Below are 57671 nucleotides of genomic sequence, written 5' to 3' on the forward strand. Positions count from 1 at the left end.
ACAGCAGAACCGTCTTTCACTATTCCACCATGAGGTGGAAAATATTATCCGGTATTAGCTCCGGTTTCCCGAAGTTATCCCAGTCTTATAGGTAGGTTACCCACGTGTTACTCACCCGTCCGCCGCTGACTTCAAGGAGTGCAAGCACTCCTGTCTGTCCGCTCGACTTGCATGTATTAGGCACGCCGCCAGCGTTCATCCTGAGCCAGGATCAAACTCTCCATAAAAGTGTTTGATAAAGCTCTCTGATTGGTTGAGCCAATCACTCTTGGAAGTGAATCAGATTCACTCAAATTATTGGAATTAACGTTGACATATTGTCATTCAGTTTTCAATGTTCATTTTTCGTCTCACAAGATTTAACTATACTCTCTTTTGAATCGAAAGTCAATAACTTTTTAAAATTATTTTTAATTTTCTTTTTCGTTATTAAGTTATATCTTTGCCGGACAAGATTTAATTATACGCTCCTCTTTCGAAGAAGTCAACACCTTTTTAAATTTCTTTTTCGGTGCCGGTTATTATCTCTGCCGGACAAGATATAACTATACAGGCTTTACAATCTTTACACAAGCATCAAAATTACACTCAGTACAATCTTTTAGTGTCGCTTAATAGTTGCTACTTTCTGCTCTGCATCCCGATACCCCAGCTCATACAAATCATTAAGTTTCTCGCGGTTTTTTTCCATACGATCGACTTTCAAGTCGAGGGAAGGTCTGATGACCATTACACGCCCCGCTTCTTCTTCTCTATCAATATAATACAGCGTCTCATTATAACGCCCCGGTCTCCGGCGCATGGCTTCATTGATAGCCGGGAATCTTTTTACCTTGAAATACTTCGCAATTCGGCTGGATTTCTTAAAGTATCCTTTTGGACGCGTTAAAACAACTACACTCTTCTCTACACCATCTCTTTGAGCTTTTCTTAAAGGAATGGGATCTGTTATTCCACCGTCCAGTAGTTGCTTGCCTTTATATTCAACGACTGGTGCCATTAAAGGCAGCGAACTGGACGCTCTTAGAATTGTCAGCATATCCTCCTGCAAGTCCTGTCTATTGTAATATTCCGTTTCCCCCGTTTCACAGTTCGTACAGGCAACCACATATTCTCCTTCATATAGAAGAAAGTCTTTCATATGATACGGCTCCAGCACATTCGGAATCTCGTTAAACAGAAAGTCCATCCCGAACATTTCACGATTCTTCGCATAGTTGCTTAGTGAGAGATAACGCTTATCATCCAGATAATCAAGTGTCACTCTTTTATTACGCCCTCTTTGCTTTGATAAAAAAGAAGCTGCCATATTCCCACCTGCAGATACACCTATCACATAATCAAAGGTAATATCATGATCCAGGAAACAGTCAAGTACACCAGCCGTATAAATACCGCGCATGCCGCCTCCTTCTAGAACTAAACCTTTCTTCTCCATCACTCTCACCTCTAATTGTATTATTCCATATTATAACAAACCATCCTTCATAAATGAAAAAAAACAGTCTTGTCGACTGTTTTCTTCATTAATGAATACTAATTAATTCATTTTGTTCAATAGTTATAGCTTCAGTATAAAAAGTCGTGGTGTCTTCCTCTAAGCTAATGTTGGCTATACCTGCCTGCCCTTTTGTCGTTTTAGTTCTGATGACAAGTGAAGCATTGCCAGTCGCATCAGTTCTTAAAGAAAACGCCCGACTATATCCAATTGTGCTCCACGTGTCCTTCATATTGAAAGAACCTAACTATGTACCACTTGTATTGTAGATTCCTACCTTAAGGTTAGAATAAGTGGTGTTTGGTATAAGTCCTGTCAGTTTTAAAGTTAAAGGAAATTCTGTTTCGTTAGTGATAGTTGGACAAGTGAAGTCATAACTTGAACTTGTTGGTTGCTGATAACCGTAGCTTCCTAATTTAAAGGTGCTTTCATTAAACCATTTGTAACCTGCCAGCGGTGTCGACCATGGTTCTTCAGGCTCTGTAGAAGTAGCCGGCTTTTCCATAGCAAGCTAAGGTATTGGCGCATCCAGGACAATCCCTTATTCTTTCAGCGAGCTATAGCTTTCATCCACAGCTAACCAGTCGATGATATTATTCAACAGCTGCGCATCATCCGCTTCTTTATAATCATCATAAGTTTTTTAGACTGTCCATTGTCTTTTCTTTTATATTTAGGCGTACTATCTTCAACCATGGGAGAGTCACCGATAAAGGCTGCTTTACCTAATCCAACTTTACTGATGGCTACATATGCACCTTCTTCTTTACTGCCTCCAAAGTAGATGCCTTGATCTACTGCAGATCCCCATTTATCGGTACTTGTCAAACCTTCCGGTAGATATACCAACTCTTTTACAATATCTGGGCTTTCAGCGGTATGCCTAAAATCGAGATCAAGGAGAAATCATGGGAGATTCTATCCAACATTCTGGCTGGCATCATCCATCCTGACTGGAGCTATGTCTACATGCCGGAAGGTGAGGATTTACTGCGAGGGCTGCTGGAAACGTTCGCCATCGCCTTTTTAGGGACCGCCATTTCAGCGGTACTCTGTATTCCTCTCGCTTTTCTTGCAGCAAGAAATATCTCGAACCGCTTTCTATCAGAAGTCAGCAAGTTCTTTCTCAGCTTAATCCGTGTCTTCCCGGAAATCATTATGGCTCTTCTGTTCATCAAAGCAGTCGGACCTGGGGCATTTGCCGGTGTACTGGCAGTCGGTATTCACTCCATCGGGATGCTGGGCAAATTATTCGCTGAGGATATCGAGAATCTGGACCTCGGGCCGTCAGAAGCTTTGACAGCGACAGGTGCCAATAAAATCAAGACGTTGATGTTCGCCGTTGTGCCGCAGATACTGCCTGTCTTCATTTCATTCGTGCTCTACCGCTTTGAAATCAACCTTAGAAGTGCATCAATTCTAGGCTTGATCAGTGCAGGGGGTATCGGGACACCGCTCATCTTCGCTCTGCAAGGTAGAACATGGCCGCGTGTCGGCATTATTCTGATCGGTATCATCATTATGGTTGTCATCGTCGATACTATCTCAGGTGCTATCCGAAAACGACTGGTCTAACCAGAAATAAGCCTCCCTGCGCAGGGAGGCTTATTTCTATATTTCTGTACGACCGGAGATCGCTTTTGATAATGTGACTTCATCTGCGTATTCAAGATCACCGCCGACCGGCAGACCATGCGCGAGGCGCGTCGTCTTGATTCCGATCGGTTTGATGAGTCTTGAGATATACATCGCTGTCGATTCACCTTCAATATTCGGATTAGTCGCAAGAATCAGCTCCTGTACTTCCTCATCTTTCAGGCGGGTCAAGAGACTTGGTATATTGATGTCTTCCGGGCCAATCCCTTCCATCGGTGAAATGGCACCTTGCAGGACATGATAAAGACCTTTATATTCACGCATCTTCTCCATTGCGATGACATCTTTGGATTCTTCAACGACACAGATCATCGAACGGTCGCGCGTTTTGTCCTGACAGATATAACATGGATCGGTATCCGTGATATGGCCGCATACTGAGCAGTACGTGAGTTCTCTTTTCACATCGACAAGCGCTTTTGCGAAGTTCATGACATCATCCTCTTTCATGTCCAGTACATGAAAAGCAAGACGAGCAGCTGTTTTGGGTCCAATGCCCGGCAGCTTCATAAAGCTGTCAATCAGTCTGGATATAGGTGCAGGATAATGCATTACATCATTCCCGGAATATTTAATCCTTTAGTGTGCTGGCCTAAACGTTCTGCAGTTACATCATCCGCTTTAGATAATGCTTCGTTTGTTGCCGCTAACACTAAATCCTGTAACATTTCGATATCTTCAGGATCAACGACTTCCTCTTTGATAATGACATCAATCACTTCTTTATGTCCTGATACTACAACAGTGACCATGCCGCCACCTGCCGTACCTTCAATCCGTTCTTCTTTTAATTTTTCCTGTTCTTCCGCCATCTTCTTCTGCATTTTCTGCATCTGTTTCATCATTTGCTGCATATTGCCGCCACCGCGCATAATCAATTCCTCCTATTTAATCAATAATATTAATCGTGTCTTTACCAAATAACTCTTCTGCAGTCTTAATGATATCATCATTCTTCGGCTGTTCAGCCGGCTGTGTCTTACGGTTCTGAATATAGTTATGTCTGACCTGCAGCCACTGCGAGTCCGGTACACCTACCATTTTAACTTTTTTATTGATAATTGTGTACACAATCGACTCAATCTGCTGACGTTTTTCTTCGTCTTTATTGACAATGTCTGAATGGATATCATCACTGAATTTGATGAGCACATGTGTGCTGCTGGCTGCGACAGGCTCTGAATTCTGCATCAGACTGACTAACGCACGCTGGTCATTCTGCTTGACGTGATCAATCAGTGACTGCCAGTTCTCCTGCAGATAAGTCAGATCTTCCCGGTTCGCATTATCAAGAACCGTCTCTATCTGTGCCATTGAGAAGTGATTTTTTGTCTTTGTTTCTTTTTTTACTGGTTTAGAAGGCGCTGCAGCAACTGGGTTGAGCTGCACGGCCGCCAGTTTCTCCTCGAAGGCTTTCAGACGTTCATCAATGTATGAGTGATCAACGGTATCAGCTGCTGGACCCTTCTCCTTCACTTTGACTAATTCAGACAACTTGACAATCAGCACCTCGAAATGCAGGTTCATATTGACCGCAAAGCGCATCGATACAAGCGTATCATTGATTTTGTCAATCATCTCATAGATTGTTGACAGCTCAACATCGTATATGGCGCCTGCCTGCTTATCCGCTGTCGCGAAATCAACAATAACATCGCGCAGAAAATAGATCAGATCATTGACGAGACGGTTTGCTTCCTTGCCGTCGCCGAGCAGCTGATGATAAAAGTCAAATGCACCGCGTATATCATGGCTGATGATGAGGTCAGTGAGCTGTCTGAGCTCATCCTTGCCGACACTGCCCGTTACATTCAGGACGTGCTGCAGCGTCAGTGATTCCTCACCGAATGCAATCGCCTGATCAAGAATGCTCAGGGCGTCACGCATACCGCCTTCTGCAGATTGCGCGATGAACTCAAGGGCCGCCTGCTCGTAGGAAATGCCTTCCTTATCACAGACATAAGCCAGATGATCCACAATATCAGGTGTGCTGATCGCCTTGAAATCAAAGCGCTGGCATCTGGAGATAATCGTCGGCGGAATCTTATGGGGTTCTGTTGTCGCCAGAATAAAGATGGCATGTGCCGGCGGTTCTTCGAGCGTTTTCAGGAGCGCATTGAACGCGCCTGTCGTCAGCATGTGGACTTCATCGATGATATAGACTTTATACTTTGATTCTCCCGGGGCATATTTGACTTTATCCCGGATGTTGCGAATTTCATCGACTCCATTATTACTTGCCGCATCGATTTCAATGACATCTGAATTCGTTCCATTTGTAATCGATAGACAGCTTGGACACTCATTGCATGGTTCACCGTCGTGGCGTTCAGTGCAGTTGATGGCCTTCGCAAATATTTTAGCGATACTCGTCTTACCTGTGCCTCGAGGACCATTGAACAGATAAGCATGAGAGATCTTGTTTCTTGCAATAGCATTCTTCAGCGTCGTTGTGACATGTTTCTGACCGACCACTTCTTCAAATGACTGTGATCTGAACACGCGATATAAGGCTTGATAACTCAAGACGTCCCCTCCATCAGTTGTAATAGTTCTATTATACCATCTTCATGCACAAAAATAGGAACACCCATAGTGTCCCTATTTAAAATTTATTTACGTTTCATCAGTTTATAAAGCTTATATGCTGGTTTATTAAGCGGCTTGATAAAGTCACCGATCTGTTCATCAATATAGGCATTAAATCCTTTTTTGAACTTGATGACGCCCATATCAGGGGAAGTCTCCTCATTGAAGTCACCGCTGACACCGTAGAAGTTATAACGTTTAAGTCCCAGCTGATTGGCAAACTTGATCATTTCCCATTGCATATGGTAAGCGCCCATGAATTTATTGTATTTCGGATTAGAGCCACTTGATAAATAGTAGAGTTCATGGTTGTTGAAAATGTAGATGGCACTTGCGAGTTCAAGCACCTCACCATCCGCTGCTTTCAGCTCTTCGGTCTCAGCTATCTTTTTCTCAACCTGCTTCATCGCTTTTTCCAGTTCAGCTTTTTTATTTTTCAGCTTTCTGAAGTCCGGATTTTCTTCCAGTTCCGCACTGGCAGCCTCAAATTCAGCACGTTTGTCGTCCAGCTGCACGTTCAGACGTCCAAGATAGTCATTGAGATCGATATAAGTCATGACAACTCGTGCATTGTCACCGTAAATCTTTTTCATGCGTTTGAATGTATCCAGATCGAATAAAGAGAAATCGTGCTTATCTTCAGCCATACGGTAGAGACTGAAGAATTTCTCCATTTCATCATCTGGCAGGTCACGCATCTCAACACCCATCTCAATCGTTTTGTTGATATTCCGTCTTGTCTTATATTCCATCTCTTTTAAGAGGTCGGCATCTGTCTTGTCCGTCAGATCAAGCACTGAGAAATAACGCGCCTGGGAATCTAGTGAATAACCGACTGAATAGCCTTTATGCATATAGCCGAGTGAGGCCAACGTCTCAATCACATCATCGACCGGCAGTGCTTCAGTGACTTGACCATCTCCGTCGAGATAATTCCTTGTCACATAAGGATCAACCAGGACGAACAGGCCTTTACGTGCTTTAAGATACTTCGTCAGATGCGTATAGAAGAACTCGACCAGTTCTTTATTATGGTGATCCATAACCGGACCTTTATGTGTATAGAAGTAATTGAAGAATTTAAAGCTTGGCGCACCGTTCAACAGACAGGCTGCCAGTACGCGTTCTCCTTCTTTCACGCCGACTAAATGGACATCCATATTCAGCGCCTTACGTCCCTCGTAGTGGGCACGGGACTGCGTATAATGACTGAACTCAGCCGTTACAAACGAGTCAAATTCATCAATTGTCAGTTCACAGAATTTCATTCATAATGCTCCTCTCTGATTCACTATAAAATTATGCCATAATTTAAACAAATTAAAAAGGCATACCCTTTGATATGCCTTGAAGTCAGTTATGATATTGTTTTTTAAAAATAAAGGCCGTGCACCTTTGCTTTGTTAAGCCTACACGAGCGGAACCTTGATCGCCAGCTCAAAATCGGCTACCCCGGCCACATACAAGGGACCACTTAATGCTGCTTCCTTCCGGACCTGACATGATTCATGGGCTTATATTGACCAGGACCGACTTCTCAACACCACGTGTCAAAGTCAGACCTCATAAATTGCTTCCCGTAGCAAAGGAATTCAGTCTTGCCTAAGCGGATTGCAAGTACAGGGAACCGCTACCTCCCCACTTAGCACGGTAGTATATATATTACTATAACTCTCTCTATGAATGCAAGTTATTTATCTGCTGCTGTGATTCTGCGTGAGAAATCCACGAATTTAAACTCACTTGCCCGATGCTTGGAGATATTATACTGAAAAGGTACAGCATTCGAAAGGTGAACCACTGAGCGCACAGTAGCAGCGTAGGGCGGTACGACGTCACCGAATATCACCAGTTCATCATCTGTCATCGGTTCAAATGTAATCGCCTTGTTCGAGAAGCTGATCCTTAAATCCAGTTCCTTCTCAATAAAAGCATATATAGAACCTTTAGCTATTTCCTCAGTCAGACCCGGTACAAAATCAGCGATAAAGTAATCCGTATCTATGATATTCACCCGGTCATTCTTACGACGGGAGCGTATCACTTCAAACAGAGTAGTTCCATCCTCCAGATTCAAAGCTGCCTGGACTAAGGGATGTGCAGCAGCCTTCACTTGCCGAAAAGCTTCTACCTGGGTGTCATAATCTATATCCAGTGACGCCGTGATTTCCTCAAAGCTGATAAGCTGAGAGACAGGGAAGTTTGTCCCTTCCTGATATATGACGACGGAGCCTTTACCTTTCAACTTCTGAATATAGCCGTTGACCTGTAATAAACTGAGGGCTTTACGCACCGTTTCACGTGACACGCCGTAATGCTTGACCAGCAGACTTTCTGAAGGAAGCTGATCATGAAAGTGATAGTCCCCCTGCAGAATCTGGCCGCTGATTTCCTGATAGATGGTCTGATATTTATTTCTGTTCATTGTTATCCCTCTCATCTTGACTATTCGTCAGTCAAAGCTTCTATTTCAATATCGCCACTGCCTGATAAGGCTGCAATTTCTGTCCGACAGTCTTATAATTATTGATTAGTATCTTTCCAGCTATATTGAATGATTCAGGCCATTCGACTGTTTCATTACTGAAATTAGCGATAACAGTCACTTGCTGTCCTTCGTATTCGCGCCTATAGGCAAAGAGCTGCGGATGTTCGATCAGTGCAGGCACAATACTCCCGTATGTCAAGATATCCAGTTCATGACGCAGCTGAATGAGTTTCTGATACGTATAGAAGACCGATTCCTGATCTGCAAGCGCGGCTTCGACATTGATGGCTTCATAGTTGCTTGTGACATCAATCCACGGTGTCCCTGTCGTAAATCCGGCGTTTAGAGAACCATCCCACTGAACGGGAGAACGTGAGTTGTCACGGGACTTCTGCTGGAGAATGCGGATAGCCTGCGCTTCACTGATTCCTTTCTTCAGCATTATCGGATAGGCATTCAGTGATTCCACATCCCGGTACTGACTGATATCCTCTAAATACAGGTTGGTCATACCGATTTCCTCGCCCTGATAAATATAAGGTGTCCCCTGCAGGAAATGAAGCGTGATGGCCAGCATCTTCGCACTTCTGATACGATTCTCTTCCGTAGAATCATCACCGAACCTTGATACAACACGCGGCTGATCATGATTGCACCAGAAGATGGCGTTCCAGCCGCCGCCTGCTGCAATGCCGGTCTGCCAGCTGAAAAGTATCTTCTTGAGCTCAATGAAGTCATACGGCATCTCTGACCACTTCTCGCCGTCCTTGTAATCGACCTTCAGGTGATGGAAGTTGAAGACACTGCTCAGTTCCTGGCGCTCAGGCTTCGTGTATTTGATACAGTGCTCAAGCGTCGTTGAACTCATCTCGCCTACTGTCATAAAGCCTTCTTTATTACCAAATGTCGCCCGGTTCATCTCGTGCAGATAATCATGCACTTTCGGACCATCCGTATAGAACTCCTTGCCTTCTTTAGGTGAGTTCTCATAAGCCCCTTTTGAGATGAGATTGATGACGTCAAAACGGAAACCGTCCATACCGAAGTCAATCCAGTAGTTGATCATATCGTAAATCTCACGGCGCACCGCATCATTTTCCCAGTTGAGATCCGCCTGTGTCACATCAAAGAGCCGGAGATAATACTGATCCGTCGCCTCGTCATAGTGCCAGGCATTGCCACCGAACTTGGACTCCCAGTTGGTCGGCGGACCTCCCTTGCCGTCTTTCCAGATATAATAATCCCGGTACGGATTGTCTTTCGACCTGCGTGATTCAACGAACCAGTGATGATGCGTCGAAGTATGATTGATGACGATATCAGACATGATCTTGATCCCTCTAGCGTGCGCCTCGTCCAGCAGATGCTTGAAATCCGCCTTCGTACCGAATTCCGGATTGATTTCATAGTAATCGCTGATGTCATAACCATTATCGTTCATCGGCGAACGATATACCGGCGTCAGCCAGATATAATCGATACCGAGCAGCTTCAAATAGTCGAGTTTATCAATGATTCCGTTGATGTCACCTTGGCCATTCCCTGTAGTATCATTGAATGATTTCGGATAGATCTGATAGACCACTGATTTCTTCCAGTCAGTCACAGCCATAGTTAAAACTCCTTTTCATATCTGAATATTAATCCTTCACACGCTCCACGACAACTTCTTCACCTTTTTTCTTCGCAAAGTTAGAGAAGATTAGGGTCAGGATAACCGGCAGGACAATCGCAATAATCATACCGATAAAGAAAGTGAGACGGAAGCCAGAATTAATGCTCATGATACCTGGAACACCGCCAACCCCTACTTTCCCTAAAACATTCTGTGCACCAAATAATGCCCCAACCAGTCCTGTCGTCAGTACAGCAGCGACAAATGGATATTTAAGCGGGATATTGACCCCAAACATTGCAGGCTCCGTGACACCTAACCAGCCTGAGATACCTGAAGTGAGTGCAAGTCCTTCTTCTTTAACCATTTTGCGGCGTTTGTACAAGAACCATGCCGCGAATGCTGCAGAGCCTTGTGCGATATTTGAAATCGCTAAAATCGGCCAGAGATACGTCCCGCCAAGATTAGAGGTCATCAGTTGGAAGTCGACTGCCAGGAACATATGATGCAGTCCTGTAATAACGAGCGGCGCATATACAAGTCCATAAATGAGCCCGCCTAACCAGCCGGCATTTTCAAAGATCATCTGGACAAATCCAGTAATCTGATTACCGAGCCAGAAAGCAACCGGTCCGATGATTACAAATGACAGGAAGCCCACTAATAACAAGGCGACAGGTCCTACCACCAGCATTTTAATCGAATCATGGACACGCTTATTCAAGAATCGTTCTACTTGGGCAAGACACCAAGTTGCAAGCAGAATCGGTAATACTTGTGCTGCGTAGTTCAGTTGCTGAACTTTTAAACCGAATATATCCCATGTCGGAATCTCAGCTAGTTTACCTGTATCTCTATCTGCTAACCCGTATTGAGAAGCAAGTGCGGGATTGACAAGCACGAGCCCCAGGACGAGTCCGAGGATAGGGCTGCCACCGAAGACACGCATCGCACTCCAGCCAATTAATGCAGGCAAGAAGTGAAACGGGGTTACGGCGATTAATTTAATGATTTCGGCGATACCTTTTATTTGAGGGTAAACATCTACTACTGCTTTCCCTTTATAGATAGCACCCGCTTCTAACAGCAGATTTGAAATGCCTAACAGCAGACCCGCTGTCACGATTGCAGGCAGCAATGGAATGAAGACATCTCCCAGTGTTTTAATAGCCCGTTGTAACGGGTTCATTTTATCTGCTGCAGCTGCTTTGACTTCATCCTTTGTACTTTCGCCCATACCTGTCTCTTCAGTGAAGACTTTATAGGCTTCATCTACAGTGCCCGGACCGATGACGATCTGAAACTGATTGTTTGCAGCAAATGAGCCTTTGACCAAATCTATCTTATCCAGTTCTTCCTTGTTTACCTTCGACTCATCATCAAGCGCTAAACGCAAGCGCGTGACACAGTGTGTTGCGGCATTCACGTTCTCCTTACCACCGATCGCATCGATAATACGTCTGACATCATCTCTGTTTACTGCCATACTCTCATCTCCCTCATTTTGAATTGTCTTCATTGTATACTGTCTATACAAGTTTGTAAATGCTTTCAGAAAGGGGTTTCATAGTTGATTTATTGACTTCAGTTGTTTAATTTAAGACAAATAAAAAAAGATGCCCTGATTGCTCAGGACATCTCATCTATATAGTCGTCTTTAGTTTAAAAATAATGGCGGAGGAAGAGGGATTCGAACCCCCGCGAGCCGTAAAGCCCCTGTCGGTTTTCAAGACCGATCCCTTCAGCCGGACTTGGGTATTCCTCCAAATAAGACAATTTCAATCTTATAATATGGATACCCTTTTGTCAACAATCAGTCATTATTTTTTTTATTTTTTATGATTATGGGTAGATAATACAAATGAAAGTGAGGAACTGAGTAATGAAATATGAAGTAAAAGTTTATGCGGATAGCAATAAGGTCCTGAACAAAAAAGGACATATCAAAAGCAAGTTTCTGAAAACATTCGCTGCAGAAAATAAGGATGAAGATTTCCTTGTCCAGTTTGTCGATCATGATACGAGATCTAACTATGACAATAAAGTGACGATGCGCGTCCGAAAGTCAGAATATGATGAGTTTCTCGAAATACAGTATAAAAAACGTTATAAAGTAGAGGACGGTCATATTGAAAAAGCATTACATCAGGCAGAACAAGACGGGGTTGCAGGTGATTACGAAGTTGAATATGGCATCAACAATCAGACATTGAGTGTCACCCATGTAATAGAAGTACCTGTTGATGAACACATACTCCCTGCCCTTGATGACAGTCATCTCCATATCACAAATGCAGCACCTGATGTGTTCAAACCTTATCTATCAGGTCTTGAAGAGACGACATTGATAGGACCGGTGGAATTTGAGAGACATGCCGGGAAGTTAGACGGCTACAAAATCAAGCTGGAAAAATGGGATATTGGCGAGCATCATATCGTTGAACTCTCCTCGAAAGTGACCACATCTGAAGAAGCTGCTCAAGTGCAGCAGGCACTTATCACCCATCTGACTGATCTCAAGGTGTACGAACCGAAAGACCAGCTGAAGACGGAGATGATATTTGAGAGCCATTAAAATATAAATTAATTATCGGATGCTTTTACTTTTTTAGCTAGTGATGTAATATATTCAAAAAAACCATCATGGTCAACATCATATACAACAGTGACCGGTCGCCCGTTTTCCATTTCATATGTACGTCCTTGAGCAGGTCCATGAGTATAAACACCGGTCTGAATCATTTTAGATTTCACAAGTTCCGGTTTACCAAGTGATGCAGTTGTTAAAACATCCCAGAGGTAATAAGTAGAATTGGTAACAAAATGCTTGAGTGGGGGTACGACTGCATAACTGACACCTAAAAAATCTACGCCTTCAAATTCTCGTTGATCTGCCCAAATTTGACGGATGTCAGTAGTCAACGGGACTTGTATCGTACTTTCAAGAGCAACCATACTGATCTCAATCGAAGAGTCGAATACAATTCCAACCGCTTCTGGGTCCCAGAAAGCATTCCATTCAGCTGTCCCGTCGTGTTCAGGTTCATGCACATTCCCTTCGCTGCGATACGTGCCGCCCATCCATACAAGTCTTTCAATTTTATCGATAATGGAGGGTTCTGTCTGAATCGCCTTTGCCAGGTCTGTCAGTGGTCCAGTAAAAAGTAAAGTTGTTTTCTCTTTTTCGACCATCACTTTTTCAATTAAATGCTCATACGCTTCTTTGTCAGAGAGCGGTGCCAGTTCCTTTTTCTCATTCAGAATAGGAAGAGCGTCCATGAAAAATGCATGCATACGCCAATCTTTAGGAAATGGATTCTTCCCTCTTTCTTTTGACATCGTAGTCTCAAGACGACCATCTCCGAAGCGTGCAATAATTTTACGACTGGCAAAAGTAGCCGGTTCAATATAGCAGTCTGCATCAATTACACTGACGCCTGTTAATTTAATATTCTCCATATTTAGAAGTAAAAATAATGAAATCAGATCATCAACGCCGCCGTCATGATTAAAATAAACGTTTTGCATATTTATCAACCTCGCATTTTATTGTCAATTTGTTCGTCTTAACGGTACAATTATATAATAAGATTCAATGCGAATGCACTGCGCAGAAAATTTTTTATTTTTAGAATTGGAAGTGGATACTCTGAATATTTTTTTAACAGGCGCTACTGGTTTTGTCGGCGCTCAGCTCATTCACCGGCTCGCTCAAGATACCGAGCACCATCTCTACATACTTTATAGAGATGAAGCAAAAAAGAACAAGTTAATCGCTCAATTACCTGATGCTTCTCTTCACTTTGTGAAAGGAGATATTACAGAAGAGCACTGCGGGGTTGACCTTACTGCCTACAACCTTCCCGAGATGGATTACTTCTATCACTTGGCTGCCCTCGTTAAGTTTGATGAGGAACTTCGCCAGCAATTATTTGAGATTAATCTTGAAGGCACAAGACATGCACTGGCTCTTGCAGTATCGCTTCACACTAAGCATTTTCTCTACGTGTCAACCGCCTATACAGTCGGTCAGCATGAATATGCCAAAGAAGAGCTGCACCCCCTTTCTAGACCAGTGAACAATCCGTATGAAGAAAGTAAACTGCAGGCTGAACATGCCGTGATGCATGCACCGATGAAAAAGTCTATCCTACGTCCTGCCATCATCATCGGTGACTCAGAGACAGGTGAAGCGGACTCTAAGTTCACTTTGTATGGCTTTATGAAAGCTCTGAAGATATTCCGCAGAAAGATGTCTCGCCAGCAATCAAGTCAGCAGTACAAGCTGCGCGGCAATGACAAAGGGACTTCTAATCTGGTGCCGGTTGATTATGTGGTCAAAGTCTTAACTGAAGCTATTCATGCTGAGGACAATAAGATTTATCACATCACCAACAATCAGCCACCGACCAATATGGAGATTCTGGAGATCATCAAGAAACATCTTGATTTTGATCAGCTGATAGTTTCACCTGAATCGGAGAAGTCACATATGACAGAGGAAGAACAGCTGCTGAATTCCTATATTTCTGTCTTTGATCCTTATTTCAAGAAATCCGTTGTATTTGAAGACCATAATACCGCACAACTGCTGGCTAAGTCAGGTCAATCACTTCTAAACTTAAGCCCTGCACAGCTGGATATGATCATCCGTACTTACTTGCTTAAATAAAAGGGGGAATTATATGTTTTTAGCCTGGAAAGAACTACTCTACAGCAAATTAAAGTTCAGTCTGATTATTGGTGTCCTGGTTCTTATCGGTTATCTCCTCTTTCTTATTTCTGGTCTCTCCAACGGACTGATGAATATGAACCGTGAAGCAATCGATACATGGGGCGGGGATGCCATCATCATGACTGAGGAATCTAATCAGAACCTTGCCCAGTCTGTAATAGATAAGGACGCTGTTGAAGGAGATTTCAAAGACATCTCTCCTATCAGAAACACAGCAGTCATCACATCAACTGATGACCGCAAGCAGAACGCGCTACTGTTCGGCATTGACAAAGGCACTTTCATTGAACCCGAAGTCATTGAAGGCAAGATGTTCAAAGAGGACTTTGAAGTGGTCGCTGATGATACATTTAAGGAGAAAGGCTTTAAAATCGGTGATGACCTTGATCTCGCCGGTACTGACGAATCCCTCACAATCACCGGCTTTACAGCAGGCGCGAAGTATAATGCAGCCCCCATTCTGTATGCGAATAATGATACTGCAGACGTACTGACAAATGGCCGGCTGAAAGATAAAGTGAATGCCTTCGTTGTGAAGGACCCTGATTTTAAGAACATTAAAGTCAATAACGATCTGCAGGTAGTGGACACAGAATCATTCATCAAAAAGCTGCCGGGTTATACAGAGCAGAAACTGACACTCGACTTTATGAGTTACTTCTTATTTGCTATCTCTGCATTCATCATCGGTATCTTTCTCTATGTCATCACCATTCAGAAGGCACCGATCTATGGCCTTCTGAAAGCACAGGGTATCAGCAACAGCTTTCTCGGTAAGTCTGTCATCTATCAGACCTTGATGCTGTCAGTGCTGGCCGTTATCATTGCTCTGGCGCTGACATTCCTGACTGCTTATTTCCTGCCACCTGTCGTACCGATCATCTTCAAATGGCAGATGATTGCCATATATGCAGCGACACTTATCATTACAGCGTTACTCGGCGGGCTATTCTCTATCCGTTCTGTACAGAAGGTCGATCCACTAAAAACAATAGGGTAGGTGATGACTATGGTCTTGATATTAGAAGGCGTATCCAAAATTTTCGGTAAAGATAATACGTATGTAGAGGCACTCAAGCCTACTGACTTCCACCTTGAACGCGGTGAAATGGTAGCTATCATTGGTCCATCCGGTTCAGGAAAAAGTACGCTCCTGACCATTGCCGGACTTCTGCAGCAACCCTCTTCCGGACAAATTATTATCAACGATATCAATACAACAGATTATAAAGAAAAGAGACGTGCCCAGATCAGACTCAAGGAAATCGGATTTATCTTACAGGCATCGAACCTGGTTCCTTTCCTGAAAGTAAAAGATCAGCTGAAACTACTGGATAAAGTGAACAAGAACCATTTATCTCAAAAGGAACTGACAGATAAAATTGAGACGCTTGGTCTCGAGAAAGTGATGAATCAGTATCCAAGTGAACTGTCAGGTGGACAAAGACAACGTGTTGCTATATTAAAGGCCATCTATACGAAGCCGTCAGTCATCCTCGCCGATGAACCAACGGCGAGTCTCGACAGTGAAAAAGCCTTTGCAGTGATTGAACTGATACGGGATGAAGTACAGGGCATGGAAAAAGCAGCCATTGTTGTCACACATGACACCAGATTGACTCAGTATTTTGATAAAGTCTATGAAATGAAAGATGGTTATTTAAACAGAATCAGTTAGAAGGTGAACAGATGGATTCTCATCGTGAAGCTTTTGTGACAGCGAATGAAGTCTACGATATGGGCGTTCCGCCGCAGGTGCTGTCAATGTGGCTGACGAATGGTTTCATCCAGGTCGTCCATAAAAATAAGATAGATCGTTTCTTCTGGAAGCATGAAGTAGAAACTTTGATGAAGAAATATTTGAAGAACTGACGTAGGTCAGTTCTTTTTTTGCGAGACGGGGTATAGAGTGGAAAAAGGATGTGGATGAAATGACATCGATAGCAGAACGAATCATCAATTATATTGAACTACTGGGCGTACATGATAAAGGACTGAAACGTGCCCATGCAAGAGGTCATTATTACGAGGCTGAGGTTGTACTGACGGATGAAGGCAGTGCGCTGCTCGGCCATAATGATAAAGCAATTATCAGATTATCAGATGCACCGCCGAACAGGCGGACACCTGAAGAGCTCATTTCACTTAAGGGCTTCTCCATACATTTCAGCGATACGGACTCTAATTTCATTTTCGTCAATTTCCCTTATTTCCCGTGGGTCAGAAGAGAATCTATCCTGATGCTGATGACATATGTCAATGCAATTAAGCAGGCGGACGACTGGTTTGTCCGTATCAATCTGATGCGTAAAATCGGACAGCTTGAGAACTTCGGTCAGAAGCTGGGCAAGTTCGCCCGCAATTTTCCTGTGTCAACGCTAAGAAAGTTCCAGACTTATCATAACCTGCATTACTATCAGACAGGACAGGATTACATTCGTTTTCACGTGAAATATGACCAGGATATCAAGCTTTACGTTGAACGCTATAAGCAACCGGCATCTATTGAAGAGATCCGCCATGACGGAGATGTCCATGAGATCGGCCGTCTGAAGATTACCCGGGAAATAGACACCGATATTCCTTACTTCGAGTTATTGAAGGTCGGACCTCACATGAAAGTACTGGCAGATGATGATATCATCCATCTGCGCGATGCGATGTATCAGATATCAGCAGAACGAAGACGAGCTGAACAAAATAAAAAACTCTGAGCCTATGCTCAGAGTTTAGTTTGTATACCGTCCGTTATACGGATTCTTGGAACGCTGATCTATTAAAAACATGATTGCGATAAAGAGAATGCCTAGTGCTACAAAGACAAATGAACCAAATTTAGAAGTTTCATAAATGGCAAATCCTGCCATGATTTCAGCGAGACCGAGAATAAATACAATCAGTTTTTTGATATTAGCAGACATAATCTCACTCCTTTAAATGTCATATCACTATCATACACCATCTGTAAAAAAATATAAGGTTTAAAGATTAGACATTTCTGTGACAGAAATAAGAGACGATTCTCTCTTCCGTCTGCTTCTGTCCCCGGTCCAGGGTCATCAAATGTCCACTATCACGCAGGCCCTCAATTACCTTCTGGCCACCGAGATGTTCATAGATATATTTCGCACTCTCCGCATACACCGCGTCGTCCCGGTGACCATACATCACGAGGACAGGCGCTTCGATTGTACTCAGATTCAGCATAATATCATCAATCATCAGGCAGAACTGATCTGCGCCCTGCTGATAATGATTGATTCTTTCAAGCTGCGCCTTATTCTCTTCTTCAGACAAGCCAATCATCTTATTAAGACGGAGGCCATATTGCTCGAGACGATAGAAGATTCCTGACTCATCCTTGAACTGAGGCACAGACATCACGACGCTTTTCTCAAGATTATATGTTTCAAGTAACTTAAGCGTAAAGAGGCCACCTAGCGACACACCGACAGCACTGATTTTAGCGTAGCCCTCACTCTTAAGAAAGTCATAGCTTTCAACGACATGCTGCCACCAGTCGTTCATATCATATTCAAGGAATTCTTCCAGCAGCAACCCATGCCCCGGATACGAGGGTACATAAGTCGTGAACCCTTCTTCATTAAGACGTTTAGCAAGATCCTTCACATCTCTGACTGTTCCCGTAAAAGAATGCAGCAGCAAGATGGCATGATCGCCCCCCTTCAAATAAACAGGACTCGGATTTTTAAGCTTAATCATCATATCAACTCCAATCTCATATATTATAACAGACGATCAGCGAGATGATGCTCGGGCGACTATAATCTGTGTCCTTCATATTCTGCATAGCAGCCAAATCTTTGAATTTCTCCTTCAGTTCTATAAAATATTTAATTTCACTTAACGTAAATGCTGCGTCTTCAAGCAACTGAATCTGATAAAGACGTTGACTGCCCTTGTCAGAATAAACCCTTTTTCTCTCTAAAAATCCTTCAATACAACTATATGATGATGCGCCTCGTCTTTCGCTGCATACAGCAACACGGCGCCTTTCATCTCTTTCGTTATTTAATCTCTTTCACCATATTGAACCACTGCTCGCCGCCGTGCTGGGATGACGATGGACCGTGGCACTTAAACCCGTACCTCTCATAAAAGGGGACCAAGTCCTCAGTACAGGTCAAGGTGATAGCTTTTACATACAGCTCTCGCGCTCTCTCGGTAAACTGCTCGAGCAATTTACCTGCAAGTCCCTGTCTCTGATGTTCTTCAGACACTACAAGACCGAGCACACTTAAATATTTCCCTACTTTCGGAGAGGGAACCTTTTTGAACAGGTCATCTGTAATATACTGCGTCGTAATCATAGGCCCATTGATGAACCCGGCGATCTCCCCTTCGCTCCCGACCACAATGAACGTCTCAGCGATCTTATCGATCCGCTCTTCAAGCACCTCTCTTGTATCCGCGACGCCAGGAACAAAAGCACGGCTTTCAAGCCTTGCTATCTGTTCCAGATCTTGCGGTTCTACATTTCTGAACGTATACATATTATCCGTCCTCCTTGACTCCATTATAAACATAGCAGCTCCAGATTCGCCTGTCCTGACCTTATCTTCCGTTACTGAAAATGATATAATTGGATAAAAGAACAGGAGGAATACTTATGCAATTCACAGCTGTACTGATCACTTGTCTTATTATGTTCGGTACCTTTTTTCTTGTCTATTATGGGACCGACCGCTTACTCAATTACTTCTCTAAAACCAGGAAACCCTTTAACTACAAACTGGCAGCATTTACCGGCATTTTTATGGTGTTATTCTATCTGATATTCAGCAACGTATTTAAATAAACCTTCTAACATCTGCGTTAGAGGGTTTATTCAATGCTATTCAGCGACTTGAACTGTCACAATGGCTTCAATATTCTCTTCACTATCAAATTTACCTGCATCGTTTGGATCTACTGCCGTCACTACACCTGTTATCCCGTCCTGCAGTTTCATGGAATCACCGATTTTAGATAAGGAATCTACCTCACATGCCTTACCCGGAGCGTCGCTTGTTGCTCGTGGTTCAACTTCAACCTGGACCATTGCTTTAATCATCATTAATGACCTCCTCATAATGTATTCTTCTAAATTCATGCCACAAAAAGGACTTCATTAACTTTCAGGACATGAGTGAAGTCTTATTTTTTGCTTAAATTCAGGAAGTTATTATAAGCTTTTCAAGAGTATCACATTAATTAGGAAAAGGAGCCTTTGTAATGAACCCTCAATATGCAGACTTATTTCAACCTTTAACTTTAAACAACAGCGTCAAACTAAGAAATCGATTTGTACTGGCACCGTTGACACATATTTCCTCAAATGAAGACGGCACCATCGCCGATAGAGAATTACCTTATATGGCAAGCCGCTCTAAAGACGTCGGCATGTCCATCACAGCAGCGACATATGTGACTGAAATAGGACAGGCGTTTCCAGGACAGCCTTCAATCTCACGTGACAGTGACATAGAGGGCCTGACGCGACTCGCAGCAGCAATGAAAAAGAACGGCGCAAAAGCTATTATCCAGATTCATCACGGCGGTGTACAGGCATTACCTGAATACACGCCAGACGGTGATGTTGCAGGACCGAGTGCGATGGAGCTCAAAAGCTTCCGTCAGCAGCACACGCACACTGCCAGAGAAATGACAGAAGAAGAAATTGAAGATACGATCAAAGCATTCGGTGCAGGGACACGTCGTGCCATTGAAGCAGGATTCGACGGCGTAGAGATTCACGGCGCGAACGGCTATATCATCCATCAGTTTGTCTCTCCTCACTTCAACAAGCGGACAGACCAGTGGAAAGATCCATTCCTGTTCGCTCTGAAAGTCGTCGATGAAGTCGTCAACACAGTAAAAGAATACGGCAATGAAGAATTCATTATCGGCTACCGCTTCTCACCGGAAGAAACTTTTAACCCGGGCATCAAAATGGAACTGACAGAACAGCTGATCAAACATTTGATCGAGAAACCGCTCCATTACCTGCACGCTTCACTGATGCATATCCACGGGGATGTACATGAAGGTGAATATGCCGGCCAGAATCGCATCGAACTCCTGCACAAATGGGTCGATGGTCGCATGCCATTGATCGGTATCGGTTCCATATTCACAGCAGACGAGGCTATTGACGCTCTACATACAGGCGTAGAACTGATCGCAATGGGCAGAGGACTTCTGCTCGATCACGCATTTGTCAGCAAGATCAAAGAAGGCAGAGAAGACGAGATCATCTCTTACTTCGACCCCCACCACCCAAATAAACACGACCTGCCTGACCCATTATGGCAGCAGTTCAAAGCCGGCTTCTATCCGCTCCCTTTAAAAGAAGACGCTAAATAGCACGAAAAAACCTCTAACCGTGATGGTTAGAGGTTTTTATATCTATTCCCACTCAATCCAAAATAGAAAATAGAGAAATTTCATAGAGTTTCAAAACTTTATATATCAAGGGGGTTGAAGCGATGGCGATATTAAATTTGTTTCCTGGTGTTGCCCCGAGTCACAAATATCTGCCCTTTTTTTGCTCTTTTATTCAAAATCAAAGTATCCTTCTATACTTTTATATAACTTCGGCCTGCTACCCTCTACTTCTAACAAGCCCATGTCTACAAGATCATTTAATACTTTACGGGCCGTTATTTCAGCTACTTCTAAATAACTTGCCATCGCCTGAACTGTCAAATCATTATCAGTGAATAGCTGGATTTGACCAATAATAAATAAAGCATCGAAATATTTTTGATCTTTGTTCTCTAACTTTTTCTCTGACGATAATTTTAAAAATGCACTATCTATCAGTCTAAGCTTTATGACTAATTCATTTTTGACTTCTTCTTGTCCCTTGATGATGTATTCTAAGAAGGTTTCAATAAACTCATTTAGTTCGCCGGCATTAAGCGTACTGTTAGTATGCTCAAATATTTCATAATATTTTTTGGAGTTATTATTTATAGCTCTTGATAAGGAGATAGATGTTAAGCGGCTGTGACTTTTAGAAAGGTATAAACTATTTATAAATCTTGAAGTCCTACCGTTTCCGTCATAAAAAGGATGTATATATCCAAAAATGTAATGGGCAACAGCTACTTTTATTATTGCTGAAATTTCTTCGTACCCGTTAAGAATATCTAACATCTTATCTATGGCGATTATAATATTTTCATGTCCGTTTATTCCTTGGTGTATTACCTTTCCTGTGCTAGTTTTAACATCCACACCATCTAACCTGAAATACTTTCCGTCTATCTTATCTTCTTCCTCCACTTCTGAAGCTGAAATTTTCTCGTAAATTTTTCTTATATCTTGTGGTGTCGAAGGGAGTTTAATTTCATTAAGATATAAACTTAAATAAGAGTTAGCCATGCTTAAAAAACGTGTAGTTTTTTTAGTTTTTTTATTCTCTTTAGCAAGCTTCACACTTTCAGCAATTTCTCTCTTAGTACTTTTCACACCTTCTAAATCATTAGTTGAAAATAATTCGTTAGTTATTACTTCCCTCTCAAAAGCTTCACGAGCTGAATCAGGAAGAGCATCAAAATATTTATCTAGTAATCTATCACGTTTAGCAATGGCTTCAACCATTTTTATCATCTTTAAAGTAGGAATAAAATATAGTCTATGCTTATCTTCTCTTTTATATTGTTTTACTTTAAAATCAAATTCTATTCTAGAAGGAGCTGAAAGACGTTTTTTTACTTCTTCTTTATAATCTTTTTGTTCATTATTGTAATAATATTTATATAAAGACTCCATCTTCTCTCTACCTTTCTATAAAAAACTTTTATATTTTATACTTTAAATTATTTATTGATATATATAAAGATAATTTTAAGCTTTTTTTATACATACAAATTTTATTATCTCTATATAAACATAAGATATGTAATTATTCTTCTTTTACACCTTATTACTTTTAAAATCTTAATTTGGGCGTTATTCAGCGTTTTTATACAGGCCTATATACTTTTGGAAATTAAGAATCCTTGGTTTTTCAAGGCCTTCCTTATATGCGAGAAGTGAATAAGTCTGAAGATTAGAGACTTCCCTATCTGTTTTCAGCTACACAAAAAAGCCTCCAATTTGTTTGAACAGGGCTTCTTTCTGCTCGATTACCTATATTACTAACTTGTCTTAAAAATAATTATTGAAATTAAATCTTTACATTTTAATATACAATAAATTACAGATTGAGCTATAATGATAAATAAGACAATCTATTGTTTTTTATGATCTAGACTACAGTATGAAAAATGTACTTAATATGGAAGCGTCTTATAGGACTATCTCACTGACTACTAGAAGCTGTGACATCTTGCGTAAAGTCATGTTAGAGAATAAGAAAGCGATACAGTGGGAGAGCAACTATATAGATCGTGGCTTCATCTTCACTAACCACTACGGCAATCCTATGGCTCTTACTTCCGTCAATCGCAACATCAAGACGGCTGTAGATGAGTTAAAGGACGACCAGGATGGGAAGCTGATTAATAAGCATGTGATAATGCACACGCTAAGGCACAGCCATATATCGCTGTTGAGTCAGTTAGGTGTGTCATTACGGGCTATTATGGATAGAGTAGGTCATACAGACCATAAGACCACGTTACAGATATACAGCCATGTAACTGAACAGATGGATAAAGACATGATGAGTAAATTAGAAGCGGTGAGTTATTAGGGAGGAGTAAGGCATGAACAATCCAGATCCAATTACATTTGTTTTAACTAGCTTAATTATGCTTACAGTATTTGTTTTCTTATTTGCTATTACTGACAGAGTATTAAATCATTTCTCCAAAGAAAAACACCCCTTTGATTTAAAGTTTGCGATTATCAATGGTCTAATCGTTTTAATTATGTATTATCTAGCTAGTAGATTTTTATAATACTCAACTACTATAGAGCTGTTTAATCGGCTCTTTTTTCCATGTCTGGGGAACAGTTTTCTCACACTTTGCTGTTTTTCTGCTGTTTTTTCTGATTTCAGAACACAAAAAAGACCCTCTAACCATTATGGTTAAAGGGTTTTACTATTTTATAATTCTATTCCCACTCAATCGTGCTCGGTGGCTTAGAGGTAATGTCATACACCACACGGTTAACGTGATTCACTTCGTTGACGATCCGGCTGGATACTTTCTGCAGCACTTCCCAGTCGATTCGTGCGAAGTCGCTCGTCATGCCGTCAATACTTGTCACGGCACGGACGCCGACTGTGTAATCGTATGTGCGATAGTCACCCATGACACCCACTGAACGGATGTCAGGGAGGACCGTGAAGTATTGCCAGATGTCGCGCTCGAGGCCTTCTTGTGCAATGACTTCTCTTAGAATCGCATCTGATTCACGGACGATTTCCAGTTTCTCTTCTGTGATTTCACCTAACACACGGATGCCAAGGCCTGGGCCTGGGAACGGCTGACGCCATACGAGGTGTTCTGGGATGCCGAGTTCGATACCGAGTGCACGTACTTCATCTTTGAAGAGTGTGTTGATCGGTTCGATTAATTTGAACTGCATGTCTTCCGGTAAGCCGCCGACGTTGTGGTGAGATTTGATGGTCTGAGCGGTCTTTGTACCTGATTCGATGATATCTGTATACAGTGTACCTTGCGCCAGGAATTCAACGCCCTGTAATTTAGACGCTTCGTCGTCAAAGACATAGATGAATTCATTACCGATGATTTTACGTTTCTGTTCAGGGTCAGAGATGCCTTTAAGCTTGTTCATGAAGCGGTCTTTCGCGTCTACTCGGATGATATTGATGTTGAACCCTTCGGCGAAATGCTTCATGACCATGTCGCCTTCGCCTTTACGCAGTAAACCGTGGTCGACGAAGATACATGTCAGCTGGTCGCCGATTGCTTTATGCAGAAGCACAGCAACGACAGATGAATCAACGCCACCGCTCATCGCGCATAATACTTTTTTGTCACCGACCTGCTCACGGATTTTCTCCACTTCGATATCGATGAAGTTCTCCATTGTCCATTCGCCTGTACAGTTACAGATTTTACGGATGAAGTTGCGGAGTAAGTCGTTACCGTATTCAGAGTGACGGACTTCCGGATGGAACTGGACGCCGTATAATTGGCGCTCAGCATTTTCTACTGCTGCGTATTTACAGCTTGGTGAGTTCGCGATCATACGGAAGCCTTCCGGGATGTTGATGACTTTATCACTATGGCTCATCCAGACGGTCTGCTCTTCAGGCAGCATGTGGAAGAGTGAGTGTGTCTCAGCATTGATAATCGCTTTACCGTATTCACGTTCATTCGCACGTTCTACGGAGCCGCCGAGTAATTTCGTCATCAGCTGCATGCCGTAACAGATACCCAGTATCGGTACCCCTAGATTAAAGATTTCAGGATCTACTGTAAATGAGCCTTCTTCGTAGACTGAGTTCGGTCCGCCCGACAGGATGATGCCTTTCGGATTCATCTTCTTGATTTCTTCGATTGAGATTTCGTGATCATGTAACTCACTGTAGACACCCATCTCACGGATACGTCTTGTGATCAGCTGGTTGTACTGGCTACCGAAATCGAGTACCAGGATTAACTCCTGTTCAAATGCCATTTCCATTGGTTTATCTCCTTCGTTAGATAGAATAGTTAGGTGCTTCTTTCGTGATCTGTACATCGTGCGGGTGGCTTTCTTTCAGGCCGGCACCTGTCATCTTGATGAACTGCGCTTCCTCACGTAATGCCTGTAAGTCTTGTGAACCTGTGTAACCCATACCGCTTCTGATACCACCGACTAACTGATAGATTGTATCCTGCAAGGGACCTTTATAGGCGATACGCCCTTCGATACCTTCCGGCACGAATTTCTTCGCTTCTTTGTCGTCCTGGAAGTAGCGGTCTTTAGAACCTTTTTCCATCGCACCGAGTGAACCCATGCCACGGTAGACTTTGTACTGACGGCCCTGATAGATTTCAGTTGCACCCGGGCTTTCTTCTGTACCTCCAAGGAGTGAACCGAGCATGACGGCATGTCCACCGGCCGCAAGTGCTTTGACGATATCTCCTGAGAATTTGATTCCGCCGTCTGCAATAATGGTTTTGCCGAGTTCACGTGCAACACCTGCGGCATCATAAATCGCTGTAATCTGAGGCACACCGACACCTGCTACAACACGTGTCGTACAGATAGAACCAGGACCGATACCCACCTTGACGACGTCAGCTCCCGCTTCGAATAAGGCTCTTGTGCCTTCAGCAGTCGCGACGTTACCTGCAATCAAAGTGACCTCCGGGAAGTTTTCTTTCAGTTCGTGTACCATATCAAGCACCCCTTTAGAGTGGCCATGCGCTGTATCAATCACAAGTGCATCCGTACCTGCTTCTACTAGATGTCTGGCACGTGTGATGGTATCTTTCGCAATACCGACTGCCCCTGCTACAAGCAGGCGTCCTTGCTCATCTTTAGCTGCGTTCGGGAACTCGATGACTTTCTCGATATCCTTGATGGTGATCAGGCCTTTTAACTGACCTGCATCATCCACTAACGGTAACTTCTCAATCTTATACTGCTGCAGTAACTTCTCTGCCTGTTCAAGTGTCGTATCAACCGATGCAGTCACTAAGTTTTCTTTTGTCATGACGTCAGAGATTTTAATTGAATAATCTTCGATGAAACGTAAGTCACGGTTAGTCAGAATCCCTACTAATTTCATCTCGTCAGCATTATTCACAATCGGCACACCTGAAATACGGTATTTACTCATTAAGTGTTCTGCTGCAAAGACCTGTTCATCAGGGGTCAGGAAGAATGGATTAGTGATGACGCCGTTCTCTGAACGTTTCACTTTCAGAATCTCGTCTGCCTGTTCTTCAATCGACATATTTTTATGAATAACACCGAGGCCACCTTGACGCGCCATCGCAATCGCCATCTTCGCTTCAGTTACCGTATCCATACCTGCTGATAAAATCGGGACATTCAATTTAAGTCTTTCCGATAATTCCACCGTCAGATCAACCTGATTCGGCAATACATCTGATTTCCCTGGAATAAGTAGCACATCATCGAATGTTAAGCCTTCTTTTTGGAACTTAGTTTCCCACATGATTGAGACCTCCATTTTATTTATTAATCTATTATTTCATAGTTTCTTCAATTTGTTGATTGTTTAAACCATTAAAAAATAAATTCAGTAATATCGCCGTCAGTGTACCGAGTACAATGCCGTTCTGAGTCAGCCAGGCATAGTCTTCACCGAACTTCGCAAAGGCACCTGGAACTGTCGTAATACCCAGCCCGATACCGACCGACACCGCAATAATGAGTAAGTTATCCTGTTTTGTGAAATCAATCGCGCCCAGCATCTTCACACCGTATGCCATTACCATACCAAACATAGCAATCATCGCGCCACCAAGAACAGGTGTCGGAATGATGGTGGCCAGTGCACCGAACTTCGGCATTGAACCTGCAAGTATAAGCAGTGCCACCATCCCATACATGACATTCTTGGATTTGACACCCGATAATGAGACGAGGCCTACATTCTGTGAATAGGCTGTATAAGGAAAGGCATTGAAGATGGAACCCAGTACAATGGCAATTCCTTCAGCTCTGTATCCTTTTGAAATATCTTTACGGTCAATCGGTGTCTTCGTAATCTCACTGAGTGCATGATAGACGCCCGTTGACTCAATCAGACTGACGATACCTACGATGACAAAGAGTAAGATAGAACCGAACTCAAATTGGAAACCGCCGAAACGGAATGGCTTAGGAAGTTCGAACCAGTTCGATGTCATGACGGCACCTGTATCCACGAGACCGAAGAACGATGCTACGATTGTACCGATGAACAGACCGAGCAGAATGGCGATTGATCGAATAAAACCGGTGGAAAGACGATGGATAGTCAGGATGATGACCAGCGTCATCATCCCTAAAATAATATTTAAAGGATCACCATACGTCTTAGAATCTTGACCGCCAGCCAGGTTATTCATCGCGACCGGCATCAAAGTAATACCGATAATCGTGACGACACTCCCTGTGACAATCGGCGGGAATATCTTCACTAAGTATGAGAAGAACGGTGCAATTAAGGCGATAATAATACCAGAGGCAAAAAGAGAACCGTACAGCACTTCTATCCCATGTTTAGAGCCGACCATGATCATCGGTGTCACTGCTGTGAATGTACAGCCGAGAACAACAGGTAGACCAATACCGACTCCTTTATAGACCTGCAGAAAGGTGGCAACCCCGCACATAAAAATATCGATTGAAACGAGATAAGCTATCTCTTCAGCAGTAAAGCCGAGCGCATGTCCTACAATAATCGGCACAATAATGGCTCCAGCATACATTGCCAGTAAATGCTGAACACTTAATAGGAAGTTTTTCATTCTTCTTCTCCTATCAGCGTCACTTTATCACCTTCAAGTGAAGCGATACGACATAGACTGAGAACATCAAGCCCTTCACTTTTCAGCCGGTCTGCCCCAGGCTGGAAGCTCTTCTCAATCACGATTCCAATACCGATACAGTCAGCGCCCGCCTGTTTCACCAAGTCATAGAGTCCAAGTGCCGCTTCACCGTTCGCCAGGAAATCATCAATGATCAGCACTTTATCCTCAGCAGACAGGAACTTCTGGGAGATGACTACATGACTTGTCTTGTTCTTTGTGTAGGAATGGATATCTGTCGTATAGACTTCTTCCGTCAGAGTCGAAGGTACTGCCTTTTTCGCAAACAGGCAGGGCACGTTAAAGGCTAAAGCCGCCATAATGGATGGTGCAATCCCCGACGCTTCAATCGTCAGAATCTTAGTGACCCCTTTATTCTTAAAATGCTCATAAAAGTGATCAGCTACCTTCTTCATCAGCTGCGCATCAATCTGATGATTGAGAAAAGCATCAACTTTCAGTACAGAGCCTGCAATCACAACGCCTTCATCTTTCACTTTCTGCTGTAACTCTTTCACTGTGGTCCTCCTTAAAATAAAAAAACCCACCATATCGGAATAGGCGAGTAAAAAAAGAAGGTCCATACTCATACTATATTAAGAGGATGGATACATTTTTTACTCATAGTCACGTCATTATTGGTGTCGTGGTAGAAACTTAAAGCCATATCCTTTAATTATATGAGTGTTTTTATTTATTTTTTTATTAATTGATGATAACAAATTTACTGGCTAATATCAAGGTCAAATCCGCACCAAATCACGGGTCAACGCCAATAAAGCGCAACGGTTGTCCAAACTATTTTTTGATTTATTTTAATTATTTTATTTTTTAAGTGTTTAGGGTGGCGGTGGTCGGGTATATTTCTAACATCACAAGAAAATCAAAACGACATCTTAGAGATTTACAACACATTAGTGATTGGGAGGTAGAATTACAATGGGTAACATTGAATCATTTTCTAGTGAACAAGCATTATTAGGTAGAATTGATAACTTGAAGTCTCAAGGAGTAGCTGAGCGCGACTTATATGTCATCTCTAAAAACAAACTTGAAGGTTCTGCACTGAATTATACAGATGTTAACTTCAAGAATGCTGATGGATCATTTGGCGATAAAGTAGCTTCACTCTTCACTGGGGAAAACCCGCAGAACCGTGTATTTGATAAGTTAAACTTATCAGATGCTGAACACAATCAATACGAAAGAGAAGTTGAAAGTGGCAACATCTTACTATACGTAGATAATGATGCAACTTATAACACTTCTACAACTGAAGCAAATCACAGTTACGTTAAAGGACAAGATCGCCACAACGACACTTATACAAATGGTGTAGTCGGCGGATTTGCTAACCCTGATACTATCAACCGTGATGAAAATCAGACATTAAATGAAGGCGCGTACTCTAATCCTGACGACGGCACAACTGGGCTTACATCAAGACAAAGCGTACAATCTGACACTGATGCTGAGTACTCTGAGAAACACCGCACAAACAACTTACAAACAAGAGAGGAACATGTAGACATGAAAAACGAATTTAACAATGAATTAAACCGTAACGAATTTGACCGCGTAGATAACAATGAAGTATTAGAAGGACGTCGTGACGAGTACGTATTTGATGAAGATATCGCTAACCGTACTGACTTAAACGAGGATGAAAAAATCCGTTTACACGAAGAACGTCTTCGTGTAGGTAAAGACCAGGTTCAAACTGGTGAAGTACGTATCGATAAAGACGTAGTTGAAGAACGTCAAGAATTCGATGTACCTGTAAGCCGTGACGAAGTAACTATCGAACGTCGTCGTGTAGACGAAAGAGTAGACGGAGATGTTGACTTCGATCGTTTAGATGGCGATGACACTATCCGTGTACCATTAACTGAAGAACGCATCAACGTTGAAAAAGAAAACGTTGTAGCTGAAGAATTAGTAATCAAGAAAAATCGTGTTCAAGATACTGCTCACGTATCTGAAAGCGTACGTAAAGAACAAGTTGAAATCGACGATACAAACAACCGTCAAGTTGATGGCGAAGTACGCCGCGATGATAACGACTTATTAGACCGTCGTTAATCACTCATATTAATATCTGCCCCGAGGGAATACCCTCGGGGTTTTTTGGAGGAAAATATTATGGGTGCAGCTTTTTTCTGGGGTGCTGTCTCTGGTGGTGCTGTCCTGTTGGGTGCTATCATCAGTATGATTATTCATATCCCCCGCAAAATACTCGGTTTTGTTATGGCATTTGGTGTCGGTGTATTAATAGGCGCTGCAACTTTTGAACTCCTGCAGGAATCACTTAATAAGAGTGAGCTGACGAATACCATCATCGGATTTGTTGCCGGAGCTGTAGTATTCACGGTGCTTGAAGCCCTGATCACTCATCATGGCGGGAAGCATCGTAAGCGTTCTCATGCACATGAGCTGCAGCATGCTGACAACGATTCTTCTTCCGGCAGTAAAAATTCTGGTGATCGTTCTGGTGGTGGTCTGGGTATCTTCATCGGGACGGTCATGGATGCTATCCCGGAATCTATTATGCTCGGTACAACGCTCATTGGTGGTAAAGGTGTTAGTATGCTGCTCCTTCTCGCGGTTTTTATCAGTAATATTCCTGAAGGTCTATCCAGCACGTCAGGTATGCTGAAAAGCGGACAGTCCAAAAAGAAAATTATCTTCTTATTTGTGAGCGTTACGATTGTAGCAGGTCTCAGTGCATTATTCGGTTATGTCTTCCTGGATCATGCGGATCCTGCTGTTATCTCCATCATCTCAAGCTTTGCTGCAGGTGGTATTATCACGATGATCGGTGCCACGATGATGCCGGAAGCATATGAAGATGGCGGCGCGCTCGTCGGGTTATTTACAGCAGCCGGTGTGATGACATCTGTTCTACTTGATTACCTGGGTTAGATGCGGGACCTCATAAAACAAAGACCCCCGGAACCATATAGGTTCTGGGGGTCTTATCTATTTCTATTGCTCTTCTTTCACATATGGTAATAATGCCATATGACGAGCACGTTTGATAGCTACAGTTAACATACGTTGGTATTTAGCTGAAGTACCTGTTACACGACGTGGTAAAATTTTACCGCGTTCAGAGATGAATTTTTTCAGTAATTCTGCGTCTTTGTAGTCGATTTGTGTAATACCATTTGCTGTGAAGTAACACACTTTTTTACGACGACGTCCGCCTCTTCTTGGTCCACCTGCCATGATTGTTGCCTCCCTTACATTAGTATTTCTTATTAGAACGGTAAATCATCATCACTGATATCAATAGGGCCCGTTGCATTCGCGAATGGGTTATTTGATGCAGGAGTAGATGGTTTATTGTTGGATTGATTGTTGTTCGGTTGATAATTCTGACCTTGTGATTGTCCACCGAAACCTGAGTCGTAACTAGAATAGTCATTTGACGAAGTGTCATTCTGACGGTTCTGGTTCGCACCCTTAGGCTCTAAGAACTGTACTGAGTCACAGACGACTTCAGTCACATACACTTTACGGCCTTCCTGATTATCATAGCTGCGAGATTGCAATCTGCCTTCCACACCTGCTAAACTACCTTTGTTAAGATAGTTATTAACGTTCTCAGCTTGCTTACGGAACACAACACAGTTCAGGAAGTCCGCCTGGCGTTCTCCTTGAGCATTTGTGAATGTACGGTTAACCGCTAATGTGAACGTAGCAACCGATACGCCTGAGGGTGTGACTCTGTATTCGGGATCCTTCGTTAAACGACCTACTAATACAACTCGATTAATCATGCAATTCGCCCCCGTTGATTATTTTTCTTCTTCACGTACAATGATATGACGGATAATATCGTCATTGATCTTCGCTAAACGATCGAATTCGTTTGTCGCTTGATCAGTAGAGTTAACGCGTACGATTTGGTAGAAACCTTCTTTGAAGTCTTCGATTTCATAAGCTAAACGACGTTTACCCCAATCTTTTGCTTCGATGATTTCCGCACCGTTTGAAGTAAGGATTTCGCTGAAACGTTCAACTAACGCTTTCTTCGCATCTTCTTCAATGTTCGGGCGTACAACGTACATAATTTCGTATGTTCTCATCTTTTACACCTCCTTATGGTCTATGCGGCTTTACGGACTCGTAAAGCAAGGAATAATTTTCATTACTCACAATTGAATATTATAGCATAGTAAGATACAGATTACAACATTAGTAGACTACTTCGTCTAATTTATAGACGACCATTTCTTTGATATGAAAGAGCTTGATATCTTCTGATAAGTAAAGATACTCGTACAGGTAATAATCGCTATCCGCTGAATCAATTTCCTCACAGCTGATGATATCCAGATAGCGGATAGCGTCCTCAGGATAGCTGATTTTATTATATATATCTTCATTCAGTGCAACGTATTCATCTTTTTTAACAGCCTGCACAAAGTAGTAGTAGACCACATTGTACATCTCCTGTCGTTTAGCGCCCGACTTCGTAATGACCTTAATGCCGTAAATAATCCGCTTTAAAGGCTTCATGTCTACCTCCTGAATTAAACGTTAAATCTGAAATGAACGACATCTCCATCTTTCATGAGATATTCCTTGCCTTCAAGACGCACTTTCCCTGCTTCTTTCGCACCGTTCATGCCGTTGTTGTTCACCAGGTCATCATAGCTGACCGTCTCAGCACGGATAAAGCCACGCTCGAAATCTGTGTGGATGATGCCCGCACATTGAGGTGCTGTCATGCCTTGCTTGAACGTCCAGGCACGGACTTCCTGTTCACCGGCAGTGAAATAAGTAGCAAGACCCAGCAGGTTGTAAGATGCTTTAATCAATTTATCAAGACCCGATTCGTCGATACCGAGGTCAGTGAGATATTCCTGTTTGTCTTCATCATCAAGTGCTGCCAGTTCTTCTTCGATCCGGGCACTGATGACAATGACCTCTGAACCTTCGTTCTCTGCGTATTCGCGGATCGCTTTAACGTAATCGTTATTGTCAGCATCAAGCAGATCATCTTCTGCGACATTCGCCACGTACAGCATCGGCTTCGCCGTCAGGAGATGCATTCCTTTTACAAGACGTTGCTGTTCCGGTGTGAATTTCACACTACGGACCGGCTTTTCGTTTTCAAGCGCCTCTTTTACGATTGACAGCACTGCTTCTTCAGCCATTGCATCCTTATCCTTCTGTTTCGCCATCTTCTGAACACGTGCATAGCGTTTTTCGACAGACTCCATATCAGCCAGGACAAGCTCCATATTGATGACTTCAATATCATCCACCGGATCCACCTTGCCGGATACGTGTGTGATATTCTCATCTTCAAAGGCACGGACGACCTGACAGATCGCATCCACTTCACGGATGTGTGATAAGAACTTGTTACCGAGCCCTTCCCCTTTAGAAGCGCCTTTAACGATACCGGCGATATCCGTGAATTCAAATGCGGTCGGTACCGTTTTTTTCGGTGTAACAAGCTCAGTCAGTTTATCTAAACGGTAGTCAGGCACTTCAACGATCCCCACGTTCGGATCAATTGTTGCGAAAGGATAGTTGGCAGCGAGTGCACCTGCCTTCGTAATTGCGTTGAATAAAGTGGATTTACCGACATTCGGTAAACCGACAATTCCAGCTGTTAATGCCATGATAGTTCTCCTTTTATGATTCGTCAGCTGACGAAATAATTTTTTTTAGTTTTTTATTGAATTCCGGTCGCGGCAGCAGAATACTCCGGCCGCAGTTCTCACATTTGATGCGTATATCTGCACCTAGTCGGATAATCCGGAATGCATTTGTGCCACAGGCATGCTGTTTTTTCATCTCAACGATATCGTTCATCTGATAGTTATTCATATCCTGGACCTCCTTTAGGCTGATTGTACATCACCATTCTCGGTACCGGTGCTTTGACGCCGTGACTGTCCAGAAAATCCTTCAGGTCGCCTCTCAGCAGTCTTGACACCTTGACGTGATTGTTCGGCAAGGTCTCCGCTGCAATCTTGATGACTGCTTCACCCGCCTTCACCATATCGACCCCTAGAATCTCCGGCGTCTTGACGACATCCTCATACTTATCTTTCAGTGTCTCAAGATAAGGCATCAGCATGTCCTCTACTGCCCGGATATTCTCATCACTTGAAACCGAGACCTCAAATACCGCAACAGAATTATTGACCGAGAAGTTGACGATTTCATTCATCGTCCCGTTCGGCAGTATGGTGAGCTCGCCGGTGAAAGAACGGATACGAGTAGAACGGAGACCGATAGACTGCACAGTCCCTTCCGCTACTTTCGTACCTCCCGTATTGATTCTGACGTAGTCACCGACGTCAAACTGACTCTCAAAGATAATAAAGAAGCCCGTGATGATATCTTTGACGAGCGTCTGTGCGCCGAAACCAAGCGCAATCCCTGCGACGCCGGCACCGGCAATCAGACTCTCTACTTTTATACCCATCTTGCTGAGCACTGTCGTCAGCACAATGAACCAGACCACGTAAGTGATGATATTCTGCAGCAGCTTGATGAGTGTCGTATCTCTCTTTTCTGAGGAGGAGAGGTTGGAAAGCCTTCTGACCTGAAAGAACTTCGCTATCATAAAGTGCAACATTTTGATGACGATAAAGGCAACCAGAATGGTCACAATTGACCAGAATGTATTCAGTCCGATACTCTTCCACATCTCCGCATCTGCAACTGGCTCAAAGAGTTGTCTCATCATGTGTGTCATCTAGTTAGACACGCTCCAGTAAATCAATCAGACGATTGAATTCTTCTTCAGAGGTGAACTCAATGGCAATCTTACCTTTTTTGCGAGATTTAGAGATTTCGACGTTCGTACCGAGATGCTGTTTCAGCGTCTGCTCGTGTTTCACGAGAAACTTCGGCTTAACTGATACTTTTTTTGGCTGCTCCCCTGTCTGAGACAGTGATTTGACATGTTGTTCAAGCTGACGGACACTCCACGCTTCTTTGACGACACGCTCTGACAAAGCCAGCATATCGGCAGGATTCTTCAGTCCTAGAAGCGTACGACCATGTGCGCCCGAAATCTTCTTGTCATTGATCAGCGTTTTGATCTCTTCCGGCAGATTAAGAAGACGCAGCATATTCGCGATATAAGGCCTTGATTTGCCGAGACGGTCAGCTGCTTCTGATTGTGTCAGAGAGAGGTGAGCCATCAGCAGCTGATAGCTCTTCGCTTCTTCCAGCGCATTCAGATCCTCGCGCTGCAGGTTCTCAATAATTGCAAACTCCATCATCTGCTTATCTGTCATTGATTTAACGATGGCAGGAATATCTTTCTTGCCGGCCAGTTTGCTGGCGCGGTGACGGCGTTCTCCCGCGACGATATCATAGCCTTTGATCGATCGCTTGACGATGATCGGCTGCAATACGCCGTGCAGCTTGATGGATTCAGCAAGTTCAAGTAGCGCCTGCTCCTCGAATTCATGACGCGGCTGATACGGATTCGGCCGAATATCATCCAGTCTCAGCTGTTCAACGACTTCATCCCCCTTGTTATCCTGAAAGAGCGCATCAAGGCCGCGACCGAGACCTTTTCCTAGTCCTTTAGCCATGACTGATGACCTCCTCCGCCAGCTCGGCATACGTCTTTGCGCCTGTTGAGCGCGCGTCATACACGTTGATCGGCTGACCGTGAGAAGGGGCCTCAGAGAGCCGGACGTTACGTGGTATGATTGTGTTGTACACTTTGTCCCCGAAATGCGAACGCACTTCAGCCATTACGTCGTTACCGAGATTAGTCCGTGCGTCCAGCATCGTGAGCAGCACACCTTCGATTTCGAGTGACTGATTTAAATGACGCTGCACCAGTTTGATTGTATTAAGGAGCTGACTCAAGCCTTCAAGCGCATAGTATTCACACTGGACAGGGATGATGATGCCGGTCGCTGCCGTGAATGAGTTGATTGTCAGGAGTCCCAGTGACGGCGGACAGTCGATGATGATGTAATCGAACGCTTCTTCCAGCTCTTTAAACGCATATTTCAGTCGTACTTCACGGCTCATCGCGGATACCAGTTCAATCTCTGCACCTGCCAAAGCGATATTCGCCGGTATAATGGATAAATTCTCCTGATCAGTCGGCAGTACGACACGATTGATGGAAACATCCTCAACAAGCATATCGTAGACAGAGAACTTCACATTATTTTTATCGATGCCGACCCCACTTGTCGCATTACCCTGCGGATCGGTGTCCACTAAAAGGACTTTCTTTCCTCGTTCAGCAAGTGCGGCGCTTAAATTGACAGAAGTCGTCGTCTTTCCTACGCCACCTTTCTGATTGGCGATAGCTAAAATCTTCATTTTTTCCTCTCCTTGCTGTTTATTCATTATTAAGATTATACCAATATTACAGTCAGACTGCACAAACTAAAAAACCATCCGGCAAAGGATGGTTCTACTGATTATTCTGGTTCTTGAATACTTTGATGGAGATTTCATAGAAGTGGGTATATTCAGTATCCTTACGTTTAACCTTGATACCGCTCTTCTCCACTGCTTTCACGCTTTCGTTGATGGTGTTGAAAGCGAGCTTCATATCACGGGTGAAAGCAATACGGGTCGGTTTGACTTCTTCCCCGCCCAGCATACGCTTCACGCGTTCTTCTGTCTGCTTGACATTCAGACTCTGACTTCTGATGATCTGCAGCATTTCCTTCTGCTGGACTTCATTCAGTGCAAGCAGGCTGCGCGCATGTCTCTCGCTGATCTGTGCTTTCCCCAGTGCTTCTAGGATGGGTGAAGATAATCTTAATAAGCGTAATTTGTTCGCGATAAAGGACTGGCTTTTACCGAGACTTGTCGCTAAGTCCTGCTGTGTGATACCGTCTAAATCAAGCAGTTTCTTATAAGCTTCCGCTTCCTCGACAACCGACAGATTTTCGCGCTGAATGTTCTCGATCAGTGCGATTGCTGCTGTTTCTTTATCATTCATCGGTTTCACGATGACTTCTGTCTCTGCCACACCGTTTAATTTCAGCGCTCTGAAACGTCTTTCACCCGCAATGATCTCATACATATCCTCTTCAATCGGACGGACGACAATCGGCTGCAGCAGACCGTAAGCTTTGATGGAATCAGCCAGCTCCTGAATCTTCTCCTCGTCAAACACCTGTCTCGGCTGGTAGCGATTCGGTACTATGCGTTCTATCGCAAGTTTGATGACATTGCCCTCTGCACGTTCCACTGCCATATCTTCTTTATCGCGTAATCCAAATAGCTTTGAAAAAGGTTTCTTCATCTCATTCGACTCACTTTCATCACTTCATTATTTCATCAACGGTTCTTTCGCAGGCGTGCCCGCTTTTCTTGGATATTTCTTAGCAGTCTGTCTGCGCTTTTCAATTTCTACAATATAGCGTGTACTGTCTTCCATAGGCAAGGTGAATTGATGACTCGCTACGATTTCGCCGCCGAGAAGCTTCACTGCAAATTCACTTTCATCGGTTTCGATTGCGCCCTGAGCACCTTTCAGCGCCAGGAAATGTCCACCCTTTCTGACGAGCGGCAGACAGAACTCACTTAACACAGACAGTCTGGCGACGGCACGTGCTGTGACAATATCGAAGCTTTCACGTTGGTCCGTACGCCCGAATGTCTCTGCGCGGTCATGGACGAATTTCACCTGCTCCAGATTCAGTTCGGCAGCAAGATGATTCAGGAAGTTGATTCGTTTATTGAGTGAATCAACGATGGTCAGCTTGATGTGCGGGAAGAGAATCTTAAGCGGAATACTCGGAAAACCTGCACCGGCACCGACATCACATAGCGTCTCTATTTTATTGAAATCGAAATAGAAACTTGGCGTCACAGAATCGAAGAAGTGCTTCAAGTAGACTTCTTCCTTTTCTGTAACAGCTGTTAAATTAATTTTCTCATTCCACTCTACTAGATTTTCATAATAGATTGCAAACTGTTGCAGCTGTTTTTCTGTTAACTCAAAACCTTTTTCCCGGAGTGCTTTTATAAATTGCTGTTCATTCATCTATTTCACCTTCGCAATCTTTCCCTGTTCGATATAGACCAGCAGAATGGATACGTCCGCTGGATTGACACCCGAAATACGCGATGCCTGACCGACACTCAGCGGTTTCACTTCTTTCAGTTTCTGACGCGCTTCTGTCGCCAGACTATGGATATCATCATAATCGATGTGGTCAGGAATTTTTTTATCTTCCATGCGTTTCATCTTTTCGACCTGCTGCAGCGACTTATCGATGTAACCAGCATACTTTGTCTGAATCTCGACCTGTTCTGCTACTTCTTCCGGTACAACGACACCGTCAGCCAGAATCTCTCTGATTGATGCGTAGTCCATCTCCGGACGTTTCAGAAGGTCGATTGCTAGAATACCGTCTTTCAGTGCAGTACCCCCGTGCTCAGCAATCAGGTTCTGTGTATGGTCATTCGGTTTGATACGGGTTTCAGAGAGACGCTTGATTTCATTTGCAACCGCTTCTTTCTTCTCTTCAAAGCGCGCAAACCGCTCCTCAGAGATCAGACCGATAGCGTGACCGATCTCTGTCAGACGAAGGTCAGCATTATCATGACGAAGTAGTAATCGATATTCAGCTCTACTTGTCAGAAGACGGTAAGGTTCATTTGTTCCTTTTGTCACCAGATCATCGATGAGAACCCCGATATAAGCATCGGCGCGGCCTAGAATGACAGGGTCACGGTCAAGTACTTTAGCGGCTGCATTGATACCCGCCATCAGACCTTGGCCGGCCGCCTCCTCGTAACCTGATGTTCCATTGATCTGACCCGCAGTGAACAGCCCGTCAATCTTCTTCGTTTCAAGGGTCGGCCAGAGCTGAGTCGGTACGATGGCATCATATTCAATGGCATAGCCTGCACGCATCATATCCGCGCGCTCAAGACCTGGAATGGACTGCAGCATCTGTCTCTGTACATGTTCAGGCAGACTTGTCGATAGCCCCTGCACATAGACTTCCTTCGTGTTCCGTCCTTCAGGTTCCAGGAAAATCTGATGACGAGGCTTGTCATTGAAGCGCACAAATTTATCCTCGATGGACGGACAGTAACGAGGGCCCGTCCCTTTGATCATTCCTGAGTACATCGCTGATAGATGCAGATTATCATCAATGATCTGGTGCGTCTTGTCATTCGTATAAGTCAGCCAGCAAGGCAACTGATCCAGAATATAGTCGGTCGTCTCGTAGCTGAAAGCACGTCCGACTTCGTCACCGGGCTGAATCTCAGTTTTATCATAGTCAATCGACTTGCCGTTAACACGGGGCGGCGTGCCCGTCTTAAAACGCACGATATCAAAACCGAGGTCTCTTAAATGATCCGCTAGCTTGATGGACGGCATCTGATGGTTCGGTCCTGATGAATATTTGATCTTACCGAGAATAATCTCGCCGCGCAGGAAAGTACCTGTCGTCAGAACGACTGCATCTGCATAATAAGTCGTGCCGATCACTGTCTCAACACCGGTCACTTTATCGTCTTCAATCACAAGACGCTCCACCATGCCCTGCATGATGTCGAGATTCGGTGTGTTCTCAATGACATCTTTCATCTCCTGCTGATAGAGTACTTTATCGGCCTGTGCACGGAGCGCCCGTACGGCCGGTCCTTTACCTGTGTTCAGCATACGCATCTGTATATGTGTTTTGTCAATCGTCTTCGCCATCTGTCCGCCGAGCGCATCGATCTCACGCACGACAATCCCTTTTGCCGGCCCACCCACTGACGGGTTACAGGGCATGAAGGCGACTGAATCTAAATTAATCGTCAGCATCAGTGTCTTTGCACCCATACGGGCAGATGCGAGTCCCGCTTCGACCCCTGCATGACCTGCACCGACAACGATTACATCATATCTTTCCAAAATGATTTCCTCCTTATTTACCGAGACAGAACTGACTGAATAACTGATCAATCAGGCTGTCTGATACTTCTTCTCCGATTACTTCTCCAAGTAGTTCCCATGTTCTGATCAAATCAATCTGTACAATATCAATCGGCACACCCATCTCTGCTGCATTCATCGCTTCATTGATGGCTTTCTTCGCTTCTTTTAAGAGACTGATATGACGCGCATTAGAGACGTAGGTCATATCCTGCTGCTGCACTGATCCTTCAAAGAACAGTTTCGCAATCTGCTCCTCCAGCTGGTCAATACCTGATTGTGACAGCATGGAGGTCTCAACGATAGGCGCGTCGCTCATCATCTGTTGCACTTCACCGATATCAAGATGCTGTTCCAGGTCCGTTTTATTGATGATGACGATTACGTCTTCTGATTTGATGACTTCAGCGAGCTGATAGTCACTCTCGGTCAATGGTTCGTTATAGTTGAGCACATATAGAATCAGGTCTGCTTTACTCAATGCCTCGCGACTGCGCTCAACACCAATCTTCTCGACGATATCCTCAGTTTCACGAATTCCTGCTGTATCAACCAGCCGTAGCGGCACGCCTCTGACATTGACATATTCTTCGAGTACGTCACGCGTCGTGCCGGCCACTTCAGTGACAATCGCCTTATTATCCTGAGTGAGTGTGTTCAGCATCGAGCTTTTACCGACGTTCGGTTTGCCGACAATCACTGTTGACAATCCTTCGCGTAGTATCTTACCCTGTGCACCTGTCGTCAGCAGCTGATCGATTGACTGCTCAATCTTTGTTGCCTCTTGCAGCAGGAAGTGCGTCGTTGCTTCTTCCACATCGTCATATTCCGGATAATCAATATTCACCTCAACCTGCGCGAGAATCTCAAGAATGGACTGTCTTAAGCCTTGGATCATCGTACTGAGACGGCCCTCAATCTGATTCATGGCGACCTTACTTGCGCGGTCTGTCTTTGAACGGATGAAGTCCATAATGCCTTCAGCCTGTGATAAGTCGATCCGTCCATTCAGGAAAGCACGTTTCGTGAACTCACCCGGCTCAGCAAGACGCGCCCCATTAGAGAGCGTGAGTTCCAGTATATGATTGACGGTCATGATGCCGCCGTGACAGTTGATTTCAACAATGTTTTCACGCGTATAAGTACGCGGTGCACGCATGACAGCGACCATGACTTCCTCAATTATCTCATCTGTTTCCGGATTCTTGATATGACCATAGTTGATCGTATGACTATCGACTTCAGTCAGCGGCTTCTTTCCTATATAGAGACGGTCAGCGATTTCAATGGCATCGTGACCGGATAATCTGACAATCGCAATAGCACCTTCACCCATCGGTGTCGATATGCTTGAAATGGTCTCTAGTTCCATAGTATCTCCTCCATTTATTCATTCGTTGATTGTAAAATGAATCCAAATAAAAACAAATTGATATGCTCTGAATAAATAGATTAACTCTAAAAACCGAAGTTTTTAGAGTTAATCTATTATTGTCTTCTTCATTTATTTTCCTTTGATGACCAGGTAGCGGTGAGGTTCTCGTCCTTCAGAATAAGTCTCAATATCAGACATTCGGGTCAGGACCTGGTGAATGATTTTTCTTTCGTAGTTCGGCATCGGTTCAAATTTAACCGGTTCGTGGGTCTGCTGCGCTTTCTGTGCCATGTTGAGCGCCAGATTTTCAAGTATTTCTTTTCGCTTCTCGCGGTAATTCTCAATATCAAGCAGCACAGTGATATAACCTTTATAGGTCTGCTGAATATGCGTCTGGGCCACTGTCTGCAGCGCATTTAAGGTATAACCTCGTTTACCGATGATACGGGCAGCATCTCGGGATATCAGATTGATTCTGACATCATTGCTCTTGACCATCACTTCACCCGTCGCCTCAATGCCCATTTCTTTCAGGATCTGGACTAAGTAGTCAAGTGTTCTGTCAGCTGACTCAGTCACGAGCTTTTTAGCAGCGCTTCTGTCAGCTGCTTCTTTTTGGTTGTCAACTACTTCTTCAGCTGCTTCATCATCCGGTGGTCCTGGCTTCAACTCGTTCTCAGCTTTTTCAGCAGTCACTGCCGCTGCTGACTGAATGTTTGTCTGTTTCAGTTCTTCGAGTGAATATTTCTTCAGTGCCGGGTCGATAACAGTAAGAGTGACGACAGCTTCACGTCGTCCGATGCCGAACAGACCTTTCTTCCCCTGCTCCTCTATATCGATCTTCACCTGATTCTCACTTAGATTCCATGTCTTTAAGCCGAGCTGCACAGCTTCTTCTACAGTCGTTCCTGTAAATGTCTCCTGCATTCCAGTGCCTCCTTATTTAATACGTTTATTAAATCCTTTGGCAATCTTCATTACATGTTCAAGACTTTTATTGACCTCTTCCACCGACATATCAGCAGCGGGCTTTCTGGCTACAACGATGAAATCAGCTGCGATGATGTCTTCTTTGTGACGGGTGAAGCTCTCACGTATTGTTCTTTTAATACGGTTACGGGCGACTGCATTGCCCAGCTTTTTGGACACAGAGATGCCGAGTCTGAAGTGCTCAGCCTTTTCTCTATCAAAGCGATAGATGACAAACTGACGGTTCGCGACAGACTTCCCTTTTCTGTAGACGGCCTGAAAATCTTCATTTCTTTTGATACGATAACTTTTCTCCAACGTTTTCACTCACTTCTGCCGCGTGTTTTCTCCAATTATACTAGATGACTATGTGCATTTAAACAAAAAAAAGACCACTACTAGAGTGATCTTAAGCTGATAATACTTTTCTGCCTTTACGACGACGACGAGCAAGAACTCGACGGCCGTTTTTAGTGCTCATACGTGCACGGAAACCATGAACTTTACTATGTTTACGTTTATTAGGTTGATAAGTACGTTTTACCACTTAGGACACCTCCTGTTTGCTTATTCATCTATTTTTCACGTTTATGTGATCGACAGTAACTACTGAAGTATAGCAAATTACACCTCTACATGCAAGTTTTAGTTGGAAATTCATGATTCAAAGGTTATCCACTTATCCACATCAGCATTCTGTACTATTGTGGATAATTTTTTCTGTCATTCAATTTTATGCACAGCCGATTTCTTTACTATCCACAAACCCACACCTCTGAATAACTACGGGTGTGCAAAAACCTCAGTTTGTGGATAAGTCTATAAAATGATTGATATTACTTGTTTTATTTGCTATCATTTTGTTTATATTTCGTGTGAATAACATTGTGAATAATCTTTTTATCCACAGAATGTGAATAGTTTGTGGATAATTATTCAGACCCTGTTCTTAACATTATACACAGGACTGCACGTTGTGTATAACTAGAAAAAAAATTAAGAAAGAGGCATACTATGAGCGGCATTGATTCTATATGGACGAAAGTCCTGGAAAACCTTGAAAAAAAGCTTTCTGCTCCCAGCTATCAGACATGGTTTGTAAACACTAAAGTAAAATCCCTTAACAGTCAGCAGATCATCATTGAAGCGCCTAATGCTTTTAATAAGGACTGGCTTGTCAAAAACTATATTTCAGTGATTCAGGAGACGATAAAGGAGACAATCGGAGAAGAGTTGACAATTAAAATCATCTCAAGCGGGGATACAGATGAAATTCCTGAACTGAAACCTGAACCGGAACCTGTCAGACACAGTCACAGTGAAATCCTGCCTAATCAGCTGAACGTTGACAACACATTCGATACATTCGTCATCGGCAGTGGCAACCGTTTCAGCCATGCCGCTTCTCTTGCTGTCGCAGAAGCCCCTGCCAAAGCCTATAACCCGCTTTTCATCTACGGTGGCGTCGGTCTCGGTAAGACCCATCTCATGCATGCGATCGGCCATTACGTTATGGAACATAAGGACAATGCACAGGTCGTCTATACGTCCAGCGAGAAGTTCACCAATGAATTCATCAACTCCATCAAGGACAACAAAACCGAAGAATTCCGCTCGAAATACCGCAATGTTGATGTCCTGCTGATTGATGACATTCAGTTTTTAGCCGGTAAGGAATCGACTCAGGAGGAATTCTTCCATACCTTCAATGAACTGCACCAGAACCATAAGCAGATTGTCATCTCAAGCGACCGGGCACCAAAAGAGATTCCGACACTTGAAGACCGTCTCCGTTCACGTTTCGAATGGGGTCTTATCACAGACGTCACACCTCCTGATCTCGAAACAAGGATTGCGATTCTGCGCAAGAAATCTGAAGAAGAGAACATTGAGATTCCAAATGAAGCGATGCTCTATATCGCCACTCAGATTCATTCCAATATCAGAGAACTGGAAGGCGCCCTTACGCGTGTCAGTGCCTATTCCAAGCTCGTGAAGCGTGAACTGACTCCTGATCTCGTTGCTGAGGCACTGAAAGACATCATTGCCAGCAGCAAGCCGAAGAAAATCAGCATACAGGACATCCAGACGATTGTCGGTGCCTACTACAATATAAGACTTGAAGATTTCACTGCCAAAAAACGGACGAAATCTATCGCTTTTCCACGACAGATCGCCATGTACCTTGCTCGTGAACTGACGGACTACTCGCTCCCAAAAATCGGTGAGGAATTCGGGGGACGCGACCATACGACAGTCATCCATGCTCATGAAAAAATAAAGAATCAAATTGCAAATGATGACAAACTGGCTAAAGAAATTAAGAATCTCGAGAAAGAGATTTCAGGTTAAGTTGTGGATAACATAGAATAACAGGTACTGATTTATCCACACTTTATACACATGTGGATATCCTGACGCTGTAAGTCAGACACGACTTATCCACCTATTCACACCCCCTATTACTATTATTACGATTTTAAAAGAGATAAAATATATATATAACGACGATAAGGAGCATCAATATGAAATTTACAATCCAGAGAGATTATTTCATCAATCAACTGAATGACACGTTAAAAGCTATTTCACCGCGTACAACACTGCCCATTCTGACAGGAATCAAGATTGATGCAACAGACAATGGTTTAATGCTGACCGGTTCAGACTCTGAAGTATCGATTGAAATTACTATCCCGGCTGAAGTCGATCACGAACAGATTGTGACAATTCAGGACAAAGGCTCAATCGTACTGCCTGGACGTTTCTTCGTTGATATCATCAAAAAACTGCCTGCTGCAGAAGTCACAATCGATACAAACGTGAATTTCCAGGCCAAGATCACGTCCGGCCAGTCAGAATTCAACGTCTCCGGACTGGACCCCGACCAGTATCCGCTCCTGCCTCAGGTTTCTGAAGACAGCGTCATCACATTACCGGTAAAAGTGTTAAAGAACATGATTCGACAAACAAACTTCGCAGTGTCCACCTCAGAAACACGTCCTGTACTGACAGGAGTGAACTGGCTGATTAGTGATAATGTGCTGAGCTGTACTGCAACAGATTCACATCGTCTGGCACTTCGCCGTCTGCCACTGGAGAATCATACGATTGAAAACATCAACGTCATCATCCCAGGGAAAGCATTGAATGAACTGAATAAGATCATCAGTGATGACGATGAATCAATCGATGTCTTTTTTGCCGCTAATCAGGTGCTGTTCAAAGTCGGGCATGTGCATTTCATCTCGCGTCTGCTGGAAGGGAACTACCCTGATACAAGCAGATTGTTTCCTGAGAGTTACGAGACGACGCTGACGATTGAAAACAATGATTTCTATCATGCAATCGACCGTGCATCACTGCTTGCTCGTGAAGGGGGTAATAACGTTATCAAATTATCTACTGATGCTCAGCAGGTTGAACTTTCTTCAACTTCTCCGGAAATCGGTACCGTGAAAGAGGAAGTGAAGACGTCTCACTTTGAAGGTCAGGAACTGAAGATCTCTTTCAACTCCAAATATATGATGGATGCATTAAAAGCAATCGATAACAGCGATGTCAATATCGAGTTCTTCGGTACGATGCGCCCCTTCATCCTTAAACCGCAGGATGATGATAATATCGTTCAGCTCATCCTGCCAATCAGAACCTATTGATTTTCAGACCTATGCTAGCCGGCATAGGTTTTTTTTGTTAAAATCAACTGGAAAGGATGGTTTTTTATGTTAAATATCCAGCATGTTACGAAATACTTTGGCCGTTTCACGGCTGTCGATAATTTGACGCTTGAAGTACCAAAAGGGGCTATGCTCGGCTTTCTCGGCGGAAACGGGGCCGGCAAGACGACCACTTTCCGCATGATACTGGGACTGCTGGAACGTGATGCTGGGGAGATCACCTACAACGGTCAGCCCATCACCTATCAGATGACCGACAGTATCGGTTATCTGCCGGAAGAACGAGGTCTTAATCCGAAGCTGAAGGTCTCTGAACAGCTTCATTACCTTGCCAGCCTGAAGGGCATGAGGAAAAATGATATCAAACGTGAGCTTGATTACTGGCTGGAACGATTCGAGGTCACTGAAAATAAGGAGAAGAAGATTGAGGCATTATCCAAAGGGAATCAGCAGAAGATTCAGCTGATTGGCGCCATCATTCATCAGCCGGAGCTTCTTATTCTTGATGAACCGTTCAGCGGGCTTGATCCAGTCAATGTGGAGCTATTGAAGTCGGCAGTCAAGGAGATCAACGAAGGCGGTGCAACTATTGTCTTCAGTTCACACCGTATGGAGCACGTCGAGGAGATGTGTGACAGAGTATGCATTCTGGACAGAGGCGCGACGGTCGTCGAAGGGGATATCCAGCAGGTGAAGCATGATTTCGGTCGCAAGGAAATCATCATCCGAGGCGACCATGATTTCACGAAACTGAAGGAGATGCCGGGTGTGATCGCCTACAAGGAGAACCGCCAGGATGTCAGACTGACCATCGATTATATCGAAGCGGCACCTGCTATATTTGAAGCGGTGAGCCATATGGGATTTGTGTCACGTTTTGAAGTCGCAGAACCCTCTCTGAATGATATTTTCCTCGCAAAGGTGGGACGCCATCATGAATAAATTTATGACGACATTTTCAATGACTTATCTCAAAAAAGTGACAAGCCGCTCATTCATGATCACGACATTGATACTCATGCTTGCTGTAATCGCTTTGAGCAATATGGACAGAATAGTCGATTTCTTTGATCACAGTGAAGATGAAGTGACTGCTGTAGCGGGTGCGCCTGACTTACAGGATGCTTTTATCACAACATATCATCAGACGGACAAGCAGATGAAGCTGAAGAAGGTCGACCTTGCTGCAGGTAAAAAAGGAATAGAAGATGACACCTACAAGCAGCTGGTCGAGATCAAGGCGCATGAAGGACAGCTGAATGCTACTATCTATTCAAAGGACAGCGCCGACATCGAACCGGTTCAGACGACTCTGTCAGCTGTACAGAGCAGCCGGGTTGCGCAGACGCTGGACCTGACCCCCGCCGAACTGAAGTTACTTACAGCCCCCGCACAAGTGGATGAGAAGATCATAGGCGGGCAGAATAATCAGGTTGATGATAATGAGAAATTCGTTAATATCGCTGTTGTCTATATCGGCCTGTTCCTGATCTTTTTGGTATCTGTGAACTATGCCAGTCAGATTGCAACGGAAATTGCGATGGAGAAATCATCGCGCGTCATCGAAATGATTGTGACCAGCGTATCACCTGTCAATCACATGATGGCGAAGATCGCTGCTATTATAGCAGTAGCCTTAACACAGATTCTGGCAGTCGCTCTGACCATCATCGCCAGCATCTATATCTTTGATTTAAACGAAGTGCTGAAATCATTTGATATCACTTTTGGTCCTGGCACTATCCGGATCATTATCTATACGCTGATCTTTCTGTTGCTGGGCTTGCTGATGAACGTGAGTATCTCCGCTATCATCGGCGCACTGACGAACCGTGTGGAAGATATCGCACAGGCTGTGATGCCAATCACCTTCATCAATCTTGCAGCCTTTTATATCGCCATCTTCAATCTATCGACACCGGATAATATGCTGGTCAAGGTGACGAGTTATATCCCGTTCTTCACACCGATCGTCATGCTGCTCAGAACATTATCCAGCCATATCACTGACTTTGAACTCAACATCGGCATCGTCATCTGTATCCTGACCATTATCCTCTCCCTGCTGCTTGCAGCCCGGATTTATAAGGGGAGCGTCTTCAGTTACGGTAAAGGTCTGATCAATAACTTCAGACAGGCCTTGTCGATGAAATAGCATTGTCACATAATTTTAACCATTCCACACTTTCTTAATCATCCTCTTTGGTATAAAATTTATACTATACATTATTTATTGATGAGGAGATCATGATGAAAAATAAAGGAAATATAATATTTGCAATGCTGCTGGCATTAATCGTCATCGCCGCGATCGCCGCTATGATTATTTTCAATCAGAAGAATTCAGCTGACGAATCTAATACGACTGAAGAGACCGCTGAAATTGATGTCTCAGGGCAGCCGATGCTCGGCAAAAAAGATGCGCCGGTGACTTTAGTGGAATTTGGGGATTTTCTGTGTCCTGCATGTAAATATTATGATATGGAAATTCAGCCGGAACTGATTAAAAAATATGTGGATAAAGGTGAACTGAAGATGTACTTCGTCAATACGCCCTTCCACGGTGCCGATTCCCTGCGCGGTGCACATGCGGCAGAATATATCCGGAAGAATAATCCCGACAAATACTGGGACTTTCACAATGCGCTGTTTGAAGCACAGCCGACGACCCATACTGAAGGAGAGAGCTGGCTGACAGCAGATCTCATCAAGAAAACGGCACAGAAAATCGGCATCAAGCATGCAGATAAAGTCGTTGCAGCAAAAGAGGATGAAGCGGTCAATCATGATATCGACCTGTACAAAAAACATAACGTAACGCAGACACCGACGATTATTATCGATGGTAAAACAGTCAGCAATCCGTTGGAAATCAAGGAAATTGAACAAGCGATTGAATCGGCGAAGAAATAATGCAGAAGAATACGCAGCTGTTTTTTGCCGCATGGATTGTTGCGATCACTGCGATGCTCGGCAGTCTGTTCTTTTCAGAAATCAGGCATTTCGTGCCTTGTGAACTTTGCTGGTATCAGCGGATTCTGATGTATCCACTTGTGTTTATACTTGGTTTCGCTGCTTTAAGAGAAGACTACAAAATCAAATATCTGGTACTGATGTTCTCGGTTCTGGGATTCTGCTTCTCGGTCTATCATTATCTCGAACAGAAGCTGCCAGGTTTTGCACCGGTTAAAGCGTGTGTGGGCGGCGTACCATGTAATACCCAGTATATCAACTGGGGTGGTTTCATCACTATTCCCTTTCTGGCAGGCACTGCTTTTCTGCTCATTACAATCTGCATGCTGCTCATCAGACGTCCCAATAACTCGTAATCTGAAGCGATGGATAATCCATCGCTTCTTTCAGTTGATAAGGCATGCAATTCTGGCTGAAAAAAGGTATAATTATATGATGACTTATACGGATAGGAGGAACCGTGACATGTTGAATGAAGTAGAGTTTGATAGTCAGATCACTCTCGGACAGCTGCTTAAATCTGAAGGGATTATAGGCACAGGCGGTCAGGCGAAATGGTTTTTACAGGAGAACACGGTATACCTGAACGGCACGCTGGAAACGAGAAGAGGAAAGAAGCTTGCTCAGAATGATATCGTTGATGTTGAAGGTGTGGGCAAGTTCAAGATTTCTTATTCTGAAGAAGGATGAGATTAAAAGAACTGAATCTGACGCATTTCCGTAATTATGATCAAGTTTCGCTGCATTTTCATGATGAAGTGAATGTGCTGATCGGTTCCAATGCGCAAGGAAAAACGAACTTGCTGGAAGCTATTTATTGTCTTGCGCTGGCCAAGAGTCATCGGGCCACGCAGGATAAGGAACTGATACAGTGGAATAGTGACTTTGCACTCATTGAAGGTGAGCTGGAGTACCGTTATGGCACGATGCCGCTTTCCCTCCAAATATCTGCTAAAGGCAAAAAGGCGAAGGCCAATCATCTTGAGCAGAGTAAACTGACCCAGTATGTCGGGCATATGAATGTCGTGCTCTTCGCACCGGAAGACCTGAATCTGGTCAAAGGCAGTCCGCAGGTCAGACGGCGTTTTATCGATATAGAAATCGGTCAGATTTCTGCTGTCTATCTGAATGACCTGTCTAATTACCAGCGTATACTGAAACAGAAGAATCATTATCTGAAGCAGCTTAAATCAAATCCGAACAGTGACCGTACAATGCTTGAAGTGCTCAATCAGCAGTTTACTGACTATGCGGTCAGACTGACGTTAAGGCGCCAGCAGTTTATTGAACAGCTGGAGAAGAAGGCGATTGAAATTCATAGCGGCATCACAAAGGACAAGGAAGCCTTAAGAGTCCATTATGAGTCAAGCCTTGAAATCAGTGAGGACATCATCGATCGAACATACGACAGACTGACATCAATGATGGACCGTGAGATAGAACGGATGACCAGTCTCTATGGCCCTCATCGTGATGACCTGGCGTTTACAATCAATGACATTGATGTTCAGACCTATGGCTCGCAAGGTCAGCAGCGAACGACTGCCCTATCGATCAAGCTTGCGGAAATTGAATTAATCAACGAAGAAGTCGGAGAATATCCGATTTTATTATTGGATGACGTCTTGAGTGAACTGGATGACAGTCGACAGACCCACCTTCTGACAACCATCCAGCATAAGGTCCAGACATTTGTCACGACCACTTCTGTTGATGGAATAGAACACGAAACAATCAAAGAGGCAAAGTTATTCTTTGTCGATCAAGGCAGTATAACTAATAAAGAGTAGGTGACGTGTGTGGAACAGAATTTAGATCAGTACGGCGCAGACCAGATACAGGTCCTGGAAGGTTTAGAAGCGGTTCGTAAAAGACCCGGTATGTATATCGGTTCGACTGCAGCAAGAGGGCTTCATCATCTCGTCTGGGAAATCGTCGATAACAGTATTGACGAGGCGCTGGCCGGCTACGCAGATCACATCGTAGTCACAATAGAGAAAGACAACTGGATCCGTGTCCAGGATAACGGCCGTGGTATTCCAGTAGATATGCATAAGAAAATGGGACGTCCTGCAGTGGAGGTCATCCTGACAGTGCTGCATGCCGGCGGTAAATTCGGCGGCGGTGGCTACAAAGTATCAGGCGGACTCCACGGGGTCGGTTCTTCTGTCGTCAATGCCCTGTCAAGCACGCTCGAAGTATACGTCCATCAGGATGGCAAAGTACACCATCAGGCTTATCACAGGGGCGTACCTGCCTTCGATCTGAAAGTCATAGGAGACACAGATAAAACGGGTACAGTGATCCGTTTCAAGGCAGATGAAGAAATCTTCACGGAAACAACCACTTATGACTACGAAACGCTGCAGCAGCGTATTCGTGAACTTGCATTCCTGAATAAAGGTATCAAGATTGAGATTGCAGATGAACGCGGAGAAGAAGAGGTCTCAGACGCCTATCTCTATGAGGGCGGTATCAAATCCTACGTCGAGATGCTGAATGAAAATAAAGAAGTGCTGTATTCGGAACCGATTTATATTCAGGCGTCACGAGATGTTGTGGAAGTGGAGATTGCGATTCAGTACAACACAGGCTATGCGACAAACCTGTTGTCATATGCCAATAATATTCATACTTACGAAGGTGGCACACATGAAGAAGGTTTCAGACGTGCCCTGACCCGCGTGATCAATAACTATGGCACTAAGAACAAACTGATCAAAGACAACGATGAGAAGTTGTCTGGAGAAGACGTCCGCGAAGGGATGATTGCAGTCGTCTCCATTAAGCACGAAGATCCTCAGTTTGAAGGTCAGACAAAGACAAAGCTCGGCAACTCAGAAGTCCGTCAGCTGACAGACTCACTTTTCGCAGAGCATTTTGAACGCTTCCTGTATGAGAACCCTCAGGTCGCACGTATTATCGTGGACAAAGGCATCATGGCTTCACGCGCGCGGCTTGCAGCGAAGAAAGCCCGCGAAGTGACGCGTCGCAAAACAGCACTTGATGTCGCGAGTCTGCCGGGTAAACTGGCTGACTGTTCAAGCAAGGTACCTGAAGACTGTGAGTTATTCATCGTCGAAGGTGACTCGGCCGGTGGTTCAGCGAAATCAGGCCGTAATTCCAAGATCCAGGCCATTCTGCCGCTCCGGGGTAAGATTCTGAACGTCGAGAAAGCCCGACTTGACCGTATTCTGGGTAATAACGAGGTCCGGTCAATGATTACAGCGATGGGTACAGGTATCGGTGGCGAGTTTGATATCGAGAAAGCCCGTTATCATAAGATTGTTATCATGACTGATGCAGATGTTGACGGAGCGCATATCCGCACGCTGCTCTTAACGTTCTTCTACCGCTTTATGCGACCCTTGATTGATGCGGGTTATATCTATATTGCTCAGCCGCCGCTCTACAAAGTGGAACAGGGCAAGAAGACTTATTATGTCTATAACGACCGTGAGCTTGATCAGTTAAGAAAAGAGCTCCCGGCCACACCTAAACCGCAGTTGGCCCGCTACAAAGGTCTCGGTGAGATGAACGCGGATCAGCTATGGGAAACAACGATGAATCCGGATAACAGAAGTATGTTACAGGTGACTTTGACAGATGCTATTGAAGCGGATCAGACATTTGAAATGCTGATGGGTGATGTAGTGGAATATCGCCGTCAATTTATTGAGGAAAATGCTCAATACGCGACATTAGACGTATAGGAGGCGCCGAAATGGCTGAAAACAATGAAAGATTACAGGAAAGAAATATCAGTAAGGAGATGCGTGAGTCGTTCCTTGACTACGCGATGAGTGTGATTGTCGCACGTGCTCTGCCTGATGTCAGAGATGGTATGAAACCTGTTCATCGCCGTATTCTCTACGGCATGAATGACCAGGGCATGACTGCTGACAAACCCTACAAGAAATCAGCTCGTATCGTCGGTGACGTCATGGGTAAATATCACCCGCACGGTGATTCATCAATCTACGAGGCGATGGTCCGTATGGCACAGGACTTCAGCTTCCGCTACCCGCTTGTCGACGGTCAGGGTAACTTCGGTTCCATGGACGGCGACGGGGCTGCGGCAATGCGTTACACAGAAGCCCGCATGACAAAGCTCGCGATGGAGATGATGCGTGACATCAACAAAGATACCATCGACTTCACCGATAACTATGACGGTAATGAACGTGAACCTGTCGTCTTACCTGCCCGTTTCCCGAATTTACTCGTGAACGGCGCCTCGGGTATCGCAGTCGGTATGGCGACCAATATTCCGCCGCACAACATGAACGAAGTGATCGACGGGGTTCTCGCTCTCAGTCATAACCCTGACCTGACCATATCTGAATTAATGGATTATATCAGCGGTCCTGATTTTCCGACTGCCGGGCTGATTTTAGGTCGCAGTGGTATCCGCCGTGCTTATGAGACAGGGCGCGGCTCTGTTATCATGCGCGCGAAGACACTGATTGAAACACGCAAGAACGGCAAGGAAACAATCATCGTCACTGAAATCCCTTATCAGGTCAATAAAGCGAAGCTCGTTGAGAAAATCGCAGAACTGGCTCGAGATAAGAAGATTGACGGCATCACTGATTTACGTGATGAAACAAGCTTAAAAGAAGGCGTCAGAATTGTCATTGATATCCGCCGCGATGCCAATGCCAACGTGATTCTGAACAATCTATATAAATTAACACCGCTGCAGACGACATTCGGCATGAACATGCTCGCTATCGTCAATAAAAAGCCTGAACTGCTGAATTTAAAACAGATGCTATTCCATTACCTGGAGCATCAGAAAATCGTTATCCGCCGCCGCACCGCCTATAACCTGAAAAAAGCAGAAGACCGTGCGCATTTACTGGAAGGTCTGCGTATAGCACTCGATGATATCGATAGAATCATCGAGTTGATCCGGGCGTCAGAGAATGATCATGTGGCCATCAGTGAACTGCAGAACCAGTTCAGTTTATCAGAGCGTCAGGCTCAGGCCATTCTTGATATGCGACTTCGTCGTCTGACAGGACTGGAACGCGATAAAATTGAATCAGAGTATCAGGAACTGATGAATTATATTGCAGAATTAAAAGAAATCTTAGCGAATGAAGAACGTATTCTGGAGATCATTCGTGAGGAACTGACTGAAATCAAGGAGAAGTTCGGTGATGGTCGTCGTACAGAGATCACGGTCGGCGGCTACGATCAGCTGGAAGATGAAGATCTGATTCCAGAAGACCATGTCGTCATCACACTCAGTCATAATAACTACATCAAACGACTGTCTGCCTCAACATACCGTGCACAGCACCGCGGTGGACGTGGGGTGCAGGGCATGAATACGATTGAAGATGACTTCGTCAGCCAGATTGTGACCACTTCAACGCATGATCACGTCCTGTTCTTCACCAATAAGGGTCGTGTCTACAAGCTGAAGGGCTACGAGATTCCGGAACTGTCACGTCAGTCTAAAGGAATCCCGGTCGTGAATGCGCTTGAGCTTGAGAAGGATGAGACCATCAGCCAGATGATTGCGGTTAAGAATCTGGAGCGTGAAGATGCTTTCATTATCTTCGCAACAAAGAAAGGTCTCGTTAAACGATCCAGCCTCTCCAACTTTGCCCGCATCAATAAGAACGGTAAGATTGCCATCAACTTCCGTGAAGATGATGAACTGGTCGGTGTCCGTCTGTCTGAAGGGGGCAATCAGCTGATCATCGGTACAAGAAAGGCCTCACTGATCCGTTTCGAAGAAGAAACACTGCGACCACTCGGCCGTACAGCAGCCGGTGTCAAAGGTATCTCTCTCAGACAAGGCGATGAAGTGATCGGTCTTGATATAGTGAGACCGGATAGTGAGGAAGAGATTCTCATCGTCACTGAAAAAGGATACGGCAAGCGTACGACCGTTAAGGACTATCGTCTGTCTCACCGCGGTGGGATGGGTATCAAGACGGCGGCATTGACGGACAGAAATGGTTCACTTGTCTATATGGCGACTGTCACAGGAGACGAGGACCTGATGATTGTGACAGATAAAGGTGTTATCATTCGTCTTGATGTCAACTCAATTTCCCGTACAGGCCGTAGTACACAGGGTGTCAAACTGATCCGTCTCTCTGATGATCAGTTTGTAGCAACAGTGGCTAAGGTTCAGAAGGAAGAGGAAGAAGTTCTTGCCCCTCAGGAAGAAAATCTGACAGCTGTCATACAGGGAAAACACGATGAAGATATTGAGCAGGCTGATGGTCACTTAACCGGTGAAGCTGAAGAAGTGACTGAAGAAGCTGAGGAAGATATTTTTGAGGACAGCGATGATGTTGAGACACTGGACGAACTGAAGAACGAGGAAAATGAATTATTTCCTGAGAAATAACAAGAAGGAGCATGCTGAACTGCACGCTCCTTCTTTTACTGTTCAAGTCGTTTCATCATATAGGGGATTTCATCGATTATTTTCGATGGAGGAATCACATACATGGTCTCTGACAGCTGGTCGCCGATCTTACTATGGATATAGACGGCATACTGAATGGCATCTTCTAATCCGAACTGTCCGACAAGACCGGCCAGCATGCCTGCTAACGTGTCACCCATACCGCCTGATGCCATGGCAGGATTACCCTTGTTGATCTTATAGTCGCCGGATTTCAGATAGAGTTCCGTGTGATGCTTCTTCAGAATAACATGAGCGCCGAGTTTGTCTGCTGAAGCACGGTTCTTGTCAGGTGTCTGTTCGTCAATCGGGATACCGCTGAGCCGTTCCCATTCCATCTCATGGGGCGTGAAGATGACCTCACAGTCAGGAAGCGGATGACGCAGCTTGCTCAGGATGGTGATCGCATCTCCGTCAATGATCACCGTCTGATGAGGCTGGATGTGCTGAAAGATGAACGTCAGTGTATTGTTCCCCTTGATATCAAGTCCAAGTCCCGGACCGACAAGAATACAGTCCGCTTCTGTCACGAGTTTCGTGAGCCGCTTGATATCTGCCAGATCACTGACCATCGCTTCCGGACAGCGTGAGTGCAGCGCCGCATGGTTGGAGTGATGGGTGCAGACTGTTGTCAGCCCGCCACCGCTATAGACACAGGCCCGTGTTGACAGCATGATGGAGCCGCCCATATTCTGATTGCCACCGATGAGCAGAATTCTGCCGTAATCCCCTTTGTGCGTCTTTGCTTCACGTTCTGGTATAGTGATGCTGTCAATAATCTGCATAATGAAACTCCCTTTAATTTAATATCATCATTCTAACAGAATAATTTGCATTCTTAAAGTTTGTCTGATATTATATAGAAAACTTAATAAGATATTGTCTCGGAATAAGTACTTTCCCCATCTTTCCAAGAGAGTCAGTGGCTGCTGTGAACTGATAAAGATAAGAAACGAATTCTATCCGACAGAGAAGACAATCGGACTAACCGTTATGTTAATGGAGTGAACAGCTTTAGCTGTTAATTAGGGTGGCAACGCGTAATACCACGTCCCTTTCAAGGGACGTGGTATTTTTTTGTCCCCAAAAATAAATATGAGGAGGCAATACAATGTTAGATATCAAATTATTTAGAACTGAACCGGATTTTGTGAAAAAGAAACTCGAAATGCGTGGCATTGATACATCTGTTGTAGAAAAAATTGTTGACCTTGATAAAAAAGCACGTGAACTGACGCAGCAGACTGAGGAATTAAAAGCAAAACGTAATAAAGCAAGCGAAGAAATCGCTCTTAAGAAACGCAATAAAGAAAACGCAGATGATGCGATTGAAGCGATGCGCGTCGTCGGTGAAGATATTAAAACAATCGATACTAAACTGAATCAGATCAATGCAGACCTGAAAGATGAATTATCAAGTCTGCCGAACTTAGTGAGCGATGAGACACCATTCGGTAAGGATGAAGATCAAAACGTTGAGGTTCGTAAATGGGGTGAACCTCGCCAGTTTGATTTCGAGGCTAAAGCCCACTGGGATCTTGTCGAAGAGCTGAAAATGGCTGATTTCGAACGTGCCGCAAAAGTATCTGGCGCTCGTTTCGCATTCCTGACCCGTGACGGTGCCCGTCTTGAACGTGCCCTTTACAACTTCATGCTTGACCTTCATACGAAAGAACATGGCTACCAGGAGATGGTGACTCCGCAGCTGGTTAACGCAGATTCAATGTACGGGACAGGTCAATTACCGAAGTTCGAGGAAGATCTCTTCAAGGTTGAAAAGGAAGGTCTGTACACAATTCCTACTTCAGAAGTACCGTTAACGAACTACTACCGTAATGAAATCATGGCTATGGATTTATTCCCTGTGAAATTCACAGCACTGACAGCATGTTTCCGTTCTGAGGCGGGTTCTGCCGGTCGTGATACCCGCGGGCTGATCCGTATGCACCAGTTCAATAAAGTGGAGATGGTCCGCTTCGAATTACCGGAGAACTCTTATGCGGCGCTGGAAGAAATGACAGCGAACGGTGAGAAAGTCTTACAATTACTGAACATCCCTTACCGCACCATCGCATTATGTTCTGGCGATATCGGTTTCGGCGCTGCCAAAACATATGATATTGAAGTCTGGTTGCCAAGCTACGAGGCTTACAAAGAAATCAGCTCTTGCTCTAATATGACTGACTTCCAGGCACGTCGTTCTAACATCCGCTTCAAACGCGAAAAAGATGGCAAGACAGAATATGTTCATACCTTAAATGGTTCAGGACTTGCGGTTGGCCGTACTTTCGCGGCAGTAGTTGA

General features: G+C 44.1%; 59 protein-coding genes, 1 tRNA gene, 1 rRNA gene, 1 other RNA gene, 2 pseudogenes, 1 riboswitch and 1 other annotated feature (1 of these 66 running past the window's edge). Of the genes and pseudogenes, 24 read left to right on the forward strand and 40 right to left on the reverse strand.

The window, feature by feature from the left end:
- The 4 genes from ERX40_RS06035 to ERX40_RS06045 all read right to left on the reverse strand — a co-directional run.
- Window positions 1-227: ribosomal RNA gene (locus tag ERX40_RS06035) — 16S ribosomal RNA — on the reverse strand; the annotation flags it as partial.
- A gap of 374 nt (window positions 228-601) precedes the next feature.
- Window positions 602-1438 carry a patatin-like phospholipase family protein gene (locus tag ERX40_RS06040; RefSeq protein WP_133444695.1) on the reverse strand — a complete coding sequence of 279 codons (837 nt, stop codon included), beginning with the start codon at window positions 1436-1438 and terminating at the stop codon, window positions 602-604.
- 307 nt (window positions 1439-1745) lie between these two features.
- Window positions 1746-2003: a hypothetical protein gene (locus tag ERX40_RS11245; protein ID WP_165980682.1), complete on the reverse strand. Its 258-nt coding sequence runs from the start codon at window positions 2001-2003 to the stop codon at window positions 1746-1748.
- Window positions 2004-2095: 92 nt separating this feature from the next.
- Window positions 2096-2326, reverse strand: coding sequence for a hypothetical protein (locus ERX40_RS06045; protein ID WP_133417612.1), 231 nt, complete (start codon window positions 2324-2326; stop codon window positions 2096-2098).
- A gap of 33 nt (window positions 2327-2359) precedes the next feature.
- On the opposite strand from ERX40_RS06045, the pseudogene phnE reads away from it, so the two are divergent.
- Window positions 2360-3073: pseudogene (gene phnE, locus ERX40_RS06050) on the forward strand (phosphonate ABC transporter, permease protein PhnE); the annotation flags it as partial.
- A gap of 36 nt (window positions 3074-3109) precedes the next feature.
- On the opposite strand, the gene recR reads toward phnE, so the two are convergent.
- The 9 genes from recR to ERX40_RS06095 form a co-directional block, all read right to left on the reverse strand.
- Window positions 3110-3706: a recombination mediator RecR gene (gene recR / locus ERX40_RS06055; RefSeq protein WP_133417614.1), complete on the reverse strand. Its 597-nt coding sequence runs from the start codon at window positions 3704-3706 to the stop codon at window positions 3110-3112.
- Window positions 3706-4026 carry a YbaB/EbfC family nucleoid-associated protein gene (locus tag ERX40_RS06060; RefSeq protein ID WP_133417615.1) on the reverse strand — a complete coding sequence of 107 codons (321 nt, stop codon included), beginning with the start codon at window positions 4024-4026 and terminating at the stop codon, window positions 3706-3708. Before ERX40_RS06060 ends, recR begins: the two co-directional genes overlap by 1 nt.
- Window positions 4027-4042: 16 nt before the next feature.
- Entirely contained in the window at window positions 4043-5680 is a 1638-nt protein-coding gene (gene dnaX, locus ERX40_RS06065; protein ID WP_133417616.1) for a DNA polymerase III subunit gamma/tau, read from the reverse strand.
- Between the two features lie 86 nt (window positions 5681-5766).
- A complete protein-coding gene (locus tag ERX40_RS06070) occupies window positions 5767-7011 on the reverse strand; it encodes an aminoacyltransferase (protein WP_133417617.1) in 1245 nt (414 codons plus the stop codon).
- A gap of 117 nt (window positions 7012-7128) precedes the next feature.
- An RNA gene (gene ffs, locus ERX40_RS06075) (signal recognition particle sRNA large type) lies at window positions 7129-7394 on the reverse strand.
- Window positions 7395-7433: 39 nt separating this feature from the next.
- Window positions 7434-8168: a trehalose operon repressor gene (gene treR / locus ERX40_RS06080; protein ID WP_133417618.1), complete on the reverse strand. Its 735-nt coding sequence runs from the start codon at window positions 8166-8168 to the stop codon at window positions 7434-7436.
- Window positions 8169-8208: 40 nt separating this feature from the next.
- On the reverse strand, window positions 8209-9843 hold the full coding sequence (gene treC / locus ERX40_RS06085; RefSeq protein WP_133417619.1) for an alpha,alpha-phosphotrehalase: 1635 nt from the start codon (window positions 9841-9843) through the stop codon (window positions 8209-8211).
- A gap of 28 nt (window positions 9844-9871) precedes the next feature.
- On the reverse strand, window positions 9872-11332 hold the full coding sequence (treP, locus tag ERX40_RS06090; RefSeq protein WP_133417620.1) for a PTS system trehalose-specific EIIBC component: 1461 nt from the start codon (window positions 11330-11332) through the stop codon (window positions 9872-9874).
- A 186-nt stretch (window positions 11333-11518) separates the two neighbouring features.
- Window positions 11519-11611 (reverse strand) — tRNA-Ser (locus ERX40_RS06095).
- Window positions 11612-11728: 117 nt separating this feature from the next.
- Between ERX40_RS06095 and ERX40_RS06100 the strand changes: the two genes are divergently transcribed.
- On the forward strand, window positions 11729-12421 hold the full coding sequence (locus tag ERX40_RS06100) for a hypothetical protein (RefSeq protein WP_133417621.1): 693 nt from the start codon (window positions 11729-11731) through the stop codon (window positions 12419-12421).
- 8 nt (window positions 12422-12429) lie between these two features.
- On the opposite strand, the gene ERX40_RS06105 is transcribed toward ERX40_RS06100, so the two are convergent.
- On the reverse strand, window positions 12430-13374 hold the full coding sequence (locus ERX40_RS06105; RefSeq protein WP_133417622.1) for a nucleoside hydrolase: 945 nt from the start codon (window positions 13372-13374) through the stop codon (window positions 12430-12432).
- Window positions 13375-13486: 112 nt separating this feature from the next.
- Here ERX40_RS06105 and ERX40_RS06110 point away from each other — a divergent pair, with 112 nt between their 5' ends.
- Genes ERX40_RS06110 through ERX40_RS06130 form a run of 5 tightly spaced genes read left to right on the forward strand, consistent with a single transcriptional unit; the run spans window position 13487 to window position 17295 of the window.
- Entirely contained in the window at window positions 13487-14518 is a 1032-nt protein-coding gene (locus tag ERX40_RS06110; protein ID WP_243713010.1) for an SDR family oxidoreductase, read from the forward strand.
- A 13-nt stretch (window positions 14519-14531) separates the two neighbouring features.
- Entirely contained in the window at window positions 14532-15581 is a 1050-nt protein-coding gene (locus ERX40_RS06115; protein WP_133417623.1) for an ABC transporter permease, read from the forward strand.
- Between the two features lie 9 nt (window positions 15582-15590).
- Window positions 15591-16259: an ABC transporter ATP-binding protein gene (locus tag ERX40_RS06120; protein ID WP_133417624.1), complete on the forward strand. Its 669-nt coding sequence runs from the start codon at window positions 15591-15593 to the stop codon at window positions 16257-16259.
- Between the two features lie 11 nt (window positions 16260-16270).
- Window positions 16271-16453 carry a hypothetical protein gene (locus ERX40_RS06125; RefSeq protein ID WP_133417625.1) on the forward strand — a complete coding sequence of 61 codons (183 nt, stop codon included), beginning with the start codon at window positions 16271-16273 and terminating at the stop codon, window positions 16451-16453.
- A 59-nt stretch (window positions 16454-16512) separates the two neighbouring features.
- A complete protein-coding gene (locus tag ERX40_RS06130) occupies window positions 16513-17295 on the forward strand; it encodes a hypothetical protein (RefSeq protein ID WP_133417626.1) in 783 nt (260 codons plus the stop codon).
- Window positions 17296-17310: 15 nt separating this feature from the next.
- Here ERX40_RS06130 and ERX40_RS06135 read toward each other — a convergent pair whose 3' ends face one another.
- From ERX40_RS06135 to ERX40_RS06145, 3 genes are all read right to left on the reverse strand, one after another.
- Window positions 17311-17502, reverse strand: a complete 192-nt coding sequence (locus ERX40_RS06135; protein ID WP_133417627.1) for a hypothetical protein — start codon at window positions 17500-17502, stop codon at window positions 17311-17313.
- 67 nt (window positions 17503-17569) lie between these two features.
- Window positions 17570-18301 (reverse strand): alpha/beta hydrolase, encoded by a 732-nt coding sequence (locus ERX40_RS06140; RefSeq protein WP_133418008.1) that lies wholly within the window; start codon window positions 18299-18301, stop codon window positions 17570-17572.
- A 308-nt stretch (window positions 18302-18609) separates the two neighbouring features.
- A complete protein-coding gene (locus ERX40_RS06145; protein ID WP_133417628.1) occupies window positions 18610-19095 on the reverse strand; it encodes a GNAT family N-acetyltransferase in 486 nt (161 codons plus the stop codon).
- A 116-nt stretch (window positions 19096-19211) separates the two neighbouring features.
- Between ERX40_RS06145 and ERX40_RS06150 the strand changes: the two genes are divergently transcribed.
- Window positions 19212-19400 carry a hypothetical protein gene (locus ERX40_RS06150; RefSeq protein ID WP_133417629.1) on the forward strand — a complete coding sequence of 63 codons (189 nt, stop codon included), beginning with the start codon at window positions 19212-19214 and terminating at the stop codon, window positions 19398-19400.
- 36 nt (window positions 19401-19436) lie between these two features.
- Here the strand turns inward: ERX40_RS06150 and ERX40_RS06155 are convergent, their stop codons facing one another.
- Window positions 19437-19658, reverse strand: coding sequence for a hypothetical protein (locus ERX40_RS06155; RefSeq protein WP_133417630.1), 222 nt, complete (start codon window positions 19656-19658; stop codon window positions 19437-19439).
- A 158-nt stretch (window positions 19659-19816) separates the two neighbouring features.
- Here ERX40_RS06155 and ERX40_RS06160 point away from each other — a divergent pair, with 158 nt between their 5' ends.
- On the forward strand, window positions 19817-20947 hold the full coding sequence (locus ERX40_RS06160) for an NADH-dependent flavin oxidoreductase (RefSeq protein WP_133417631.1): 1131 nt from the start codon (window positions 19817-19819) through the stop codon (window positions 20945-20947).
- 189 nt (window positions 20948-21136) lie between these two features.
- Here ERX40_RS06160 and ERX40_RS06165 read toward each other — a convergent pair whose 3' ends face one another.
- On the reverse strand, window positions 21137-22360 hold the full coding sequence (locus tag ERX40_RS06165; protein ID WP_133417632.1) for a Fic family protein: 1224 nt from the start codon (window positions 22358-22360) through the stop codon (window positions 21137-21139).
- A gap of 493 nt (window positions 22361-22853) precedes the next feature.
- Here ERX40_RS06165 and ERX40_RS06170 point away from each other — a divergent pair.
- Both ERX40_RS06170 and ERX40_RS06175 read left to right on the forward strand, forming a co-directional pair.
- A pseudogene (locus tag ERX40_RS06170) lies at window positions 22854-23285 on the forward strand (tyrosine-type recombinase/integrase); the annotation flags it as partial.
- Window positions 23286-23298: 13 nt separating this feature from the next.
- Window positions 23299-23493 carry a hypothetical protein gene (locus ERX40_RS06175; protein WP_133417634.1) on the forward strand — a complete coding sequence of 65 codons (195 nt, stop codon included), beginning with the start codon at window positions 23299-23301 and terminating at the stop codon, window positions 23491-23493.
- Between the two features lie 157 nt (window positions 23494-23650).
- Here ERX40_RS06175 and guaA read toward each other — a convergent pair whose 3' ends face one another.
- From guaA to xpt, 4 genes are read right to left on the reverse strand one after another with little or no spacing between them, the layout of a single operon-like run.
- Window positions 23651-25192, reverse strand: a complete 1542-nt coding sequence (guaA, locus tag ERX40_RS06180; RefSeq protein ID WP_133417635.1) for a glutamine-hydrolyzing GMP synthase — start codon at window positions 25190-25192, stop codon at window positions 23651-23653.
- A gap of 16 nt (window positions 25193-25208) precedes the next feature.
- Entirely contained in the window at window positions 25209-26678 is a 1470-nt protein-coding gene (guaB, locus tag ERX40_RS06185; RefSeq protein WP_133417636.1) for an IMP dehydrogenase, read from the reverse strand.
- A 31-nt stretch (window positions 26679-26709) separates the two neighbouring features.
- A complete protein-coding gene (locus tag ERX40_RS06190) occupies window positions 26710-27978 on the reverse strand; it encodes a nucleobase:cation symporter-2 family protein (RefSeq protein ID WP_133417637.1) in 1269 nt (422 codons plus the stop codon).
- Window positions 27975-28556: a xanthine phosphoribosyltransferase gene (xpt, locus tag ERX40_RS06195; RefSeq protein ID WP_133417638.1), complete on the reverse strand. Its 582-nt coding sequence runs from the start codon at window positions 28554-28556 to the stop codon at window positions 27975-27977. The genes ERX40_RS06190 and xpt overlap by 4 nt, the downstream gene beginning before the upstream one ends.
- An 86-nt stretch (window positions 28557-28642) precedes the next feature.
- Window positions 28643-28742, reverse strand: a riboswitch (purine riboswitch).
- A 235-nt stretch (window positions 28743-28977) separates the two neighbouring features.
- Here xpt and ERX40_RS06200 point away from each other — a divergent pair.
- Both ERX40_RS06200 and ERX40_RS06205 read left to right on the forward strand, forming a co-directional pair.
- Window positions 28978-30120 (forward strand): YsnF/AvaK domain-containing protein, encoded by a 1143-nt coding sequence (locus ERX40_RS06200; RefSeq protein ID WP_133417639.1) that lies wholly within the window; start codon window positions 28978-28980, stop codon window positions 30118-30120.
- A 60-nt stretch (window positions 30121-30180) separates the two neighbouring features.
- Window positions 30181-30960 (forward strand): ZIP family metal transporter, encoded by a 780-nt coding sequence (locus ERX40_RS06205; RefSeq protein WP_133417640.1) that lies wholly within the window; start codon window positions 30181-30183, stop codon window positions 30958-30960.
- Window positions 30961-31023: 63 nt separating this feature from the next.
- Here the strand turns inward: ERX40_RS06205 and rpsR are convergent, their stop codons facing one another.
- The 16 genes from rpsR to rpmH form a co-directional block, all read right to left on the reverse strand.
- On the reverse strand, window positions 31024-31266 hold the full coding sequence (gene rpsR / locus ERX40_RS06210) for a 30S ribosomal protein S18 (protein ID WP_133417641.1): 243 nt from the start codon (window positions 31264-31266) through the stop codon (window positions 31024-31026).
- Window positions 31267-31298: 32 nt separating this feature from the next.
- Entirely contained in the window at window positions 31299-31820 is a 522-nt protein-coding gene (ssb, locus tag ERX40_RS06215) for a single-stranded DNA-binding protein (protein ID WP_133417642.1), read from the reverse strand.
- A gap of 18 nt (window positions 31821-31838) precedes the next feature.
- The gene (gene rpsF / locus ERX40_RS06220) at window positions 31839-32129 is read right to left on the reverse strand and encodes a 30S ribosomal protein S6 (protein ID WP_133417643.1); all 291 of its coding nucleotides are present in this window, start codon (window positions 32127-32129) and stop codon (window positions 31839-31841) included.
- Between the two features lie 109 nt (window positions 32130-32238).
- The gene (locus tag ERX40_RS06225; RefSeq protein ID WP_133417644.1) at window positions 32239-32562 is read right to left on the reverse strand and encodes a hypothetical protein; all 324 of its coding nucleotides are present in this window, start codon (window positions 32560-32562) and stop codon (window positions 32239-32241) included.
- A 14-nt stretch (window positions 32563-32576) separates the two neighbouring features.
- The gene (gene ychF, locus ERX40_RS06230; RefSeq protein WP_133417645.1) at window positions 32577-33677 is read right to left on the reverse strand and encodes a redox-regulated ATPase YchF; all 1101 of its coding nucleotides are present in this window, start codon (window positions 33675-33677) and stop codon (window positions 32577-32579) included.
- A gap of 13 nt (window positions 33678-33690) precedes the next feature.
- Window positions 33691-33885, reverse strand: coding sequence for a DUF951 domain-containing protein (locus tag ERX40_RS06235; protein ID WP_133417646.1), 195 nt, complete (start codon window positions 33883-33885; stop codon window positions 33691-33693).
- On the reverse strand, window positions 33878-34753 hold the full coding sequence (locus tag ERX40_RS06240) for a mechanosensitive ion channel family protein (RefSeq protein ID WP_243712981.1): 876 nt from the start codon (window positions 34751-34753) through the stop codon (window positions 33878-33880). Before ERX40_RS06240 ends, ERX40_RS06235 begins: the two co-directional genes overlap by 8 nt.
- 13 nt (window positions 34754-34766) lie before the next feature.
- Window positions 34767-35612 (reverse strand): ParB/RepB/Spo0J family partition protein, encoded by an 846-nt coding sequence (locus ERX40_RS06245; RefSeq protein WP_133417648.1) that lies wholly within the window; start codon window positions 35610-35612, stop codon window positions 34767-34769.
- Window positions 35605-36363 carry a ParA family protein gene (locus tag ERX40_RS06250; protein ID WP_133417649.1) on the reverse strand — a complete coding sequence of 253 codons (759 nt, stop codon included), beginning with the start codon at window positions 36361-36363 and terminating at the stop codon, window positions 35605-35607. The genes ERX40_RS06245 and ERX40_RS06250 overlap by 8 nt, the downstream gene beginning before the upstream one ends.
- 94 nt (window positions 36364-36457) lie before the next feature.
- Window positions 36458-37300, reverse strand: a complete 843-nt coding sequence (noc, locus tag ERX40_RS06255; RefSeq protein ID WP_133417650.1) for a nucleoid occlusion protein — start codon at window positions 37298-37300, stop codon at window positions 36458-36460.
- 27 nt (window positions 37301-37327) lie between these two features.
- On the reverse strand, window positions 37328-38044 hold the full coding sequence (rsmG, locus tag ERX40_RS06260; protein ID WP_133417651.1) for a 16S rRNA (guanine(527)-N(7))-methyltransferase RsmG: 717 nt from the start codon (window positions 38042-38044) through the stop codon (window positions 37328-37330).
- Complete coding sequence (gene mnmG / locus ERX40_RS06265; protein ID WP_133418009.1) at window positions 38045-39919, reverse strand: tRNA uridine-5-carboxymethylaminomethyl(34) synthesis enzyme MnmG; 1875 nt, start codon at window positions 39917-39919, stop codon at window positions 38045-38047.
- A 10-nt stretch (window positions 39920-39929) separates the two neighbouring features.
- Window positions 39930-41309 (reverse strand): tRNA uridine-5-carboxymethylaminomethyl(34) synthesis GTPase MnmE, encoded by a 1380-nt coding sequence (mnmE, locus tag ERX40_RS06270; protein ID WP_133417652.1) that lies wholly within the window; start codon window positions 41307-41309, stop codon window positions 39930-39932.
- Window positions 41310-41441: 132 nt separating this feature from the next.
- Entirely contained in the window at window positions 41442-42239 is a 798-nt protein-coding gene (gene jag, locus ERX40_RS06275; RefSeq protein ID WP_133417653.1) for an RNA-binding cell elongation regulator Jag/EloR, read from the reverse strand.
- Between the two features lie 12 nt (window positions 42240-42251).
- Window positions 42252-42599, reverse strand: a complete 348-nt coding sequence (gene rnpA, locus ERX40_RS06280) for a ribonuclease P protein component (RefSeq protein ID WP_133417654.1) — start codon at window positions 42597-42599, stop codon at window positions 42252-42254.
- Between the two features lie 91 nt (window positions 42600-42690).
- Window positions 42691-42828 carry a 50S ribosomal protein L34 gene (gene rpmH / locus ERX40_RS06285; protein WP_133417655.1) on the reverse strand — a complete coding sequence of 46 codons (138 nt, stop codon included), beginning with the start codon at window positions 42826-42828 and terminating at the stop codon, window positions 42691-42693.
- Window positions 42829-43295: 467 nt separating this feature from the next.
- Between rpmH and dnaA the strand changes: the two genes are divergently transcribed.
- From dnaA to gyrA, 10 genes are all read left to right on the forward strand, one after another.
- A complete protein-coding gene (gene dnaA / locus ERX40_RS06290; RefSeq protein WP_133417656.1) occupies window positions 43296-44633 on the forward strand; it encodes a chromosomal replication initiator protein DnaA in 1338 nt (445 codons plus the stop codon).
- A gap of 173 nt (window positions 44634-44806) precedes the next feature.
- A complete protein-coding gene (gene dnaN, locus ERX40_RS06295) occupies window positions 44807-45940 on the forward strand; it encodes a DNA polymerase III subunit beta (protein ID WP_133417657.1) in 1134 nt (377 codons plus the stop codon).
- 66 nt (window positions 45941-46006) lie between these two features.
- Entirely contained in the window at window positions 46007-46903 is an 897-nt protein-coding gene (locus ERX40_RS06300) for an ABC transporter ATP-binding protein (RefSeq protein WP_133417658.1), read from the forward strand.
- Entirely contained in the window at window positions 46896-48116 is a 1221-nt protein-coding gene (locus ERX40_RS06305; protein ID WP_133417659.1) for an ABC transporter permease, read from the forward strand. The genes ERX40_RS06300 and ERX40_RS06305 overlap by 8 nt, the downstream gene beginning before the upstream one ends.
- 95 nt (window positions 48117-48211) lie before the next feature.
- Window positions 48212-48874 (forward strand): DsbA family protein, encoded by a 663-nt coding sequence (locus ERX40_RS06310; RefSeq protein ID WP_165980683.1) that lies wholly within the window; start codon window positions 48212-48214, stop codon window positions 48872-48874.
- A complete protein-coding gene (locus tag ERX40_RS06315) occupies window positions 48874-49290 on the forward strand; it encodes a disulfide oxidoreductase (protein WP_133417661.1) in 417 nt (138 codons plus the stop codon). Before ERX40_RS06310 ends, ERX40_RS06315 begins: the two co-directional genes overlap by 1 nt.
- Window positions 49291-49399: 109 nt before the next feature.
- Window positions 49400-49624, forward strand: coding sequence for a S4 domain-containing protein YaaA (gene yaaA / locus ERX40_RS06320; RefSeq protein WP_133417662.1), 225 nt, complete (start codon window positions 49400-49402; stop codon window positions 49622-49624).
- Window positions 49621-50724: a DNA replication/repair protein RecF gene (gene recF, locus ERX40_RS06325; protein WP_133417663.1), complete on the forward strand. Its 1104-nt coding sequence runs from the start codon at window positions 49621-49623 to the stop codon at window positions 50722-50724. Before yaaA ends, recF begins: the two co-directional genes overlap by 4 nt.
- A 9-nt stretch (window positions 50725-50733) precedes the next feature.
- Window positions 50734-52647: a DNA topoisomerase (ATP-hydrolyzing) subunit B gene (gene gyrB / locus ERX40_RS06330; protein WP_208001666.1), complete on the forward strand. Its 1914-nt coding sequence runs from the start codon at window positions 50734-50736 to the stop codon at window positions 52645-52647.
- 11 nt (window positions 52648-52658) lie between these two features.
- Window positions 52659-55307 (forward strand): DNA gyrase subunit A, encoded by a 2649-nt coding sequence (gene gyrA / locus ERX40_RS06335; protein ID WP_133417665.1) that lies wholly within the window; start codon window positions 52659-52661, stop codon window positions 55305-55307.
- Between the two features lie 35 nt (window positions 55308-55342).
- Here gyrA and ERX40_RS06340 read toward each other — a convergent pair whose 3' ends face one another.
- Window positions 55343-56152: an NAD(P)H-hydrate dehydratase gene (locus ERX40_RS06340; RefSeq protein WP_133417666.1), complete on the reverse strand. Its 810-nt coding sequence runs from the start codon at window positions 56150-56152 to the stop codon at window positions 55343-55345.
- A 91-nt stretch (window positions 56153-56243) separates the two neighbouring features.
- Window positions 56244-56426, forward strand: a binding site (T-box leader).
- A gap of 52 nt (window positions 56427-56478) precedes the next feature.
- Between ERX40_RS06340 and serS the strand changes: the two genes are divergently transcribed.
- Window positions 56479-57671: the 5' portion of a serine--tRNA ligase gene (serS, locus tag ERX40_RS06345; RefSeq protein WP_133417667.1), read on the forward strand. Its footprint extends 82 nt past the window's final position; only the first 1193 of its 1275 coding nucleotides appear in the window; it begins with the start codon at window positions 56479-56481; its stop codon lies off the right edge, out of view.

The sequence above is a fragment of the Macrococcus carouselicus genome (assembly GCF_004359515.1).
In the GTDB taxonomy this organism is placed as follows: Bacteria; Bacillota; Bacilli; order Staphylococcales; family Staphylococcaceae; genus Macrococcus; species Macrococcus carouselicus.

Bases quoted from the DNA above. Each gene is read 5' to 3' on its own strand.
- ERX40_RS06040 (WP_133444695.1), bottom strand. From the start codon at position 1,438: ATGGAGAAGAAAGGTTTAGTTCTAGAAGGAGGCGGCATGCGCGGTATT.
- ERX40_RS11245 (WP_165980682.1), bottom strand. From the start codon at position 2,003: ATGGAAAAGCCGGCTACTTCTACAGAGCCTGAAGAACCATGGTCGACA.
- recR (WP_133417614.1), bottom strand. From the start codon at position 3,706: ATGCATTATCCTGCACCTATATCCAGACTGATTGACAGCTTTATGAAG.
- ERX40_RS06060 (WP_133417615.1), bottom strand. From the start codon at position 4,026: ATGCGCGGTGGCGGCAATATGCAGCAAATGATGAAACAGATGCAGAAA.
- ERX40_RS06070 (WP_133417617.1), bottom strand. From the start codon at position 7,011: ATGAAATTCTGTGAACTGACAATTGATGAATTTGACTCGTTTGTAACG.
- treR (WP_133417618.1), bottom strand. From the start codon at position 8,168: ATGAACAGAAATAAATATCAGACCATCTATCAGGAAATCAGCGGCCAG.
- treC (WP_133417619.1), bottom strand. From the start codon at position 9,843: ATGGCTGTGACTGACTGGAAGAAATCAGTGGTCTATCAGATCTATCCG.
- treP (WP_133417620.1), bottom strand. From the start codon at position 11,332: ATGGCAGTAAACAGAGATGATGTCAGACGTATTATCGATGCGATCGGT.
- ERX40_RS06100 (WP_133417621.1), top strand. From the start codon at position 11,729: ATGAAATATGAAGTAAAAGTTTATGCGGATAGCAATAAGGTCCTGAAC.
- ERX40_RS06105 (WP_133417622.1), bottom strand. From the start codon at position 13,374: ATGCAAAACGTTTATTTTAATCATGACGGCGGCGTTGATGATCTGATT.
- ERX40_RS06115 (WP_133417623.1), top strand. From the start codon at position 14,532: ATGTTTTTAGCCTGGAAAGAACTACTCTACAGCAAATTAAAGTTCAGT.
- ERX40_RS06120 (WP_133417624.1), top strand. From the start codon at position 15,591: ATGGTCTTGATATTAGAAGGCGTATCCAAAATTTTCGGTAAAGATAAT.
- ERX40_RS06125 (WP_133417625.1), top strand. From the start codon at position 16,271: ATGGATTCTCATCGTGAAGCTTTTGTGACAGCGAATGAAGTCTACGAT.
- ERX40_RS06130 (WP_133417626.1), top strand. From the start codon at position 16,513: ATGACATCGATAGCAGAACGAATCATCAATTATATTGAACTACTGGGC.
- ERX40_RS06135 (WP_133417627.1), bottom strand. From the start codon at position 17,502: ATGTCTGCTAATATCAAAAAACTGATTGTATTTATTCTCGGTCTCGCT.
- ERX40_RS06145 (WP_133417628.1), bottom strand. From the start codon at position 19,095: ATGTATACGTTCAGAAATGTAGAACCGCAAGATCTGGAACAGATAGCA.
- ERX40_RS06150 (WP_133417629.1), top strand. From the start codon at position 19,212: ATGCAATTCACAGCTGTACTGATCACTTGTCTTATTATGTTCGGTACC.
- ERX40_RS06155 (WP_133417630.1), bottom strand. From the start codon at position 19,658: ATGATGATTAAAGCAATGGTCCAGGTTGAAGTTGAACCACGAGCAACA.
- ERX40_RS06160 (WP_133417631.1), top strand. From the start codon at position 19,817: ATGAACCCTCAATATGCAGACTTATTTCAACCTTTAACTTTAAACAAC.
- ERX40_RS06165 (WP_133417632.1), bottom strand. From the start codon at position 22,360: ATGGAGTCTTTATATAAATATTATTACAATAATGAACAAAAAGATTAT.
- ERX40_RS06175 (WP_133417634.1), top strand. From the start codon at position 23,299: ATGAACAATCCAGATCCAATTACATTTGTTTTAACTAGCTTAATTATG.
- guaA (WP_133417635.1), bottom strand. From the start codon at position 25,192: ATGGAAATGGCATTTGAACAGGAGTTAATCCTGGTACTCGATTTCGGT.
- guaB (WP_133417636.1), bottom strand. From the start codon at position 26,678: ATGTGGGAAACTAAGTTCCAAAAAGAAGGCTTAACATTCGATGATGTG.
- ERX40_RS06190 (WP_133417637.1), bottom strand. From the start codon at position 27,978: ATGAAAAACTTCCTATTAAGTGTTCAGCATTTACTGGCAATGTATGCT.
- ERX40_RS06200 (WP_133417639.1), top strand. From the start codon at position 28,978: ATGGGTAACATTGAATCATTTTCTAGTGAACAAGCATTATTAGGTAGA.
- ERX40_RS06205 (WP_133417640.1), top strand. From the start codon at position 30,181: ATGGGTGCAGCTTTTTTCTGGGGTGCTGTCTCTGGTGGTGCTGTCCTG.
- rpsR (WP_133417641.1), bottom strand. From the start codon at position 31,266: ATGGCAGGTGGACCAAGAAGAGGCGGACGTCGTCGTAAAAAAGTGTGT.
- ssb (WP_133417642.1), bottom strand. From the start codon at position 31,820: ATGATTAATCGAGTTGTATTAGTAGGTCGTTTAACGAAGGATCCCGAA.
- rpsF (WP_133417643.1), bottom strand. From the start codon at position 32,129: ATGAGAACATACGAAATTATGTACGTTGTACGCCCGAACATTGAAGAA.
- ERX40_RS06225 (WP_133417644.1), bottom strand. From the start codon at position 32,562: ATGAAGCCTTTAAAGCGGATTATTTACGGCATTAAGGTCATTACGAAG.
- ychF (WP_133417645.1), bottom strand. From the start codon at position 33,677: ATGGCATTAACAGCTGGAATTGTCGGTTTACCGAATGTCGGTAAATCC.
- ERX40_RS06235 (WP_133417646.1), bottom strand. From the start codon at position 33,885: ATGAATAACTATCAGATGAACGATATCGTTGAGATGAAAAAACAGCAT.
- ERX40_RS06240 (WP_243712981.1), bottom strand. From the start codon at position 34,753: ATGATGAGACAACTCTTTGAGCCAGTTGCAGATGCGGAGATGTGGAAG.
- ERX40_RS06245 (WP_133417648.1), bottom strand. From the start codon at position 35,612: ATGGCTAAAGGACTAGGAAAAGGTCTCGGTCGCGGCCTTGATGCGCTC.
- ERX40_RS06250 (WP_133417649.1), bottom strand. From the start codon at position 36,363: ATGAAGATTTTAGCTATCGCCAATCAGAAAGGTGGCGTAGGAAAGACG.
- noc (WP_133417650.1), bottom strand. From the start codon at position 37,300: ATGAAGAAACCTTTTTCAAAGCTATTTGGATTACGCGATAAAGAAGAT.
- rsmG (WP_133417651.1), bottom strand. From the start codon at position 38,044: ATGAATGAACAGCAATTTATAAAAGCACTCCGGGAAAAAGGTTTTGAG.
- mnmE (WP_133417652.1), bottom strand. From the start codon at position 41,309: ATGGAACTAGAGACCATTTCAAGCATATCGACACCGATGGGTGAAGGT.
- jag (WP_133417653.1), bottom strand. From the start codon at position 42,239: ATGCAGGAGACATTTACAGGAACGACTGTAGAAGAAGCTGTGCAGCTC.
- dnaA (WP_133417656.1), top strand. From the start codon at position 43,296: ATGAGCGGCATTGATTCTATATGGACGAAAGTCCTGGAAAACCTTGAA.
- dnaN (WP_133417657.1), top strand. From the start codon at position 44,807: ATGAAATTTACAATCCAGAGAGATTATTTCATCAATCAACTGAATGAC.
- ERX40_RS06300 (WP_133417658.1), top strand. From the start codon at position 46,007: ATGTTAAATATCCAGCATGTTACGAAATACTTTGGCCGTTTCACGGCT.
- ERX40_RS06305 (WP_133417659.1), top strand. From the start codon at position 46,896: ATGAATAAATTTATGACGACATTTTCAATGACTTATCTCAAAAAAGTG.
- ERX40_RS06310 (WP_165980683.1), top strand. From the start codon at position 48,212: ATGAAAAATAAAGGAAATATAATATTTGCAATGCTGCTGGCATTAATC.
- ERX40_RS06315 (WP_133417661.1), top strand. From the start codon at position 48,874: ATGCAGAAGAATACGCAGCTGTTTTTTGCCGCATGGATTGTTGCGATC.
- yaaA (WP_133417662.1), top strand. From the start codon at position 49,400: ATGTTGAATGAAGTAGAGTTTGATAGTCAGATCACTCTCGGACAGCTG.
- recF (WP_133417663.1), top strand. From the start codon at position 49,621: ATGAGATTAAAAGAACTGAATCTGACGCATTTCCGTAATTATGATCAA.
- gyrA (WP_133417665.1), top strand. From the start codon at position 52,659: ATGGCTGAAAACAATGAAAGATTACAGGAAAGAAATATCAGTAAGGAG.
- ERX40_RS06340 (WP_133417666.1), bottom strand. From the start codon at position 56,152: ATGCAGATTATTGACAGCATCACTATACCAGAACGTGAAGCAAAGACG.